This window comes from Nocardioides aequoreus, assembly GCF_000720335.1.
GTDB classification, from domain to species: domain Bacteria; phylum Actinomycetota; class Actinomycetes; order Propionibacteriales; family Nocardioidaceae; genus Marmoricola; species Marmoricola aequoreus.
The window spans coordinates 166,430-221,572 of sequence record NZ_JOJN01000007.1 but is presented as its reverse complement, the minus strand read 5'-3'; the positions used below and the strand labels follow the sequence as shown (position 1 = coordinate 221,572).

Sequence of the window (55,143 nt, the reverse complement as noted above, 5' to 3'; positions counted from 1 at the left end):
GGCCGCGACTCACGCCTACGCGCCCTACTCCGACTACCAGGTCGGCGCCGCCGCGCTCGTCGACGACGGCCGCGTCGTCACCGGCTGCAACGTCGAGAACGCGTCGTACGGCCTGGGGCTGTGCGCTGAGTGCGGCCTGGTCTCCGCGCTGCAGCTCGGCGGCGGCGGACGGCTGACGCACTTCGTGTGCGTCAACAAGCTGCAGGAGGTGATCATGCCGTGCGGACGCTGCCGACAGCTGCTGTGGGAGTTCGGCGGTCCCGACCTGCTGCTCTGGACCGTCTCCGGCGTACGCCGCATGGACGAGGTGCTGCCCGATGCCTTCGGCCCAGACGACCTCGCCTGACCCGGCGCCGACCTCGCGGCTCGACCTGGGGTCGGCTGCGCTGGTCCGCGACCCCTACCCGGCGCTGGCTGACGAGCGGGACCGGCTCGGGGTGGCGTGGCACGAGCCCAGCGGCACCTGGCTGGCGCTGAGCCACGCCGCCGCGGGGGCGGTGCTGCGGGAGCGGCGGCTCGGGCGCCTCTGGCGCGACCGCGAGCCGACCGCCGCGCTCGAGCCCTTCAACCTGCTGCACCGCCACCAGATGATGGAGCAGGAGCCGCCGGAGCACACCCGGCTGCGCCGCGCGGTCGCCGGTGCCTTCAACCGCGGCCACGTCGAGCGGCTGCGGCCGCGGGTGCGCGAGGTCGCGGCCGGACTGCTCGACGAGGTGGGCGCGTCCGACGGGTCGTCGTTCGACCTGCTCGCCGACTACGCCGAGCCGCTGCCCGTGCTCGTCATCGCCGAGCTGGTCGGTCTCGAGGCGGCCTCGGTGCCCGACCTGCGGCGCTGGAGCCAGGCCATCGTGCGGATGTACGAGCCCTCGCCGTCGCCCGAGGTCGAGGCCGAGGCGGTGCGGGCCTCGACCGACTTCGCCGCGCTGGTGCGCGAGCACGTCGAGCGCCGCCGACGCGACCCCGGTGACGACCTCACCTCCGACCTGCTCGCCGCCGGGCTGACCGAGCTCGAGCTGGTCGCGACGGTGGTGCTGCTGCTCAACGCCGGCCACGAGGCCTCCGTCAACGTCTTCGGCAACGGCGCGGTGGGGCTGCTGCGCTCGGGGCGCTCGCTGGGGGAGGTCGCCGACCACGGCCCGCTCGTGGAGGAGATGCTGCGCTTCGACTCCGCGCTGCAGCTCTTCGAGCGCACCGCCAAGGAGGACGTCGAGGTGGCCGGCGTACGGTTGGCCGCCGGCGACAGGATCGCCGCGCTGCTGGGGTCGGCCAACCGCGACCCGGCCGTCTTCGACCGGCCCGACGACTTCGTGCCCGACCGCGACCCCAACCCGCACCTGGCCTTCGGGGCCGGCGTGCACTTCTGCCTCGGGGCGCCGCTGGCGCGCATGGAGCTGGTGGAGTCGCTCGGCGTGCTCGCCGGCCGGATGCCCGGTCCCGCCCTGGCGGGGGAGCCGGTCTCGCGCGGCACCTTCGTGCTGCGCGGGTACGCCGCCGTGCCCGTGCACGGTTGACACATTTCGTCGGTCATGCAACTGTTCGTCAGGTGACGAATGATCCTGTCGGCAGCGTCTTCGCGGCCCTGAGCTCCCCGGTGCGGCGGCAGGTGCTGGCCGAGCTGGGGGAGGGCCCGGCCACCGTCGGCGAGCTCGCCGCACCGCTCGCGGTGGGGCTGCCCACGCTGAGCCGGCACCTCGACGTGCTCGAGGGCGCCGGCCTGGTGACCCGCACCCGGTCCGGGCGGACGACGCGGTGCGAGGTCGTGCCCGGTGCGCTCGACGAGGCGCAGGAGTGGCTGCTGCGGCAGCGACTCTTCTGGACCGGCGGCCTCGACCGCCTCACCACCCACCTGGAGGAGCAGCCGTGAGCGACGACCCGACCCGCCTGGAGCTGACCCGCGTCGTGGCCGCGGAGCGGACGCGCGTGTGGCGCGCCTGGACCCAGGAGTGGGCGCAGTGGATGTGGCCGGAGCGCTTCGGCACCGTGGTCGAGCTGGACGCCCGGGCGGGGGCGGCCTACCGGATCTCCTCGGAGAGCGTCGGCATGGCGGTCTCCGGGGAGGTCGTGGAGGCCGAGGCGCCGCACCGCCTCGTGCTGACCTGGCGCTGGGACGGCGAGACCGAGGAGACGCTGGTGACCGTGGTGCTGCGGGAGGTGCCGGGCGGGACCGAGATCGTGCTGCGCCACGAGCGGCACGCCGAGGCCTCGCAGCGCGACAGCCACGCCGAGGGCTGGGCGCACTGCCTCGACCGGCTCGGTGCGCACCTCAGCGCGCAGAGTGCGTCCGCGGGCTGAGCACCCAGCCCAGGCACGCCAGCCCGACCAGCACCACCACGAGCGCGCTGAGGGCCGTGGGGGTGACGAGCAGCGCCAGCAGGATGCCGCCCAGGGCGACGAAGCAGGCCTGCGAGAGCTGGTCCGACAGCTGGGTCGAGGAGGAGTTGAAGCCGACGTCCTCGGGCGGCGACTCCTGGAGGAGCAGGTAGGAGAGCGAGGAGAAGCCCAGCCCCATGCCGAGCCCCGCCAGCGTCATCGCCGGCAGCGCCGCCCAGGGCACGCCCCACGCCGGGACCACGAGCAGCAGCCCGGCGAGACCGGCCGCCAGCAGCGCGAAGGCGACCCGCAGCAGCACGCTGCGCGACAGCTCCGGGCGGCGGCCCTGCCACGCCGAGGCGGCCGACCAGGCGAGCGAGCCGGCGACCAGCGGCATCCCCGCCGCCGTGAGCGACCAGCCGTGGGTGTCGGTGAGGGAGAGCGGCAGGTAGGCCACCGCGGTGAAGAAGGCCCCCGACATCAGCCAGCGCCCGGCCACCACCGCGGCGATGCCCGGCCGGGCCCGCGGGGTGCCGGGCGGGAGCAGGCGGCGCACGAAGACCACCAGCGCGGCAGCCCCGGCCACCGCGACGACGAGGCGTACGCCGCGCGGGTCCTCGCCCGCCCAGGTCAGGGCCGAGATGCCGCCGGCCGAGGCCAGCGCGGCGGGCACCAGGCCCGGACGTCGTGGCGCGGGGCTCGCGGGCGGCTGCTGGCGCGCGGCCATCGGGGCGACCAGGGCGGCGGCGAGCACCACCAGCGGCAGCAGGCCGAGGAAGACCCAGTGCCACGACCAGCGGTCGGTGACCAGCCCGGCCACCGGGGGCCCGACGAGCGAGGGCAGCACCCAGGCGGCCGAGAGCAGCGCGAAGACGGCCGGACGGGCGGGGGAGGGATAGACGCGCGCGATCAGCACGTAGACCGAGACCCCCAGCGCCCCGGCGCCCAGACCCTGGAGCACCCGGCCGCCCAGCAGCAGCGTCATCTTCGGTGCGGTGCCCGCGACGACGAGCCCGAGGCCGAAGACCAGGGGTCCGAGCACGAGCGGCACCCGCGGTCCGGCCCGGTCGCAGCAGCGGCCGGCGACCACGGTGCCCACGACCATCGCGGCGATGAAGGCCACGAAGGGCCAGGCGTAGGTCTCGACCGAGCCCAGGTCGGCGACGAGCGCGGGCATGGCCGTCCCGACGCCCATCGCCTCGAAGGCGACCAGGCTGATCAGCAGCACGATGCCGACCGTCACCGCACGTCGCTGCGGCCCCCAGAGCTCCTCGCCCACCGTGGGGGGCGCCCCCGTACCAGCCGTCACCTGGTCACTCTCGCACCTGCCGGGTCACGTAGCGTCGGGCCGTCACCGACGACGACCGGGAGGAAGCAGATGGCCGCGCACGACGCCGTGGAGGTCATCGTCGCCAAGCGCGACGGCCAGGAGCTGACGGCGAGCCAGATCGACTGGGTGGTCGACGCCTACACCCGTGGCGAGGTGGCCGACGAGCAGATGTCGGCGCTGGCGATGGCGATCCTGCTCAACGGCATGGGCCGCGAGGAGACCTCCCGCTGGACCGCCGCCATGATCGCGAGCGGCGAGCGGATGGACTTCTCCACGCTGTCGCGCCCGACCGCCGACAAGCACTCGACCGGCGGGGTGGGCGACAAGATCACGCTGCCGCTCGCACCCCTGGTCGCCGCCTGCGGGGTCGCGGTGCCGCAGCTCTCCGGCCGCGGTCTCGGCCACACCGGGGGCACGCTGGACAAGCTCGAGGCCATCCCCGGCTGGCGCGCGTCGCTCTCCAACGAGGAGATGCTGCGTCAGCTCGACGACGTCGGCGCTGTGGTCTGCGCGGCCGGGTCCGGCCTGGCCCCGGCTGACAAGAAGCTCTACGCCCTGCGCGACGTGACCGGCACCGTCGAGGCGATCCCGCTGATCGCCAGCTCGATCATGAGCAAGAAGATCGCCGAGGGCACCGGAGCGCTGGTGCTCGACGTGAAGGTCGGCACGGGCGCCTTCATGAAGTCCTACGACGACGCCCACGAGCTCGCCGAGACCATGGTGGCGCTGGGCACCGACGCCGGGGTGCGCACGGTGGCGCTGCTCACCCAGATGTCGACGCCGCTCGGGCTCACGGCCGGCAACGGGCTGGAGGTGCGCGAGTCGGTCGAGGTGCTGGCCGGGGGCGGTCCCGACGACGTCGTGGAGCTCACGCTGGCCCTGGCCCGCGAGATGCTCGCCGGCGCGGGTCGCGGCGACGTCGACCCCGCCGACGCCCTGGCCGACGGACGCGCGATGGACGTGTGGCGGCGCATGGTCGCCGCGCAGGACGGCGACCCCGACGCACCGCTGCCGACCGCCCGTGAGACCCACGTGGTCGCGGCGCCGCGCGACGGCGTCCTGACGCGCCTCGACGCCATGGCCGTCGGCCTGGCGGCCTGGCGGCTCGGCGCCGGACGCGCCACGCAGGGCGCGAGCGTGCAGGCCGCCGCCGGCGTGGAGTGGCACGCACGCCCCGGCGACGCCGTCCGGGAGGGGGAGGCGCTGCTCACCCTGCACACCGACGAGCCCGACCGCTTCGCCCGCGCCCTGGAGTCGCTCGACGGCGGCTTCGACGTCGAGGCCGAGGCGTCGTACGACGTGCCCGAGACGATCCTGGGCCGCGTCGCCCCCTGAGCGGGCCGCTCAGCCCTCGAGGAGCAGGACGACGGTCTCGGCGACGCAGGCGGGCTTGTCGCCGCCCTCGATCTCGATGACGTGCTGCAGCGTCAGCTGCCGCCCGGCGGCGACGGTGACCGAGTCGCCCATCGTGACCCGCGTGCGGATGCGCGAGCCCACGGGGACCGGGGCGGGGAAGCGCACCTTGTTGACGCCGTAGTTGAGCTTGGCGCCGGGGGTCTCGAGGCTGAAGACCTGGGAGCCGAGCCACGGCAGCAGCGAGAGCGTGAGGTAGCCGTGGGCGATGGTGCCGCCGAAGGGGCTCTGCGCGGCGCGCTCGCGGTCGACGTGGATCCACTGGTGGTCACCGGTGACGTCGGCGAAGGCGTCGACCCGGTCCTGGTCGATGGTGACCCACTCACCGACGCCGATCTCCTCGCCCGCCGCGGCCTCGATCTCCTCGAAGCTCCCGAACACCCGCATCTGCTCTCCTGACCGTGCCTGCTTGGATGACGACATGGCCGAACCTATCCCGCCCTCCCCGGAGACGGTGGCGGCTGCCCCGAAGGTGCTGCTGCACGACCACCTCGACGGGGGAGTACGCCCGGAGACGGTGCTCGAGCTGGCCGACGAGGTGGGTCACGACCTCCCCGCGCACGACGCCGCGTCGCTGGCCCGCTGGTTCGTCGAGTCCGCCGACAGCGGGTCGCTGCCGCGCTACCTGGAGACCTTCGACCACACCGTCGCGGTGATGCAGCGCGCCGACCACCTGACGCGGGTGGCGCGCGAGTGCGTCGAGGACCTCGCCGCCGACGGCGTGGTGTACGCCGAGGTGCGCTACGCCCCGGAGCAGCACCTCGCCGCCGGTCTCACCCTCGAGGAGGTGGTGCGGGCGGTGCAGGACGGCCTCGACGAGGGCACCGCGGCCGCCGCGAGCGCCGGGCGGACCGTCGTGGTGCGGCAGCTGCTGACGGCGATGCGCCACGCGGCCCGCTCGCGCGAGATCGCCGAGCTGGTCGTGTCGCACCGCGACGACGGCGTGGTGGGCTTCGACATCGCGGGCGCCGAGGCGGGCAACCCGCCGACCCGCCACCTCGACGCCTTCGAGTACCTCAAGCGCGAGAGCGCCCACTTCACCATCCACGCCGGCGAGGCCTTCGGGCTGCCGTCGATCTGGGAGGCGCTGCAGTGGTGCGGGGCCGACCGCCTCGGCCACGGCGTCCGCATCGTCGACGACGTCGAGGTCGCCGACGACGGTGGTGTGCGGCTGGGACGGCTGGCGGCGTACGTGCGCGACAAGCGGGTGCCGCTCGAGCTGTGCCCCCACTCCAACGTGCAGACCGGAGCCGCCGCCTCCATCGCCGAGCACCCGATCGGCCTGCTCGCGCGGCTGCGCTTCCGCGTCACCGTCAACACCGACAACCGGCTGATGAGCGGCACCTCGATGACCCGCGAGATGCAGGCGCTCGTCGACGCCTTCGGGTGGTCGCTGGAGGACCTGCGCTGGGTGACGGTCAACGCGATGAAGTCGGCCTTCGCGCCCTTCGACGAGCGGCTCGCGCTCATCGAGGACGTCGTCAAGCCCGGGTACGCCGCCCTCGGCGCCCACTGACCGCGATCCTCCTCGTCCCTGAGCCGCCGTGTGCGTGGCGGGTGCACGACATGTCCCGTCGCGAGATGGTCAGCCGGCGCCGTCGTCGGCCAGAGTAGGCGCGGTACGACGCGCCGGGACGGCCCCGCGGGGGGTGGGCCGTCTCGCCGTCGCACGGAGCTCCTGCGTGTCGACGGCACGATCTGGGAACATGCCCGGCATGGATGTGAGCGATCTCGGGAGCAGCCTGCTGGGGGAGACCCCCGCCATGGCCCGGCTCCGCACGCGCACCCTCGAGCTGGTGGGGCGGACGATCGGTCCGCTGGCCGAGAGCGGCGAGAGCGTGCCCCTGGTCGGACTGGCGGCGCGCAACACCGAGCTGCGGCGCCTCGCCCCCCACGTGCGCCGCCAGGTGCTGGTGCTGCAGACCGACTACGCCTACGACCCGGAGGACCCCGGCCTCGACCTCAGCCGACGGCTCGGCATGCGCGGGGTCGCGGTGCAGCTGCTGACGCGACCGACCACGCCACGCACCCACCCGCTGCTGTCGTCGATCTACCCCAACACGCTGCTCGGCCCGGTCTTCGTGCGCGCCATGGTCATCGACGACCACACCGCGATGATCTCGGGGCCCGACGACGCCTTCGGCAACCGGGTCGTCTGGTGCACCCACGACCGCGCGGTGGTCGCCGAGATGCTCGAGATCTGGGACGAGACGCTGCCCCTCGCGCGGCCGCTGCTCGAGCCGGGGGAGGAGCCCCCGCTCACCGAGCGGCAGCTGGCCGTGGCGCGGCTGCTGTGCATCGGCGAGAAGGACAAGGCCATCGCCCGGTTGCTCGACCTCTCCCCGCGCACGGTGGAGCGCGAGGTCAGCACGCTGCTGCGCGTGCTCGGCGTCGGCAGCCGCACCGAGGCGGTGCTGGAGATGCGCGGCCGCGGCGTCAACAGCGGGGGCACCGACGACCTGCCCCGCTAGCGCGCCCGGCAGGCTGGTGCCGTGGCACTGCTGAACGGGTTCGTCTCGATCGGGCTCGTGATCGGGCTGGGGGCGCTGCTGGCGCACCTGCGGCTGGTGGGGGAGACCACGCAGCGAGAGCTGCTCAACGTCGCCTTCTTCGTGGCCAGCCCGGCGCTGCTGATGACCACCATCGCCGACGCCGACCTCGGGGCCACGCTCGTCGACGGGCTGGTCGTCGCGGCCGTGACCTACGCCGTCACGGCCGGCGCCTACATGGCCTGGGCCCGGTGGCGCCGGCGCAGCGAGCTCGGCGACCTGGTGGTGGGTGGCATGGCGGCGGCGTACGTCAACGCGGGCAACCTCGGCCTCCCGGTCGCGGGCTACGTGCTGGGTGACCCGGTGGCGATCGCGCCGCTCCTGCTGGTGCAGATGCTGCTGGCGCAGCCGCTCTCGATGCTGGTGCTCGACGCGCGGGTGCCCGGGCGGTCGCTGGGGTTGCGGGCCGCGCTCTCGCGGCCCTTCCGCAACCCGCTCACCGTCGGCGCGCTCCTCGGCGTGCTGCTGGCGGCCACGGGCTGGCGGCTGCCGACGATGCTGCAGGAGCCCGTCGAGCTGGTCGGCGCGCTGGCGATCCCCGGCATGCTGATCGCCTACGGCATCTCGCTGCGCCTCGGGCCCGGCCTGGCCGGGGTCGGCAGCCGCGTCGAGCTGAGCGTGACGACGCTGTGCAAGCTGGTGCTGATGCCGTGCACGGCGTACGCCGTGGGGCACTGGGTGCTCGGCATGGACGGCGCCGCGCTGCTGGCCGTGGTGGTCTGCGCGAGCCTGCCCACGGCGCAGAACATCTTCCTGCACGCGAGTCGCTACGGCCGCATGGAGGTGATCGTGCGCGACACGATCCTCATCACCACGGTGCTCTCGGTGCCGACCCTGGTGGTCGTGGTGCTGCTGCTGGGCTGAGCCGTGCGAGCGCTAGCGCCCGACGGGGTGCCAGACGGTCTTGGTCTCCAGGAAGGTCGTCATCCGGCCGAGCCCCGGGGTGGCCAGCAGGTCCTCGTCGGCCGGACGCCGGACGCGCTTGAGGTTCTGCGCCGCCTCGATCTCCAGGTTGCGGGCGAGCTCGGGGTCGGCGACGCCGGTCAGGTCGAGGCCGTTGACGTCCATGTGGGAGGCGAGCCACGGCGCCAGCTCGGCGCGGGGACCGGTCAGCAGGTTGACGACACCGCCGGGCACGTCGGCGGTGGCCATGACCTCGCCCAGGGTGACCGCGGTCAGCGGGTGGGGCTCGCTGGCCACCACGACGCAGGTGTTGCCGGTGGTGATCACCGGCGCGACCACGCTCACCAGGCCGAGCAGCGGGCCGTCGGGGGCGACCACGCCGATCACGCCGCTGGGGTCGGGCGCGGAGTGGTTGAGGAAGGGGCCGGCCACGGGGTTGGCACCGCCCACCACCTGTGAGAGCTTGTCGGCCCAGCCGGCGTACCAGACGAGCCGGTCGACGGCCGCGTCGACGGCCGCGCGCGCCCGGGCGGCGGTGACGCCCTCGGCGGCGCGGATCTCGGACTCGAACTGCTCGCGTCGGCCCTCCAGCACCTCGGCGATCCGGTAGACCACCTGGCCGCGGTTGTACGCCGTGCGGCCCGCCCAGCCGTCGAAGGCCTTGCGGGCGGCGACCACGGCGTCGCGCACGTCCTTGCGCGAGGCGTGGGAGGCGTTGGCCCAGAAGCGGCCCTTGGCGTCGTTGACGACGTAGGAGCGGCCCGACTCCGAGCGGGGGAAGGCGCCGCCCACGTAGAGCTTGTAGGTCTTGCGGACCTCGGCGCGCGAGGTGGGGCTCACTGGTCGGCTCCCTTCAGGTAGGCCTCGAGCCCGTGGCGGCCGCCCTCGCGGCCGTAGCCGGACTCCTTGTAGCCGCCGAACGGGCTGGCGGGGTCGAACTTGTTGAAGGTGTTGGTCCACACCACGCCGGCGCGGAGCCGCTCGGCGGTCCACAGCGCGCGGCTGCCCTTGTCGGACCAGATGCCGGCCGAGAGGCCGTACGGCGTGTTGTTGGCCTTCTCGACCGCCTCCGCGGGGGTGCGGAAGGTCAGCACCGAGAGCACGGGGCCGAAGATCTCCTCCCGGGCGATGCGGTGGGCCTGGCTGACGCCGGTGAAGAGGGTGGGGGCGAACCAGTAGCCGCGCTCGGGCAGGTCGCAGGGCGGCGACCAGCGCTCGGCGCCCTCGGCCTCGCCGGCCTCGACCAGCTCGCGGATCCGCGCGAGCTGGGCCGAGGAGTTGATGGCGCCGACGTCGGTGTTCTTGTCGAGCGGGTCGCCCAGGCGCAGCGTGCCCATGCGGCGGCGGAGCCGCTCGAGCACCTCCTCGGCCACCGACTCCTGCACCAGCAGCCGCGAGCCGGCGCAGCACACGTGGCCCTGGTTGAAGAAGATGCCGTTGACGATGCCCTCGACCGCCTCGTCGAGCGGGGCGTCGTCGTAGACGATGTTGGCGGCCTTGCCGCCCAGCTCGAGGGTCAGGCGCTTGTCGCTGCCCGCCACGGCGCGCGCGATCGAGCGACCGACGTCGGTGGAGCCGGTGAAGGCGACCTTGTCGACGTCCGCGTGGCTGACCACCGCCTGGCCGGTGGCGCCGGCCCCGGTGACGATGTTGACCACGCCCGGCGGCAGGTCGGCCTGCTGGCAGATCTCGGCGAAGAGCAGGGCCGAGAGCGGCGTGGTCTCGGCCGGCTTGAGCACGACGGTGTTGCCGGCGGCGAGCGCGGGCGCGACCTTCCACGCCAGCATCAGGAAGGGGAAGTTCCAGGGGATGACCTGGCCGGCGACCCCGAGCGGCTGCGGCGTGCCGCCGCCCGCGACGGCGTACTCGAGCTTGTCGGCCCAGCCGGCGTAGTAGAAGAAGTGGGCGGCGGCGGTCGGGACGTCGACGTCGCGCGCCTCCTTGATCGGCTTGCCGTTGTCGAGCGTCTCGAGCACGGCGAGCTCGCGGGAGCGCTCCTGGATCAGACGCGCGATCCGGAAGAGGTACTTGCCGCGCTCGCTGCCGCTCATCCGCGACCAGGTGCGCTGGTAGGCCCGCCGGGCGGCCCTGACCGCGGCGTCGACGTCGTCGGCGTCGGCGGTGGCGACCTCGGCGAGCACCTCCTCGGTCGCCGGGTTGACCGACTTCAGCGGGTCGGCGTGTCCGTCGACGAACTCGCCGCCGACGAAGAGCCCGTAGGTGGGCCGCAGGTCGACCACCGAGCGCGACTCGGGGGCGGGGGCGTACTCGAAGGGGGTGCTCATCGCTCTCAGTCCAGGGTCACGTAGTCGGGGCCGGAGTAGCGGCCGGTGCTCATCTTGGTGCGCTGCAGCAGCAGGTCGTTGAGCAGCGAGGAGGCGCCGAAGCGGAACCAGTCGGGGTCGAGCCAGTCGGGCCCGGCCACCTCGTTGACCACCACGAGGTAGCGGATGGCGTCCTTGCTGGTGCGGATGCCGCCGGCGGGCTTGACGCCGACCATCCGCCCCGTCGACGCCCGGAAGTCGCGCACCGCCTCGAGCATCACCAGCGTCACCGGCAGCGTGGCGGCGGGCTGGACCTTGCCGGTGGAGGTCTTGATGAAGTCGGCGCCGGCCAGCATGGCCAGCCAGCTGACCCGGCGCACGTTGTCGTAAGTCTGCAGCTCGCCGGTCTCGAAGATGACCTTGAGGTGGGCGCGGGAGCCGTCGGGCCGGGCGCAGGCCTCGCGCACGGCCACGATCTCCTCGAAGACGTCGAGGTAGCGCCCGGTCAGGAAGGCGCCCCGGTCGATGACCATGTCGATCTCGTCGGCCCCGGCCGCGACGGCGTCGCGGGTGTCCTCCAGCTTGATCGAGCGCGAGGAGCGGCCGCTGGGGAAGGCCGTGGCCACCGACGCGACGTGGAGCCGGCCGCCGGGCGTGGTGACCGCCTCCACGGCGTACGGGACCATGTCGGGGTAGACGCAGACGGCGGCGACCGACGGGCAGGTGGGGTCGGTGGGGTCGGGCCGCAGCGCCTTGGCGCCCAGCGAGCGGACCTTGCCGGGGGTGTCGGCGCCCTCGAGGGTGGTCAGGTCGACCATGCGGATGGCCAGGTCGAGCGCGTAGGCCTTCGCCGTGGTCTTGATGGACCGGGTCGCGAGCGAGGCGACGCGCTGCTCGACGCCCACCTGGTCGACGCCGGGGAGGCCGTGGAGGAACCGGCGGAGCGCGGCGTCCGACGTGGTCACGTCGGCCAGCGAGCTCGCCGTCGAGCTCAGTGAGGTCACCGGAGGAGTGTAGTGACCTCCGGACGTGGATCGGTCCCGGGCGCGCGTCGCGCAGCGCCCGGGACCGAGTCGGCGGCTGGGGGGATCAGCCCTCCAGCGAGGCGTCGAGGGTGATCTCGACGCCGGTGAGCGCCTTGCTGACGGGGCAGCCGGCCTTGGCGTCCTCGGCGGCCTTGGCGAAGCCGTCGGCGTCGAGGCCCTCGACCTCGCCCACGACCGTGAGCTTGATGCCGGTGAGCTGGAAGCCGCCGCGCGCCTCGTCCGGGCCGAGGGAGACCTCGGCGGTGACGTCGAGGCTCTGCGGGGTGCCGCCGGCCTCGGCGACGAGCGCGGAGAGCTGCATGGCGTAGCAGGAGGAGTGAGCGGCGGCGATGAGCTCCTCGGGGCTGGTGGTGCCCCCGGCGTCGTCGGCAGCGCGCTTGGGGAAGGAGACGTCGTAGGTGCCGACGTGGGAGCTCGAGAGCTCGACCTGGCCGGAGCCCTCCTGCAGCGAGCCGTTCCAGGCGGTGCGAGCGGTACGGGTGGGCATGTGCTTCTCCTCTTCGTCGGGGACGTGCACCGAAAACATCTTGTGCACAAGATAATTGTAGGCTGGGTACTGTGGCAGGACAAGGACCCCAGGAGGCAGCCGTGCGCACGCTCGACCAGATGCTCTGCTTCGACCTGTACGCCGCCTCCCGCGCCGTCACGGCGCTCTACCGCCCGCTGCTGGAGCCGCTCGGCCTGACCTACCCGCAGTACCTCGTGCTGGTCACGATGCCGGAGCAGGAGGCGCTCTCGGTCAAGCAGCTCGCCGCGCTGCTGCAGCTCGACCACGGCACGCTGAGCCCGCTGCTGCGCCGCATGGAGCAGGCCGGGCAGCTGACGCGCACGCGCTCGTCCGCCGACGAGCGCGTCGTCGAGGTGCGGCTCAGCGCCGACGGACGCCGGCTGCGCCACGAGTTCGAGCGGGTGCAGTGCGAGGTCGAGGAGTCGCTCGGCCTCGGCGACGCCGACCTCGGCGAGCTGCGCCGTACCCTGCAGCGCATGACGGGGCAGGTGCGCGCCCGGCTCGGCGACCTCGAGGTTAGCGGTCGTTAACTGAGCGCGGCTACGATCCGCCCATGAGCTTCGAGATCTCCGAGGACCACGAGCAGTTCCGCCGCGTGGTGCGCGACTTCGCCGAGAAGACCATCGCCCCGCACGCCGCGCAGTGGGACCGCGACCACCACTTCCCGGTCGATGTGGTCCACCAGATGGGCGACCTCGGCCTCTTCGGCCTCACGGCGCCCGAGGAGCTGGGCGGCGCCGACGGTGACTTCACCAGCCTGTGCGTCGCGATCGAGGAGATCGGGCGGGTCGACCAGTCGATGGGGATCACCCTGGAGGCCGCCGTCGGGCTCGGCATCAACCCGATCCAGACCTTCGGCACCCCCGAGCAGCAGCAGACCTGGCTGCCCGACCTGGTCGCGGGGCGCACCCTGGCCGGCTTCGGCCTGACCGAGCCGGGTGCCGGCTCCGACGCCGGCGCCACCCGCACCCGCGCGGAGCTGCGCGACGGCGAGTGGGTGGTCAACGGCGCCAAGCAGTTCATCACCAACTCGGGCTCCGAGATCACCAGCGTCGTCACCGTCACCGCGCGCACGGGCGAGCGGCCCGACGGCCGCCCGGAGCTCTCGGCGATCATGCTGCCCAGCGGCACTCCGGGCTTCACTGCCGAGAAGGCCTACGACAAGCTCGGCTGGCACGCCTCCGACACCCACCCGCTCTCCTTCAGCGACGCCCGGGTGCCCGAGGACCACCTGCTCGGTGAGCGCGGGCGCGGCTACGCGCAGTTCCTGGCCACCCTCGACGACGGTCGGGTGGCCATCGCGGCGCTTGCCGTCGGCTGCCTGCAGGCGTGCCTCGACATGAGCGTGCAGTACGCCGGGGAGCGCACCACCTTCGGCGTCCCGATCGGGCGCAAGCAGGGCCTGGCCTTCCAGGTCGCCGACCTCGAGGTGATGCTCGCGGCCAGCCGCCAGCTGACCTATCGCGCGGCCTGGATGAGGGACGCCATGGCCGGCAGGGCGGGCGGTGGCTCGACGCCGTCGATGCAGGACTTCAAGCAGGCCGCCGCCGTGGCCAAGCTCTACGCCACCGAGGCCGCCGTCACCGGCACCCGCATCGCCACCCAGGTCTTCGGCGGCTACGGCTTCATGGAGGAGTACCCGGTGACCCGCTTCTACCGGGACGCCAAGGTGCTGGAGATCGGCGAGGGCACCAGCGAGGTCCAGCGGATGCTCATCGCCCGCGGCCTCGGCCTCCCCGTGGAGTGAGGGGGAGCGCTCAGCGGCGGGGCGTGCGCCAGAAGTCGGTCCAGGCGAAGCCGAGCTCGTCGAGCATCAGGCGCAGCAGTGGCAGGCTGATGCCGACCACGTTGTGCGGGTCGCCGGTGATGCCGGAGACGAAGGCGCCGCCGAGGCCGTCGAGGGTGAAGGCCCCGGCCACGTCGGCCGGCTCGCCCGAGGCGACGTACGCCGCCACCTCGTCGTCGGTGACGTGGGCGAAGCGCACCTGCGTGGCGGCGGAGCGAGCGATCCAGACCTCGCGCTGGGTGTCGATGACGCAGTGGCCGGTGTGAAGCACGCCGGCGCGGCCGCGCATCCGTCGCCAGCGGTCGACGGCGTCGTCGCCGTCGCGTGGCTTGCCGAGGATCTCGCCGTCGAGGTCGAGCACGGAGTCGCAGCCCACGACCAGCGCGTTCTTCTGGTCGGCCGCCACCGCGACGGCCTTCAGCTGGGCCAGCTTGGTGGTGTAGTCGGCCGCGTCGGTGACCTCCACGGTGCTCTCGTCGACGCCGCTGACGACGACCTCGGGGTCGAGGCCGGCGCGACGCAGCGTCTCCAGCCGGGCGGGGGAGGCGGAGGCGAGGACCAGGCGCGGCACGGCCATCAGCGTGCGCTCGCCCGCCAGGCGCCGGGGCCGTGCCGGTGGGCGAGCAGGTGGGGCTGGCGCACCCGCCGCTGCGGGGCCGCCCACTCCGAGCGCCGGCGCGGCGCGTCGGCCCCGCCGCCTCCCGCCGACGCCGCGACGACGGCGACCAGTGCCGCGAGCTGCTCGGGGGTCGGGTCGCCCTTGACGACCCGCAGCAGGGGCGTGGTCTCGACCGGCTCGACCGGCGAAGCGGTCTCGACGGTCTCGGCCGGCGGGGTGGTCTCGTCGGGCTCGCTCACAGCGGGATGTTCCCGTGCTTCTTGGGCGGCAGGGTCTCGCGCTTGGTGGCCAGCAGCCGCAGCGCCCGCACCACCTCCACGCGGGTCTCGTGCGGCGCGATGACGGCGTCGACGTAGCCGCGCTCGGCGGCGACGTACGGGTTGGCCAGGGTGTCCTCGTACTCCGCGATCAGCTCGGCGCGACGCGAGTCGACCTGCTCGGGGGAGCCGCCGTCGTCGGCGATCGCCTTGAGCTCCTTGCGGTAGACGATGTTGGCCGCGCCCTGCGCGCCCATCACCGCGATCTGCGCGGTCGGCCACGCGAGGTTGATGTCGGCGCCGAGGTGCTTGGAGCCCATCACGTCGTAGGCGCCGCCGTAGGCCTTGCGGGTGATGATGGTGACGAGCGGCACCGTGGCCTCGGCGTAGGCGTAGATCAGCTTGGCGCCGCGCCGGATGATGCCGTTCCACTCCTGGTCGGTGCCGGGCAGGAAGCCGGGCACGTCGACGAAGGTGAGCACCGGGATGTTGAAGGCGTCGCAGGTGCGCACGAAGCGTGCGGCCTTCTCGCTGGCGTCGATGTCGAGCGTGCCGGCGAACTGCAGCGGCTGGTTGGCCACCACCCCGACGCTGCGCCCCTCGACGCGGCCGTAGCCGACGACGATGTTGGGCGCGAAGAGCTCCATGACCTCGAGGAACTCGCCGTCGTCGAGGACCCCGCCGATGACCTCCTTCATGTCGTAGGGCTGGTTGGCGCCGTCGGGGATCAGGGCGTCGAGCGCGCGGTCGTCGTCGGTGACCTCGGTGTCGGCGGGCTCGTCGTACGACGGCGGGTCGTCCAGGTTGTTCTGCGGCAGGTACGACAGCAGCGCCTTGACGTACTCCAGCGCGTCTTCCTCGTCGGAGCCCATGTAGTGGGCGTTGCCCGACTTGGTGTTGTGGGCGCGAGCGCCGCCGAGGTCCTCCATCGTGACGTCCTCGCCGGTGACGGTCTTGATGACGTCGGGGCCGGTGATGAACATGTTGGAGGTGCCGTCGACCATGACGGTGAAGTCGGTGACCGCGGGGGAGTAGACGTGGCCGCCGGCGCAGGAGCCCATGATCAGGCTGATCTGCGGGATGACGCCGGAGGCGTGCACGTTGCGCCGGAAGATCTCGCCGTACAGGCCGAGCGAGACCACGCCCTCCTGGATCCGGGCGCCGGCGCCCTCGTTGATGCCGATGATGGGGCACCCGGTCTTCATCGCGAGGTCCATCACCTTGGTGATCTTCTCGCCGTAGACCTCGCCCAGGGAGCCGCCGAAGACGGTGAAGTCCTGGGAGAAGACGCAGACCTGGCGGCCGTCGACGGTGCCGTAGCCGGTGATGACGCCGTCGCCGTACGGCCGGTTCTTCTCGAGGCCGAAGGCGACCGAGCGGTGCCGGGCCAGCTCGTCGAGCTCGACGAAGGAGCCCTCGTCGAAGAGCGCCTCGATGCGCTCGCGCGCGGTCATCTTGCCCTTGGCGTGCTGCTTCTCCACGGCCTTGGCCGAGCCCGCGTGCACGGCCTCGTCGATGCGGCGCTCCAGGTCGGCGAGCTTGCCGGCCGTGGTGTGGATGTCGATGCCCGAGTCCTGGGCCGGGACGTCGGTGCCCTCGCCCGGGGGAGTGTCTCGTGCTGCTGCGCTCACCTGTGGTCCTCCCTGGGGGCCGATCGGAGCCGGGCGGACGGAGCTGTGGCCAGCCGCGCGCGGCGTCGGTCAATCTAGTGTCATGACCTCCTCCGCTGACAGCCGCCCACCGATCGCGCCGCTGACCCACGAGGGGTGGGAGGTGGAGGTGGTGCCCGAGTCGGCGTCCACCAACGCCGAGCTCGCCGAGCGCTTCCGGGCGGGCGCGGGCGAGCGGCTCGCCCTCGCCGCGCAGCACCAGACGGCGGGCCGGGGCCGGCTCGGGCGCGACTGGGTGGTGACGCCCGGGTCGTCGCTGACGGTGTCGTTCCTGCTCGAGCCCGACGTCGAGGCGCGGCGCTGGACCTGGCTGCCGCTCCTGACCGGCGTGGCCACCGCCCGCGCCGTGACCGCGGCGACGGGCCTGGGGGCGAGGCTGAAGTGGCCCAACGACGTGCTGGTCGACGACGCGAAGGTCGGCGGGATCCTGCTGGAGCGGGTCGAGCGCGAGGGGCACGCCGCCGCGGTCGTCGGCGTGGGGCTCAACGTGCTCCAGACCCGCGAGGAGCTGCCGGTGGAGACCGCGACCTCGCTCGCGCTGGCCGGCGTCGCCGCCGACCGCACGACGCTGCTGGCGGCGCTGCTGCGCGAGCTCGACACGGCGTACGACGCGTGGCTGCGGGGCGAGGACCTGCGGGCGGCGTACCTGGGGCTGTGCTCGACGCTCGGTCGGGCGGTGCGGGTGACGGTGCCGGGCGGGGTGGTCGAGGGCGAGGCCGTCGACGTCGACGCCGACGGCCGGATCGTGGTGCGCACCGCCGCCGGCGAGGAGCACCTGGGGGCCGGAGACGTCGTCCACGTGCGCCCCGCTGGTGGCACTATCTAGACGTGTCCATCTCCCCAAAGCTCCTCAACGAGGGCGAGTCCGTCGTGCTGTCGACGCGCACGCACGTCAAGCACCTCTTCGTGCCCGCCCTGGTGCTGGTCCTGGTGGTGGGCGTGACGGGCTTCGTCTCCACGATCCCCACCGGTGCCGACGCGGGGACGTGGCGGGCGGTCATCTGGGGGGTGGCGCTGCTGCTGGTGCTCTGGCGCTGCGTCTGGCCCTTCGTCGCCTGGCTGACCTCGACCTACACCTTCACCGACCGCCGCCTGATCACCCGCGAGGGCGTCATCACCCGCCGGGGTCACGACATCTCGCTCAACCGGATCAGCGACATCTCCTACGAGAAGGACCTGATCGACCGGGTGCTCGGGTGCGGCACGCTGGTGATCTCCGACGCCGGCGACCTCGGCATCGAGCTCGACGACATCCCCCGGGTGGAGGAGACGCAGCGGATCGTCTCCGACCTGCTCCACCGCACCCACGACCGATGACCTCGCCGGAGGACCTCGAGCGCACCATCCTGGGCTGGGTGCCCGACCGCACCGGCGACGACGTCGCCGCGCGTGCGGGGGTCCCGCGCGAGCAGTCGCAGCGGCTGTGGCGCGCGCTCGGCTTCCCCGACACCGGCCGCGCCACGGCGTACAGCCAGGCCGACGCCGACGCGCTGGAGCGCGTCACCCGGATCCTCGCCGAGACCGACCTCGACTTCGACACCGTGGTGCGGATGACGCGGGCGGTCGGGCAGACGATGGACCGCCTCGCCGACTGGGAGGTGGCGACGCTGACCTCCCACGCCGAGCGCACCGTGGAGCCGGGGGAGCGCGCCGACGAGGTCGTCCGCCTGGCCCAGCAGATCGGCGCGGACTTCGAGGCGCTGCTGGGCTACGTGTGGCGCCGCCACCTCGTGGCGGCGGTGGCGCGCGCCGGGGGCCTCGACGGGGCCAGCACGGAGGACGAGCACGTGGAGGCCACCGTCGGCTTCGCCGACCTGGTCAGCTTCAGCGAGCTCACCAACCGGCTCGGCGACGACGAGATCGGCGACCTCGTGGAGGTCTTCGAGTCCCGCGCCCACGAGGTGGTCTCGCGCCGTGGCGGCCGGGTGGTGAAGACCCTCGGTGACTCGGTGCTCTTCTGGGCGCCGTCGCCCGCGGAGGGGGTCGACACCGCGTGGGACATCGTGCAGGTGATCGGCCGCGACCCGCGGCTCCCCGACGTGCGCATCGGCGTGGTGACCGGCTCGGTGGTGACCAGGATGGGTGACGTCTACGGCCCCGCGGTCAACCTGGCGGCCCGGTTGACCACCGTGGCCCGCCGCAACCGGGTGATCACCGACGTGCACACCGCCGAGGCGCTCCCGGCCGACCGCTACGAGACCCGGATGCTGCCCGCCCGACCGGTGCGCGGCTTCGGCGAGCTGCAGCCGGTGGCCGTGCGTCACACCCGGCTCCCCTGAGCCGCCCGCGCGAGGCGGTACCCCGGGAGCCGGGGGCCGATACGATCGGGGGTCTCGGGACCGCCTCCACGCCGGCTGCGTCAGGAGACCCCATGACCGCCCCGATGACCGGGCGCTCGGACAGCCTGCCACCCGCCCCCACCGTGGGACGGGCCGCCGAGACCGCTCGCGTGCTGGCGGCGCTGCGCGACCGCCCGGTCGTGCTGACGGGCGAGGCGGGCATCGGCAAGACACGCGTGCTCGACGACGTCGCCCGTCGGGTGGCCGCGGAGGGGCTCACAGTGGTCAGGGCCGACCTCGACGTGCACGACGCGGTGCGTCCCTGCGGGAGCCTGCTCGACGCGCTGGGGCTCGACCCCGCCGGACCGCCGCCGCTGGAGCGGCGCGCGTCGCCCTGGGAGGAGGGCGTGCCGCTCCAGCCGCGGCTGGTCGACGCGGTCCTCGCGGGGGTCGAAGAGCTGCTCGACGCGGGCGACGTGCTGCTCTGCGTCGACGACGTGCACCGCGCGGAGCCGGTCACGGCGGCGGCGCTCTCGGCACTGGTACGACGCACGCGGCACCACCCGCTGCACGTGCTGCTCGCGCGTCGCCCCCACCCGACCCCGGCGGGGGTGCGGGCGCTGCTCGACGACGTCGACCGCCGCGGCGGCCTCCACGCCGACCTGGGCCCCTTGGGCGAGCGCGACGCGTGGCGCCTGGCCCGGCAGGCGCGTCCGGACGGGGACCACGACCTGCTGGCCGCCGTGGTCGAGGGCGCGAGCGGCAACGCCTTCTGGCTGACGGCGGGTGCACCCGGGCCCTCGGCGACGGACGCCGCGGTCCCGGCCGGTCGGTCGCTCGCCCGGCTGCTCGACGGTCTCGACCCCACGTGCGTCCGGCTGCTGCGGGTGCTCGCGCTGCTCGACGGTCGCAGCGAGGTCACGCTCCTGGGCGCGGCGGCCGACTGGCCCCCGGAGCAGCCGGACGCGCTCGTGCGGGCACTGGCGCCCGCGGTCGACGCCGGACTGCTCCAGGTGACCGGCGAGACCACGCGGCTGCGTCACGACCTGCTCTCGGAGGCGTTGGTCGGCTCCCTCGACGCCGTGGCGGTGGCTCGGGACGCGGTCGCCACCAGGCTGCTCGCGGCCGGCGCCCCGACCGCCGTGGTCGCCTCGCAGTACGCCCGTGCCGGAACCTCGCCCGACCCCCGCGCCGTCGCGGTGCTGCGGGAGGCGGCCTGCGAGCTGCGCGACACCTCCGCCGGGGCGGCGGCGGACCTGCTGGAGCAGGCCCTCGCGCGGTGCGACCCGCTCGACCCCACGGCCGACGTCGTTGCCGTCGAGCTGCTGGAGGCGTGCTTCTGGTCCGGCCGCCTCGACCGGCTGCAGGCCCTGGAGCCGCAGGTGCGTGCCCTGGGCGACCCGGCGCTCCGCGCCCGGGTGCAGGAGACGCTCGCGCGCGCCATGACGGTGCTCGGGAGACCTGCGGAGGCGGCGGCGTACGCCGCGGAGGTGGCGGCGGCCCCGGAGGAGGGCGCCTGGGGGCCGGCGCTCCACGCCGTGATGACCATGCTCGCCCTCGAGCTCGACCACGCCGACATCCGGGCGACGGATGCGCTGGCCGCGGCGGCCGTCAGTGCCAATCCCGTCGCCGAGACCCTCGCCCACTGCGTGCGCAGCTGGGTGGCCAACCAGCGGGGCGAGCACGAGCGCGCGGTCGAGCACGCCCGCAGCGCCACCGCGAGCGCCGACGCGTCGCCGCGCCGCACGGCGCACCGGATGGTGCCCTCGCTCTTCCTCGCGCTCGCGCAGGAGAGCGCCGGCCGGTCGGCCGACGCGGCCTCGGCCGTGGCGCGGGGGCGCGTGCTGGTCGAGCGCCTCGGAACGGCCTGGGCGACGCCCTTCTACCACTACGCCACCGCGCTGGGTCACTGGAACGCCGGCCGCTGGGGAGACCTGCTGGCCGAGTGCGACGCTGGTCTGCGGTACGCCCGCGACCACCGCGTGCGGCTGGCCGAGGCGTGGGCGCGGTCGGTGACGGCGGGCGCGCTGCTCCACCGGGGCGACGTGGCGGGCTGCGACGCGGAGCTGACGGCCGCGGAGGCGGCCCTGGCGGCCGGGGGGCCGCAGTTCGGGCTCGACTGGTGCCTGTGGGTTAGGGCGCTGCGGCTGGAGCAGGCCGGCGACCGCGCCGCCGCCGTCGACCTGCTCGACCTCGCCTGGGCCGCGGCCGAGGGTCTGCACGCCCGGGCCGCGCTCACGCTCTTCGGGCCCGACCTGGTGCGGATGGCCTGGCTGCTCGGGCGCGCGGATCGCGCCGCCGCCGTGCGCGACGAGCTGGCCCGCGATGCGGGCCCGGGTCGGGCCAACGTCGACGCCCACCTGGCGCGCTGCGACGCCCTCCTGACCGGCGACCTCGCGCTGCTGGCCCGGGCGCGGCGGGTGCACCTCGAGGGGTCGCGACCTGTCGAGGTGCTGCTCGACGACGAGGCGGCGCTGCTGCTGCGGACAGGTCGCGACGACCCGGCATCGAGGAGCGACCTGGTCGACCTCGTGGCGCGCTGCGAGCGGGCCGGCAGCACGCTCCTGGCCGAGCGGGTCGCCGAGGCCGGACGCCGCCACGGCCTCCCGGTCGAGCGGCGTCGCCGCGAGCACGACGGGTGGGACGAGCTGACGCCCACCGAGCGACGGGTGGTCGAGCTCGTCGCCGGGGGTGCCTCCAACGCCGACGTCGCCGCCCGGCTGGGCATCTCGCGGCGCACGGTGGAGTCGCACCTCTACCGGGTCTACTCCCGGGTCGGGGTGCGCAACCGCACCGAGCTCTCTGTGGCGCTGCACGCCCGCGGGTCCGGTCCGGCCGGTCCCGTCACGACCTGAACGACGCCCACGTGGCGGTCGGCTGCGGGCTGCGTTGCGGACCGGGCTGCGGGTCCTGCCGTCGGGGGTCCCGCTGCTGCGGGACCTGTACCGGTCGTGCGGCCCGTCGTGTGACCCGTCGTGTGGCCGGCCGCGGTGGGCGGCTGGCCAGCTGGACGAGCAGGGCTCCGATGCTCCCAGGACTGCTCATGGCTCCTCCTCTCAGCGGACGGTGCGGGTGGTGGACCTGGCGGTGCCGTCGAGGTGGCCGGGGCGCTCGGCCCGGACCCTGACGCGCAGCCGGCTGCCGTCGTCGGACCGCCGGACGAGGTAGGTCCTCGCCGTCGCCCCGGGGATGGGTCTGCCGTCGCGCAGCCACCGGTAGCGGAGCCTGGCCGGCCGGGCCGTCCAGGCGCCCCGGGTCGCCCGCACCGTCCGGCCGGGCGCGGCCGTGCCGCGGATCCGTGGGGGCGACGTGGCAAAGAGCTGACGAGCGATCTGCCGTGCTGCGGAGAGCGCCTCGACGGAGGGGGAGCCCGGCCTGCTGGCACGGACCCGCACGCGCAGGGAGCGCCCGGCGTCGGCAGGGCGCACCCGGTAGGTCGGCCGGGTCGCGCCGGGGATCGGCCGCCCCCCGCGCAGCCACCGGAAGGCGAGGTCGGTCGGCTCGCCGGCCCAGCCGCCGGCGCTCGCGCGCAGCGTCCGCCCGGCCCGGGCCACCCCGCTCACCTCCGGAGGTGCGGTGCTGGCCAGGTCGGGCGCCGCCGCCACCTCGCGGAAGGAGACGTCCCAGCTGCCGTTGGCCAGCCCCGAGGCGCCGCTGACCGATCTCGCCAGAGCGGCGCCGAGCACGCTGAGGTAGACCGTCACCTCACCGGCCGGGAGCGTGACGGTCTCGTCGACGACGGCCTCGGCCTGGCCGTCCTCGCAGGTCCTCTGGGTGTCGACCCCCACGTCGTCGGCGACGACGTCGATGACGGCGGTGCGGCAGACCTCCTCGTCGGGGCGCGTCTGCTGCCGGCTCACCCGGCTGGTGGCCACGAGCCGCCACACGACCGGCTCCGCCACCTCGAGCGTGACCTCGAGCTCGGTGGAGGCCGTCGCGCCCCCCGTGGTCTGCACGGTGCCCGCGCCGGTCCCCAGCCCCCGCGCCGTGACGGTGCCGAGGCTGAGCAGCCCGGTGAGGCGCTGCCCGTCGAAGAGCAGCGTCGTCGACTGGCTCGCGGCCGAGCTCATGTGGACGCCGTCGAAGCTCACCTGGCCGGAGTCGGAGGAGAGGTAGTTGACCCCGAAGTCCTGGGCGTCGTCGAAGGAGTACCGGTCGGGCACCGGCTCGCCGACGCGGCTGAAGGAGCCGACCACCTGGAGCGAGCCCCGGGCGCCGGTGAGCGTCACTCCTGCGGCGTCCGCCTCAGCCGCCGACGCGGGGGCGGACGGAGTCAGCCCCCAGGTGAGCAGCGTGAGGAGGAGAGGCGCGGTGACCGCGCGGCGTACGACGGTCTGGCGGTGCATCGTGGTGGCCTCCCCGGGTCACCACCACGCTGACCCGGGCGCGGCCCCGGGGCATCAGTAGGAACACTCAGAGGAAGTCTGCGGGGTCGAACTCGTCGAGGGTGAGCACACGCAGGCGGGGGAGCGAGACGTTGAAGGCGCGGACGTCGTGCTCGAGGTCGAAGAACTCCAGGCCCTGCGCCACCAGGTCGCGGTAGCCGCCGTTCTGGAACTCCTCGAAGGCCATCAGGCCCACCCGGCGGGTGCCGAGCAGGGCCTCCACGTGCGGCAGGAAGTCGCCGTCGTTGCTCACCAGGACGACGTCGCCCTCGCGCTCCTCCAGCGCCTCCAGGGTGCGCTGGATGGCGAGGTCGACGACCTTCTCGTGCGGCCCCCCGCGCAGCGGCACCGGCCGGTAGCCCAGCGAGACCAGCGCCTGGACGAAGCTCATCGGCAGGTCGTCCTTCACGGCGAGGAAGAACAGGCCCTGCACCGGGCCGCCCCAGCGGCGCTCGACGAACTCCAGCAGCCGCTCCCAGCGCGGACGCTCCTCCGGGTGCGGGCGCCGGCCGAAGACCGAGGTGCCCAGCGTGGCGTCGATGTTCTCGCCGTCGACCAGCACGTAGCTGGGGTGCTCCCGGGTCGCCATGACCCGAGGCTAGGGGACCGGGGCCCGCGGCGCTCGCGCTCGGTAAGGTCGGGCGCGTGCCCGACAGCCCTGGACCGCTCGCCCCGACCGTCGCCGTGATCGGTGGCGGCCAGCTGGCCCGCATGCTGGCCGAGCCGGCCGCGGCGCTCGGCATCCCGCTGCGCCTGCTTGCCGAGGCCGAGGGCGTCAGCGCCGCGCAGGTGGTGCCCGACCACCTCGTCGGCGACTACACCGACCTCGACACGCTGCGGCGCACGGTCGCGGGCTGCGAGGTGGTCACCTTCGACCACGAGCACGTGCCGACCGAGCACCTGCAGGCGCTGGAGCGAGAGCTCGCGGTGCGCCCCGGCCCCGCGGCGCTGGTGCACGCCCAGGACAAGGCCGTGATGCGACAGCGGCTCGCCGAGCTCGACGTGCCGTGCCCGCGCAACGCCGTGGTGACCTCCGTGGCCGACGTCGAGGCCTTCGGCTGGCCCTGCGTGCTCAAGACGACCCGCGGCGGCTACGACGGCAAGGGCGTGTGGTTCGTCGAGGGCCCCGACGACTGCGCCGCGGCCTTCGACTCCGGCCGCGAGGTGCTGGCCGAGGAGCGCGTCGACTTCCGCCGCGAGCTCTCCGCCCTGGTGGTGCGCTCGCCGTCGGGCCAGGTGGCCGCCTACCCCGTCGTGGCCTCCACACAGCGCGACGGCATCTGCCACGAGGTGGTCGCCCCGGCCCCCGATCTCGACCCCGAGCTGGCGCTGGAGGCGCAGCGCATCGCGATGCGCCTCGCCGACGAGCTCGGCGTGACCGGCGTGCTGGCCGTCGAGCTCTTCGAGACCACCGACGGACGGATCCTCGTCAACGAGCTCGCGATGCGCCCCCACAACACCGGTCACTGGACCCAGGACGGCGCGGTCACCAGCCAGTTCGAGAACCACCTGCGCGCCGTGCTCGACCTGCCGCTCGGGGCGCCGTCGGCCCGCGAGGAGTGGACCGTGATGGTCAACATCCTGGGCGGCGCGCGCGAGACCGGCCGGCTGTACGACGGCTACCCGCACGCGATGGCCCGGGACCCGCGCCTGCGGGTGCACCTCTACGGCAAGGCCCTGCGGCCCGGCCGCAAGGTGGGCCACGTCAACGCCTACGGCGACGACCTCGACGACTGCCTGGAGCGGGCCCGGCACGCGGCGGCGTGGTTCGCCGGCGACCTGGGGGAGGAGAGCGAATGATCACCCCACCAAGCCACTCGCTGCGCTCGCGCCTCGTCGGAGGCCCCGAATGATCACCCCACCAAGCCACTCGCTGCGCTCGCGCCTCGTCGGGGGCCCCGAATGAGCGCCGCGGTGGGCATCGTCATGGGGTCCGACTCCGACTGGCCGGTCATGAAGGGCGCGGCGGAGGCCTGCACCGAGCTCGGCGTCGCCTGGGAGGCCGACGTGGTCTCCGCGCACCGGATGCCCGACGAGATGCTGGCCTGGGGCCGTGGCGCGGCCGACCGCGGGCTCCAGGTGGTGATCGCCGGCGCCGGGGGTGCCGCGCACCTCCCGGGCATGCTCGCCTCGGTCACCCCGCTGCCCGTCGTGGGCGTGCCGGTGCCGCTGCGCCACCTCGACGGCATGGACTCCCTGCTCTCCATCGTGCAGATGCCGGCGGGGGTGCCCGTGGCCACCGTGTCGATCGGCGGCGCCCGCAACGCCGGCCTGCTGGCGTGCCGCATCCTCGGGGCGAGCGACCCCGCGCTGCGGCAGCGCATGGAGGACTTCCAGGCCGCGCTGCGCGACGCCGCCCACGCCAAGGGCCAGGCGGTGCGCGACGCCGCCGGCGACGCCGCGCGGCGTACCGGCTTCTAGGGAAGCGCTGATCAATCCCGCCTGCTGCGCGCCGCGACGCGGCACGCTGGCGGCGCCAGGAACGCTCGAAAGGCGTCCAGCCTGCCTTCGCGTCCCTGGCTTGCCAGCGCACTCGCCTCGCGACGCTCGCGACGGCGCCCTTCATCAGCGCTTCCCTAGCGGTCCTCCGGCGGCAGGCCCTCGCCGCGCCACAGGGCGTGGAAGTGGTGCACGGGGCCGTGGCCGCCCCCGACGTGCAGCTCGTGCGCGTGGAGCAGGCTCTCGTGCAACCAGGCCTTGACGCGGTGCAGCGCGGCGTCCCAGTCGTCGCCCGCGGCGAGCCGGGTCGCCATCGCCGACGACAGCGAGCAGCCGGTGCCGTGGGTGTGGGGCGTGTCGACGCGCTCGCCCCACACGGTGTCGACCTGCGCGTCCGGGGGGCGGGCGGCGTCGACGAGCGCGTCGGGGGAGCTGTCGCCCGGGAGGTGACCGCCCTTGAGCAGGACGACGGAGCGGGTCTCCTCCGAGAGGGCCATGGCCTGCGCCAGGGCCGTCTCCCACGTCGTGGCCAGTGGTGCGCGGGCCAGCAGCGCGAGCTCGTGGAGGTTGGGGGTCAGCAGGTCGGCCCGGGGCAGCAGCTCGCGCAGCGCCTCCTCGGCGTCCGGGTCGAGCAGCCGGTCCCCGCTGGTCGAGACCATGACGGGGTCGACCACGGCGAGGGTGTCCTGCTTCTCCAGCCAGTCGGCGACCTCGGCCGCCACCGCGGCGGAGCCGAGCATCCCGACCTTGACGGCGTCGAGCCGCACGTCGTCGGAGACCGCGTCGAGCTGCTCGCGGAGGAAGCCCACCGGCGGCACGTGCACGCTGCGCACCCCACGGGTGTTCTGCGCCGTCAGCGCGGTGAGCACGGCCATGCCGTAGCCGCCCTGGGCGGCGATGCTCTTCAGGTCGGCCTGCACGCCCGCACCGCCGCTCGGGTCGGAGCCGGCGACGCTGAGCACCCGGGGGATCACCGGCCCCACTCCCGTGCCAGGTCGGCGGCCGCCCGCTCGGGGTCGGTGGCGGCACAGACGGCGGAGACCACGGCCACGCCGGCAGCGCCCGCCTCGCGCAGCGGGCGCACCAGGGTCACGTCGACGCCGCCGATCGCCACGCAGGGGGACGCCGCCGCGGCGGCCAGGCGGGCGAAGCCGTCGACGCCGAGCACGGGCGGGTGGTCGGCCTTCGACGCCGTCGCCGCGACGGCGCCGACGCCGAGGTAGTCGACCGTGCCGGCGGGCAGCGCGGCGGCGGCCGCCAGCTGCTGGGGCGTGTGCGCCGTCAGGCCGACGACGGCGTCCGGCCCGAGCAGCTCGCGCGTCGCCTCCGGTGGGCGGTCGGACTGCCCGACGTGCACGCCGTGCACCGTCGCGCCCTCGGAGCGTGCGCAGAGCACGACCTCCGGGTGGTCGTCGACCAGCACCGTCGCGCGGTCGGCGACCGCGTCGGCGACGGCGCGCACCAGGTCGACGAGCTCGCCGTGGGTCGCCCGCTTGTCGCGCACCTGGACGCAGGTGACGCCGCCGGCGACCGCGCGCCGTACGGTCTCGACGACGCCGCGCTCGCCGCACTGCACGGTGTCGGTGACCAGGTAGACCGACAGGTCCGGCCTCACGCCGCCGCCAGCTCGTCGAGGAAGGCCACGGTGAAGCTGCCCGGACCGGCCGCCGTCGCGGCGGCCCGCTCGGAGGCCCGCGCCCACAGCTCGTGGGCGGCCACGGCGGCGTCGTACGGCTCGGCGACGGCGCAGAGCGCGGCGACGACGGCGCCCAGGGCACAGCCTCCGCCGGTCACGCGGGTGAGCAGCGCCGAGCCGCCGGCCACCCGGCCGGTGCGTCGTCCGTCGGTCACGACGTCGGTCTCGCCCGAGACCGCCACCACGCAGCCGAGCCGCGCCGCCAGCTCCGCGGCGACGCCGACCACCTCGTCGGCACCCAGGGTGGCGTCGACACCTCGGCCGCCGCTGCCTCCGCGCGCCAGCGCCAGCACCTCCGAGGCGTTGCCACGCACGACGCTCGGGCGGTGCTCCAGCAGCGTGTGGGCGAGCGCCGTGCGCACGGCCAGCGTCCCGATCGCCACCGGGTCGAGCACCCAGGGGGTGCCGGCGGCGCGGGCCGCGGCCGCCGCCTCGACCATCGCCTCGCGCTGCTCCCGGTGGGGGGTGCCGAGGTTGACGAGCACGGCGTCCGCGACGCCGGCGAAGGCCTCGGCCTCCTCGGGCAGGTCGACCATCGCGGGTGCGGCCCCCGTCGCGAGCAGGGCGTTGGCCGTGACGTTGGTGACGACGCTGTTGGTCAGGCACTGCACGAGCGGCTGCTGCGCGCGCAGGTCGTCCAGGAGGGTGGACAGGGTGCTGGAGGCGCTCATGGGCGACATCCCTTCGCTAGTACGAGCTAGATCAGGTTCGACGGGTGTGATCTCAGCCCGTCGTCTCGCTCGGCGACGGGCACCCCGTGTCGCTGCCCAGGCTAGGGCGTCACCGGTCGCGGACCTGCCCGCGCCCCCGCTTGACCTCGCTGCGGCGACGCTTGCCCTCCAGGCGGCGCCGCTGGGAGCCGCGGGTGGGCTTGGTCGGCACGCGGGGGAGCGGCGGGGGCGCCAGCGCCTCCCGGAGCAGGTCGGCCAGGCGCTGTCGCGCGGCGAGCCGGTTGCGGTGCTGCGAGCGGTGCTCCGAGGCGGTGACCGCGACGCTGTCGCCGAGGCGGAGTACGGCGCGCTCCCGCTGGGCGTCGGTGAGGGCGGAGGTCGCGGTCAGGTCGAGCACGACCTCCACCCGGCTGTCGGTGGTGTTGACCGACTGCCCGCCGGGTCCGGAGGAGCGCGAGAAGCGCTCGACCAGGTCGGTGGCGGGGATGGTGAGGCCGCCCGGGAGCCCGGGTCCCGGGCGCACGCGCAGCTCGTTCAGCGTCGTCGCCACTCGATCGCGGGGCAGGTGTCCATCACCATCGGCACCCCGGCGGCGCGGGTGCGCGCGAAGGCGTCCTCGTCGACCACCCCGAGCTGGAACCACACGCCCCGGGCGCCCACCTCGACCGCCTGGTCCGCGAAGTCGCCCGCGGCCTCGGAGCGGCGGAAGACGTCGACCACGTCGATGGGGAAGGGCACCTCCGCGAGCGAGGCGTAGCCCTGCTCGCCCAGCACCGTCGGAGCGTCGGGGTGCACCGGCACGATCCGCTTGCCCCGCTCCTGCAGCAGCGCGGCGATGGAGTACGCCGTGCGCCCGGTGTCGCCGGAGAGCCCCACGACCGCCCAGGTCTCGCAGTCGTCGAGCATGAAGCGCACGGCCTCGGGGTCCTGCCAGTCCTCACCCATGCCTCCAGTGTGACGCCCCTAGGGTCGTGGCGTGCGCGAGGTCGAGCTGGTCACGGGGACGGTCGAGCCGTCGACCGTCGGCCCGCACGTCGAGCAGGTCGGCTGGGGTGTGGGCCGGCAGGTGGCGCGGGTGCTGCTCGAGCAGGTCGGCCCGGCACCGCTGCTCGAGGAGCTGCCGGCGCGGGCGGAGGATGCCGGGTGGGCGGCGTACGCCGTCTTCGCGGGGCGCACCGCCGTCGCCGTGGCGCTGGCGCACCTGGTGGGCCCGCGGGCGACGTACGCCGGTGAGGTGGTGGCCGACGGCGCACCGGCGGGCACCCACGAGGCCCTGCTGGTGCGGGCGCTCCACGACGCGGCGGCGGCAGGGGCCGCCACGCTGCGGGTGCCGCGTCCGGGGGTCGACCTCGCCGGGTGGCCGCACGCTAATGCTCGTTAACATCGCGCCATGAGCGACGGCTACCCGATGTACGCGTTGTCCGAGGAGCACCAGGCGATCCGCGAGGCCATCCGCGCGATCGCCACCGACAAGATCGCGCCGTACGCCGCGGCGGTCGACGAGGAGGCGCGCTACCCCGCCGAGGCGGCGCAGGCGCTGCAGGCCGCCGACTTCCACGCCCCCCACGTGCCCGAGCAGTACGGCGGCGCCGGCGCCGACGCCCTGGCCACCGTGCTGGTGATCGAGGAGGTCGCCCGCGCCTGCGTGAGCAGCTCGCTGATCCCCGCCGTCAACAAGCTGGGCTCGCTGCCGGTGCAGCTCGCCGGGTCCGAGGCGCTCAAGGAGCGCTACCTCGGTGCGCTCGCCCGCGGCGAGGGCGGCTTCTCCTACTGCCTCTCCGAGCCCGACGCCGGCTCCGACGCCGGCGGCATGAAGACCCGGGCCGTGCGCGACGGCGACCACTGGGTGCTCGACGGCGTGAAGCGCTGGATCACCAACGCGGGGGAGTCGGAGTACTACACGGTGATGGCCGTGACCGACCCCGACAAGCGCACCCGCGGCGGCATCTCGGCCTTCGTCGTGGAGAAGTCGGACGAGGGCGTCTCCTTCGGGGCGCCGGAGAAGAAGCTCGGCATCAAGGGCTCCCCGACCCGCGAGGTCTACCTCGACAAGGTGCGGCTGCCGGCCGAGCGGATGATCGGCGAGGAGGGCACCGGCTTCGCCACCGCGATGGCGACCCTCGACCACACCCGCATCACCATCGCCGCCCAGGCCGTCGGGGTCGCCCAGGGAGCGCTCGACTTCGCGCTCGACTACGCCAAGGAGCGCGAGCAGTTCGGCAAGCCGATCGCCGACTTCCAGGGCCTGCAGTTCCTGCTCGCCGACATGGGCATCAAGGTCGAGGCCGCCCGTCAGCTCACCTACGCCGCCGCGGGCCGCTCCGAGCGCGGCGACAAGGACCTCACCTTCTTCGGCGCCGCCGCCAAGTGCTTCGCCTCCGACACCGCGATGCAGGTGACCACCGACGCCGTCCAGGTCCTCGGCGGCTACGGCTACACCCGCGACTACCCCGTCGAGCGGATGATGCGCGACGCCAAGATCACCCAGATCTACGAGGGCACCAACCAGGTCCAGCGCATCGTCGCCGCCCGCCAGCTCCTCGCCGGCATCCAGTCGCACCTCTGACGAGTCGCCACCTCGCCCGCGTCGTCCGGGTGGTGGAGACCAGGGCTGTCGGTCGAGCTTGTCGAGACCCCGTACGCCACTCACCCAGCCGCGTCCTCGGGTGGTCGAGGAGGTCGCGCAGCGACCGTCTCGAGACCCCGCAACCTAGCCCGTGAAAAGGTTGTCCACAGATCCTCGAACACACGTTCTACTGTTGCACCTCAGCAGTAGAATCTCCTCATGGAGCCGCACCTCCACCTCCCGAAGCGACAGGTCCTCGACGTCCTCGTCGCGGCCCGCGCAGAGGAGCACGAGGCGCAGGTCCGCCAGCTCCGCCTTGCGCTTCAGTGGGCGCTGCTGCACCCCGCTGCCGAGGGTGCGGCGTACGCCGGCTGGGGTGACGACGGCCTCGTCCTCGGCGACGGCGTCGGCGGACCGCTCCCGCTGGCCGGCGACGGTGCCCCGCTCATCGCTGCGGCCGCACCTCTCGAGCTGGCCGCAGCCCTCAACCGCCCAGCCGAGCACGCCCAGCAGCTGCTCGGCGACACGGTGGAGCTGGCGTTCCGGTTGCCACGGTTGTGGGAGCAGATGTGCGCGGGGCGGATCGCGGTGTGGCGTGCCAGAGCGATCTCGCGCGAGACCCGCGACCTGAGCCTCGACGCGGCGCTGCACGCCGACCGGCTGCTCTGCGCGGTCCCGGACCGGCTCGACCAGCTCTCCGCCGCGGGCGCCGCTCGCCTGGTCCACGAGGCACGGCTCCACGCCGACCCCGACCGCGCCCGGGCGGACGAGGAGTCAGCGCTCGTTCGGCGCGGGGTCTGGCTGCACCGCGACGGCCGCGCCCCCGGCGTCACGGACGTCCACCTGACGCTCGACACCCCGGATGCGCTGGCGTTCGACCAGACGGTCGGGCGGCTGGCCGGCGAGCTCAAGGAGCTGGGCGACACCGACGTCCTCGACGTCCGCCGCGCCAAGGCCGTCGGTGTGCTGGCCGATCCGCAGCACGCCCTGGACCTCCTGAGCGGGGAGACCACCGACCCTGGGCCTCGCACGGGTGGTTCGGTGGACCTGAATGTGCACCTGGCGCCTTCCGACCTCGCCGACGACCGGGGCGTCGTGGTGATCGAGCGGCTCGGCGCCCTGTCCACTGAGCTCTTCGCCGGCTGGCTCAGTCGCTGTGGGATCGACGGCGCCACGGTGAGGCTCAGGCCGGTCATCGACCTCGCCGCCGACGCCTCGGTCGAACGCCACGACCCGCCATCGGCGATGCGCGAGGAGGTGATCTTGCGCGACGCGACCTGCGTCTTCCCCGGCTGCCGCCGTGACTCGAGGTCCTGCGACCTCGACCACATCGCGGCGTACGACGCCGATGGCCCGCCCGGGCAGACCCGACCGTCCAACTTGGCACCGTTGTGCAGGCGCCACCACCGTGCGAAGACCCACGCCGGCTGGAGCTACGTCCGCCGCCGCGACGGCACCTACGACTGGCTCAGTCCGCAGGGCAAGACCTACGCGGTCGTCCCCACGTCGCGCGCACCCCTCGCCACCCACCTGGCCTGAACCACCCCGCGCCCCGCCACCCTCCCGGGTGGTCGAGGAGGTTGCGCAGCAACCGTCTCGAGACCCCAGCGCGCCTGCGCACCTCACCGGGTCTCGAGACAGGCGCTGCGCGCCTTCTTCGACCACCCGGCGTCGGGCTGCGCGCCTTCCGCGACCACCGGGGGTCGGCCTGCGTGCCGTCCTCGACTGCTCGCACGTGTGCGCGGCCTGACGTCTGGTCGGGAGGTGGGGGTGGGGTCATACTGACGACGCAGGAGGGTCCTCGGATGTCAGCCTCGACGGAGCCGCAGGTGTCGGCGCTCGGCCGCCTGGTGGCGCGTGTCCGCGAGCACCCTGTCGTCGCGGCGGTGGCCGCCGTGGTCGGGCTGGTGACGCTGCTCGAGACGGCGTTCGGTCAAGTGAGTGCGGGGGTGGAGTGGCTGCGGGACCGGGCGGAGCCCGACCGCGACACCTACGCCGCCCTGGAGGAGCTGCGCCTCGACCTCTCGCCCGCGCGGGTGGAGGAGCTGCTGGGCACGCCGGCGCAGCAGGTGCCGCTCTGCGAGGGCGACTCCTGCGCTCCGGAGGCGGCGGCGATGGAGGTCCTGGCCTTCGAGCGACCGAGCGTGACCGTGCGGGTGGTGATCGACGGCACCGAGGTGGTGCTGTACGCCGTCACCCTCACCGAGCCGGACGCCGAGCCGCCCATCCGCTGGTTCGACGGCGAGCGAGGCACGCTGGGACGGACCGGCTACGCCGCGGCCATGGCGGACCTCGATCCCGGGGTCACCCCGACGAGCATCGCCTTCCTGCGCGGCACCGCGCGCACGACGTACGTCGAGGTGGCGGCCCTCGGAGCCCCGGGCGACTACCAGGGGCTGCTGCTGGGCCACGTGACCTCCGGAGCTCCGACGACCTTCGACGCCGAGGCCGCGACGCTGATGGGCGACGCGTCCGGGCCGGGCACCGACGTGCCGCTGGAGGCGGCGACGGCCTTTCGCGAGGCGAGCGAGCCCAACACCTACGGCGTCTACCGCGACGACGGGCCGGCGGGTCAGCTCTTCGACAGCGCCGACGAGGTCAGCTCGGTCTTCCTCGTGACCGAATAGGCGCTCAGTCGCAGTCGTCGCAGATGCCGGTGGCGGGGAGGGCGAGGAAGCAGGTGGGGCAGACGGCGACGGGGCGCGGCTCGGGGGCGGGGGTGCGCGCGGGTGCCGCGGCGCGGCGGGGTGCGGCTGACGTCGCTGCGCGGGCGGTCCGCGGGGACGCCGCACGGGTGCGGACCGGGCGCGCGACCGGCTCGGGCTCGAGGGGGCGCGAGGGCATCGCGACGTCGAAGCCGAGGTCGGCCAGCGCCTGGCCGGCGGCGTAGCGGGTGCGGCCGAGCGCGTCCCAGGCGATGGCCTGCCGGGTGGCCCGCATGTAGGCCACGCCCATCACGGCCCGCACGTCGTAGGTGCGGCCCTGGAGGCGCACGTAACCGCCGTCGCCGTCACCGCCGTAGCCCATCCGCTCCAGCAGCGCGTCACCGCCGACCGCGTCGTAGTCCTCCATCGCCGCCAGCACGTGGTCACGGGTCACGGCGTCGAACTGGGCCATGGCCCCAGGCTACGACCCGCCGTCGCGCGACTGTGCGTCGGCGCCGAGGTCCTCGCCGTCCTGGGTCTCGTCGCCGGTGACGGCATTGGGTCCCTGGCGGCCCTCCTGCACCTCGCCGTTGCCGTCGTCGGGGGCGCCGGCGACCGACTGGTCGGGGGAGATGGGCTCGCCGTCACCGAGGTTGGCGACCTCGGAGACCGATCCCTGGTCGTCGTGGGGGGCTTCAGTCATGGGCGGGGGAGTACCCGACCACCCGGGTCACGATCAGGGCCTCGGGCGCGCGGAGTCCCTACGCTCCAGGCATGGACCTGGTCAGCCTGCTGGGCGCCCTGCTGCTGCTGACGGAGTACGTCGTCAAGCTCGGCGCGCTGGGCACCGTGCCGGAGGGGCGCAACCCGGGGTCGTCGACGGCGTGGCTGCTGGCGATCTTCTTCATCCCGGTGGTCGGGCTGCCGCTCTACTGGATGATCGGCAGCCCCTACGTGCGCGGCCGCCGCCACCGGATCCAGGAGCAGGCCAACCAGCTGCTCGTGGAGCACACGCACACCCTTCCCACCGTGCCGGACGGCGCGGCTCCCGGGCCGGCGCTGGAGTCGGTGCTGCGGATGAACAGGCGGCTGACCGGTCTGCCGTGCGTCACCGGCACCGACGAGGGCATGTACGGCGAGACCGACGAGGCGTACGCCGCCATGGCCGAGGCGGTGCGCGGCGCGCGCCGCTTCGTGCACGTGGAGTTCTACATCATGAGCTGGGACGACACGACCGACGTGCTCTTCTCCGCCCTCGTCGAGGCGCGGGCTCGCGGCGTCGAGGTCCGGCTGCTGATGGACCACATCGGCTCGCGCGCCTACGACGGCTTCAAGGACCTCCAGCACCGGCTCACCGCGGCCGAGATCGACTGGCACCTGATGATGCCGATCCAGCCGCTGCGGGGCCGCTGGCGGCGCCCGGACCTGCGCAACCACCGCAAGCTGCTCGTGGTCGACGGGGAGCGGGCCTTCCTGGGCTCGCACAACCTGATCGACCCGGCCTACGGCAGCGCCCGCAACGCCGCGGTGGGGCGGCGGTGGAAGGACCTCTCGATGCAGCTGAGCGGCGACGCCGTCGTGGCGGTCGAGGCGGTCTTCGCCACCGACTGGTACGCCGAGACGGGCGAGCGGCTCGACCCCGACCGCTTCTTCGCCGAGCAGCGGCCGCTGGTGCCGGGAGGCCGCAACAACGCGATGCAGGTGGTCCCCTCGGGCCCGGGCTTCCCCACCGAGCCCAACCTGCGCATGTTCACCGAGCTGGCGCACCTGGCCACGACGTCGCTGTCGATCACCAGCCCGTACTTCGTGCCCGACCAGGCGCTGCTCACCGCCATCACGAGCGCGGCGTACCGCGGCGTGCGGGTCGACCTCTTCGTGGGGGAGGAGGCCGACCAGTTCGTGGTCGGCCACGCCCAGCGCTCGTACTACACCGCCCTGCTCGAGGCCGGCGTGCGGCTCCACCTCTACCCGGCACCGCTGGTGCTGCACTCCAAGTACCTCACCGTCGACGGCGTGGTGGGCGCGATCGGCTCCTCCAACATGGACTACCGCTCCTACGCGCTGAACTACGAGGTGATGCTGCTCGGCTTCGGCGGCGACCTGGTCGACCGGCTGCGCGAGAGCGACGAGGAGTACCTCGCGGTCAGCCGCGAGCTCACCCTGGAGGAGTGGCGCGGCCAGCCGCTGCGCAAGCGCTACCTCGACAACGTCTGCCGGCTGGCCTCGTCGCTGATGTGAGCCCGGATGAGGGCTCTCTCACGCGGACCTCACGCGGGGCTCACGCGCCGCCGACAGAGTCTCCTCATCGACGCCGGCAGGCAGCCGGCCACCTGATCCGGGAGGACCCCATGACCACCACGCTCCGCCGCTCGATCGCCACCGCCACCATCGCCGGCCTCGTCGCCGGCCCGCTCGCCGTGATGACCGCCGGTCCCGCCAGCGCCAAGGAGCGCGAGGGCCGCTGCAGCGGCGCGGAGTTCCAGCTCGAGGTCGAGAAGGAGGACGGTCGCTTCGAGGTCGACGCCGACATCGACGACGCCCGGCCCGGCGAGCGCTGGAAGGTCGCGCTGCGCCACGAGGGTCGCCTCTACGTCAACAAGACCTACCGGGCCGACGGCGACGGCGACATCTCGATCGACCGCAACCGCCCCAACACCCGCGGCAAGGACACCTTCTCGATGACCGTGAAGAAGGTCGGCACCAGCAAGCGCTGCACCCACGTGATCTCCTTCCGCCGCTGACCCCCACCTCACCGGCGCACCCCTCCGGCCCGGTCCCGCCCTCGCGGGGCCGGGCCGTGGTGTGCCCGCACCACGACTACGATCGAGGCCGTGGCCCCCACCCCTCCGAGTGCTCGCGCGCCGCTCCCGTACGCCGCTCGCGGCCCGGCGGCGGGCGCCGTGTGCGCGGCCGGTGCGGTGCTGGCGCACGCGGCCGCCGGCGGGTCGGTCGACCCCCTCGCCGCGGTGCTGGCGCTGGTCGCCTCGGCGCTGCTGGGCCGGCTGCTGCTGCGCGGACCCGTCGACGGGGCGCAGACCTTCGCGCTCGCCCTCGTCGCCCAGGTGTTCTGGCACGGCGCCTTCCTGCTGACCGCCGCCCCGGGCCCGGCACACTCCGCGGCCGGGATGCTGCTCACGCACGTGGTGGCCGCCGCGCTGACGACGGTGGCCGCCCTCGGCGTCGAGCGCGAGCTGGTGCTCGCCGCCTGCCGCCGGATCGGGCTGGTGCTGCCGGCTCCCGGCGTCGTCGTACCACCACGTGCCGTGCGCGTGCCCGCGGACGCGGTCGCCCCGGTGGTGCCCGTGTCGCAGCCGCTGCGTGACTGCCACGCGCTGCGCGCCCCGCCCCGCTGACTCCGCTCCCCCCAGCCTTCCTCTGCGCGACCGCCACGCCGCTGCGTCGCGCCCTCCCCGAGCCAGGAGTCGCTCCGCATGTCCAACAAGAAGAAGTCGCGCCAGGAGCGCGAGCAGACCGCACGCACCCGAGGGTCGCAGCTGATGCAGGAGCAGCGCGCCAAGGAGAAGCGGCGCAACGCGATGATCCAGGGCGGCCTGCTCGTCACCGTGGTGGCCGTCGTGGTGCTGCTGGTCGTCGTGGTGCTGCAGTACCGGGACCGGCAGAACGAGCCGGCCACCGCACCCGCCCGCGTCAGCGACGAGGGCGGCTTCGTGGTCGGCGCCGAGGACGCCTCGGTGACGGTCAGCGTGGTCGAGGACCTGCAGTGCCCAGCCTGCCAGGCCTTCGAGACCACGAGCGGCGCGACCCTCGCCGAGCTCGCCCAGGCCGACGACACCGCGGTCGAGTACCGGGTCGTGGCCTTCCTCGACCGTGCCTCCACCGACGACTACTCCAGCCGGTCCGCCAACGCCTCGGCGTGCGTGTGGGACCAGGGTGACGCCGAGGTGTGGCGCGACTTCCACGACTCCCTCTACGTGCAGCAGCCCGCCGAGGGTGGTGCGGGCCTGACCGACGAGCAGCTGGTGCAGCTGGCGGTCGACGCCGGCGCAGACGAGGAGGCCGTCGAGCCCTGCGTGCAGGACGGCGACTTCCGCGGCTGGGTCGAGCAGAACACCCAGGCCGTCTCCGAGACCGGCGTCGACAGCACGCCCACGGTCTTCGTCAACGGCGGGGAGACCGACGCCCGCACGCCCGAGGAGCTCCAGGCCGCGGTCGAGGCGGCGCGCGCGTGAGTCACGCCGACCTGCAGGACGCCCCTGCCGAGCACCCGCCCGACGACCCCGGTGTCGACGAGGGGTCGGCGCGACGGCTGCGCTGGCACGGGCTGCAGCTCACCGTGCTCGGCGCCGTCGGGCTGGGCGCGGCCTTCGCGCTGACCACCGACCGCATCAAGCTGCTCCAGGACCCCGACTTCCGGCCCTCCTGCGACCTCAACCCCGTGCTGTCGTGCGGGTCGGTCATGGTCACCGACCAGGCCTCGGTGCTCGGCTTCCCCAACCCGCTGATCGGCCTGATGGCCTTCGCCGCGGTGGTGGCGCTCGGCGTCGTGCAGCTGACCGGCACGCGGCCGTCGCGCCTGGTGCAGTGGGGCCTGGCGGCGGGCGCGCTGGCCGGCTGGGGCTTCGTGCACTGGCTGGCCTTCCAGAGCCTCTACCGCATCGGTGCCCTGTGCCCCTGGTGCCTGGTCGTGTGGTCGGTGACCGCCCCGATCGCGATCTGGTCGGTGCTGCGCCCCTGGCGCGACTCCGGCTCCCGGGTCGGTGCGGCGCTGTGGTCGGTGCGGTGGTCCCTCGTCGTGGTCTGGTACCTCGTCGTGGTGGTCCTCGCCCTGGTGCAGTTCTGGAGCTACTGGAGGACGCTGCTGTGAGCGCACCGACGATCCGGGCCACCTGCGGCCGCGCCCTGCTGGCCCTGGTGCTGTGCCTGCCCGCGCTGCTGCTCGCGGCCGGACCCGCCTCCGCCCACGCCGGGCTGCTCGACAGCGACCCCGCCGACGGGGCGACGCTGGAGGGCGCCCCGCGGCAGGTCACCTTGAGCTTCAACGAGGACATCCAGCGGCCGGCGTACGTCGTGGTGCGCGCGGCGGGCGAGGAGGTCGCCTCGGGCGAGGCGGAGGTCTCCGGCCCGCGGGTGACCGCGAGCGTGCCGGCCGACGCCGCTCCGGGTGAGTGGAGCGTGGCCTTCCGCGTGGTGTCGACCGACGGGCACCCCGTCACCGGCGAGCTCGGCTTCACCGTGGCCGAGCCGCCGGCGGCCGAGTCCACCCAGGAGTCCACCCAGGAGCCCACCCAGGAGCCCACCGGCGGCGCCTCCGCCGCCGACGAGTCGTCGCCGGCCGCTGCGCAGCCGGGCACGGCCGAGGCCGAGGCGGGCCTGTGGGAGCGCCACGGCGACCACGTGCTGGTGGGCGCCGCCCTGCTCGCCCTCGCGGCCGCGGTGCTGGTCCTGGCCAGGCGGTCACGGTGAGCAGCGGGACGGCGAGCCCGGTGGGCGAGGTCAGCGCCGAGGAGCGTGCCCGGCTGCGCCGCGAGCGCACGGCCCGGCAGCGCCGGGTCGGCTGGACGCTGCTGGTCGCCGCCCTGGTGCCCGCGCTGCTCGTCCTCGGGCTGGGCGGGGCGACCGCCCCGGTGCCCGAGGGGCTGCCCGACCCGGGCGCGCTCACCACCTGGGGCCTGCCGGTGGCCGAGGTGCTCGGTCAGCTGCTCGCCGTGCTCGTCGTGGGCTCGCTGCTCGTCCCGGTGCTGGTGACCGCCGGGCCGGAGGAGGAGCTCGAGGGCGTGGCGTTCCGCGCCGTGCACCGGGTCCGGCCGTGGGCGCTGCTGTGGCTGCTCGCGTGCGTGGTCCAGGTGGTGCTCACCGCGTCGTCGCTCTTCGCGGTGCCGGCGTGGGAGCAGAGCCCCGGCAGCGTGCTCGACCTCATGCTCCAGGTGGACCAAGGCCGCGCGCTGCTCGTGCAGACGCTGCTGGTGGCCGCGGTCGCGCTCGGCAGCCGCTGGGCGCTGCGCGCCCGCGAGGCCGGCGCCATCCTGGTGCTGGCCGTGGCCTCGCTGGTGCCGCCGGTGCTCACCGGTCACACGGCGTCGTCGGGCAGCCACGACCTCGCGACGGTGAGCCTGCTGCTGCACGTGCTGCCCGCCGTGATGTGGGCCGGCGGCGTGGTCGCGCTCGTCTGGCACCTTGGCGCCGGGGGGGAGAAGCAGGCCCGGGCCGCGCGGCGCTTCTCGCCCCTCGCGGCGTGGTGCTTCGCGCTGGTCGCGCTCTCCGGCGTGGTCAACGCCGCGGTGCGGCTGCGCTCCTGGGACGACCTGGTCGGCACCTCCTACGGCCGGGTGGTGCTGCTGAAGGTGCTGGTGCTGCTCGCCGTCGGCGTGCTGGCCGCCCGGCTGCGCGGCCGGGTGCGCGCGCGGCACGAGGGCCGGCCGCTGCTGCTGCGCACGGTCGGGCTCGAGGCCGCGGTGCTCGCCACGGCCGTCGGCCTCGGCGTCGGGCTCTCTGGCACGCCGACGCCGGTGGGGGAGACCTACCCGACCCTGGCCGAGTCGCTCGTGGGCGGGCCGATGCCGGCGGCGCCCACCGCGCTGCGGCTGCTCTGGCCGCTCAACCCCTCCGGCTTCGGCATCGCCGTGGTCGGTCTCGGGCTGGCGGCGTACCTCGCCGGCGTGCTGGCGCTGCGCCGGCGCGGCGACCGGTGGCACCCGCTGCGCACGCTCTCGTGGGTCGCCGGCCTGCTCGTCGTCGGGATCGCCACCGTGGGCGGGCTCGGGGCCTACTCCCACGTCGCCTTCAGCTACCACATGGTCAGCCACATGCTGCTCTCGATGGTGGCCCCGGTCTTCCTGGTCGCGGGCGCCCCGGTGACGCTCGCGCTGCGCGCCCTCCCGGGCTCCGACCTGCCGGGGGGCACCGGTCCCCGGCAGCTGCTGGCGCGGGCGCTGCGCTCACGGGTGGCGCGCTTCCTGACCCACCCGCTGGTCGCGTCGATCATCTTCACCGCGAGCCTCTACGGCGTCTACTTCTCCGGGCTCTTCGGGGTGCTGATGCTCAACCACCTCGGCCACCTGATCATGGAGCTGCACTTCCTGCTCGTGGGCTTCCTCTTCTTCGAGGTCATCGTCGGCGACGCCCCGCTGCCCAAGCGGCTGCCGCACGCGGCCCGGCTCGGGCTGCTGCTCGTGGTGGTGCCCTTCCACGCCTTCTTCTCGATCGCGGTGATGAGCTCGACGACCGTCATCGGCGGGGAGTTCTACTCGCTGCTCGACCGGCCGTGGGCCACCGACCTGCTCCGCGACCAGTACGTCGGGGGCAGCCTGGCCTGGGCGCTCGGCGAGGTGCCGATGGTGCTCGTGCTGCTGATCCTCGTCGCCCAGTGGGTCCGCAGCGACCGCCGCAGCGCGGCGCGCGAGGACGCCCGGGCCGACCGCGACGGCGACGCCGCGCTGGCGGCGTACAACGCCCGGCTGCAGGCGATGTCGCGCCGGGACGCCGACTCCTAGGACCCCGGACTCCTAGTCGTCCGCGGGCGGAGGCGCGGTGCTGCCGGCGACCTCCATGGGCGGCAGGCCCAGCTTGCGGTGGTCCCAGCTGCGGGTGCGCTCGACCTCGAGCCGCACGGCCACGCGCTTGCGCGCCATCTCCTCCACGAGGGGACGCACCTCCTCGGAGTACGGCCCCTGGTAGCGTTCGAAGACGTCGACGCAGACCCGCCAGACCACCGCCGGGTCGTCGACCACGACGCCACGCCCCTCCATCGCGACCCCGCGCAGCTGGTCGTAGGTGTCCCCGGCCTCGACCAGCACCGACATCCGGTCGTCGCGCCGCAGGTTGACCACCTTCTGCGAGGTCGCCTTGGTCTCGATCCACAGCGTGGGGCCGGCGTCCGCGCGGTCGCCGTCGAGCACGGCGTACCACATCGCGACGAGGTGCACCGCCCCTCGCGCGCCGTACGTCGCGACGGTCGCGGTGCGCTGCTCGCGCACGAAGTCCGCGACCTCGTCCTCGGTCATGGTGATGTGCCCGCGTCGGTGTGCCACCAGGCGCACGCTAGCGTCGCGGCCATGGGACTGGTACGAAGCGCCGGAGGCGCCGCACTCTCGAAGTTCGCCGTGCTGCCGCAGGGACCGACCGCCGAGCTGGTCCACCAGGCGCTCCACCACGCCATCGCCGGCGTGGGTCCGCTCCACGGTGCCCGCCAGGCCGCCGAGCAGGCGCTGCGCAGCGCCGATGGTGACGTCGACGGTGCGATCGACCGGCTGCTCCGGGTGCACCTGGGGCTGGCCGGGAGCCAGGGCTTCCTGACCAACCTCGGTGGCCTCGTGACGGCCGCCTGGTCGATCCCGGCCAACATCTCGGGCCTGGCGCTGGTGCAGGTGCGGCTCGTGGCCGCGATCGCGCACCTGCGCGGCTACGACCTCTCCGACACCCGGGTTCGCAACGCCGTGCTGGCGACGCTGCTCGGCCGCAAGACCGTGCGCGAGCTGGTGCGCTCGGGCAAGCTGCCCGGCACGCCGCGCCAGATCGCGGAGCTGCCGACCGGTGAGCACACCCGCGCCGCTGCGCAGGGCGGCCGGGTCTCGCGCGCGGCGCGCACCGAGCTCGACCGGACGGTCGGCGCACAGGTCGCCACCACGCTGCTGGCCGAGGTGGGCGGCAAGCGGGTGGCCTCCTTCGTGGGCCGTCGCATCCCCGTGCTCGGCGGCGTCATCGGTGCGGGCAGCGACGCGTGGAACACACGCGCGCTCGCGGCCTACGCCCGCGACGAGCTGGCCGGCCCCAGCGACGGCTCGGCCACCGGCTCAGCCGCCTGACCCGCTCGCTCAGCGGTCCTCGGGCCGTGGGGGCTGCGGGCGCTGGTGGCCGATCTCGCCACCCACGCGGCCGCCGTACGGACGACCGTGGTCGGCGTGCTCGTCGCGGTAGTAGGCGAGCACGTGGTCGCCGAGCTCGATGCGGGCCCCGCTGCGCAGCAGCTGCGCCCGCACGGGCGCGCCGTGCACCCGGGTCTCGGCACCCTCGCTGCGCAGCACGAGCTCGTCGCGGTCGTCGCGGCTCAGCGTCGCGTGGAGCGGCGCGAGACCCGGCAGCACCACGTCGCAGCCGTCGCTGGACCCGATCGTGACCACGTCGCCCTCGACGTACCAGACCACCTGACGCTCGCCCGGGAGGTAGTACTCCTGCTCCAGGGCCAGGCGCGGCGCGCCTCCGTGGTCGGGGTCGTGCGTCGTGGTGGGCTGGCGGCTGTCGGGCGAGGTGCTCATGCTCCCGAGAGTGCCCGAATCGCCGATTATCTCAACGTTGGTCTCAACAAGCTGTTGAGGTTTAGCATGCCTGTCATGGCCTCGGAGGATGCGTACCCCGGTGAGGGTGCTCAGCTGACGATCGGCGACCTCGCGGACCGCACCGGGGTCGCCGCCGCCACGCTGCGGATGTGGGAGCAGCGGCACGGCTTCCCCGAGCCGCACCGGCTGCCGAGCGGCCACCGCCGCTACCGCGAGTCCGACGTCGAGCAGATCGTCCGCGTGGTGGGCCTGCGCGACGCCGGCGTCCGCCTCGACCTGGCCATCCGGCAGGCGCGCGCCGCGGGGGAGCCCGGGGTGCCGTCGGTCTACGCCTACCTGCGGCAGCGTCACCCGCAGATCGCCACGCACCGGCTCACCAAGCGCACCCTGCTGGGGCTGTCGTGGGCCATCGAGGACGAGTTCTGCGCCAAGGCCGACCAGGCCGACGTCTTCGGCGCCTTCCAGCGCGAGCAGTTCTACGCCCGCGCCGAGCCGCGCTGGACCGAGATCGCGCAGCTGGCCCGCTCCACCACGGTCCTGGCCGACTTCGCCGCCTCCGACCCCACCGCCTCGCCCGCCAAGGTGGCCCTCCCGGAGGGTGCGCCGATGCGGCGCGAGTGGGCGGTCGTCTGCGACGCCCCCGACCTGCCCGTCGTGCTCACCGCCTGGGAGCTGCCCGGGCAGCGCGACACCCGCGACCGGGACCGCCTCTTCGAGTCGATGTGGAGCGTCGACCCCGCAGCGGTGCACGACGCGGCCCGGGTCTGCGCGCACGTCTCCGGGCTCGGCGACCTGCCGGTGCTGCCCCGACGCGCCGGCGAGGCCGACGCGGCGGCGGTCACGCGCCTGTTCAACCGGGTGGTCGCCTACGTCGACCGGCTCGGCTCCGGTTTGCCGAAAACCCCCTAAACAGGACATCGGCTCTCGTATCTTGAGGTCGGAGGAGTCCGCCTCCCCGACCACGGCGGACGCACAGCGCATGCCACAGCCCCGGCACCGGACCACCCGCCTCGCGGCGCTCCTCGCCGTGCTGGCGCTGCTGGTCTCCGGCTGCGGCTGGTTCTCCGGGGACGACGCGCCCGTCGCCGAGGCCACACCGGCCCCGGTCGAGCAGCCCGACCCCGACGTCGAGGTGATCGGTGCCGACGACGTCGAGGTCGGCGAGCCGGTGACGCCCGACGCCGCCGGGCAGGGCGTCTACTTCGTCTCCTCGCTCTACGACCTCACCGGCCCCGAGCTCTCGCAGCCGGTGCTGGTGCGGATGGTCCTCGACAGCTCCGTGCCGGACGGGACGCCGCTCGCCGTCGCCGCGCGCGACGACGACGGCGCCCCCTGGCGCTTCGTGGAGGGGCGGCTCGACACCGACCGCCGCCACGTCGAGTTCATCGTCTCCGAGCTGGGCACCTTCGGCGTCCTCGCGATCGACGAGGGCAGCATCGGCGACACCCTGCGCCGCACGGCCACGGAGGTGCTCGCCCGCGACGCCGTCGAGCCGGAGGGCGTCGTCGACCCGACCTGCCCCGAGACCGCCGCCGCGCGCCAGGACGGCTACTCGGTGCGCAGCTGGAAGCGCGACACCCTCGCGTGGTGCTTCGGGCGGCTCGGCGACGAGCGCGTGGTCCAGGTGACCAACGCGCGTGCCGTGCCCGTGCGGGTGAGCGCCCATGGCGCCGTCGACCGGGGCCAGACCGGGGCGACGCTGCGTGACGGGCTGCCGTGGACGGCGTGGCTGGACGCGGTCGAGGCGGCGGGCGCCTCCACGACGAGCGCCACTGCCTCCGCCCAGGACACCGACACCCTGCTGGCCCCCGGACGCACGCTGAGCGTCGACGCCGACCTCGAGCCCGGCACCACGCTGCTGCTCACCGCGACCGACGACCCCCGCAGCCGGTCGGTCCAGCTGCTCAACGCCGCGGTCCGCGCCCTCGACGCCCAGGTGACCGCCTTCGGCGTCGTCGACGACGGCGCCGTGCCCCGCCCCGCCCGGCTGCTCGAGACCTGGCTGCAGCAGCCCGGCTGCTCCCGCGTGCTCGGGGGCAGCACCCGCGCGCTGGTGCGCGGCTGCCTCGGTGAGCGCGCCCTGAGCCGCGCCTACGGCTCGGCGTCGCTGCTGCTGGCCCCGGTCGTCGCCACCGACGCCATGCCCGCGCTGCTGCGCGACCGCATGCTCGCGCTGCAGTCCGGCGCCGAGCAGGTGGAGCAGCGGATCCAGGTGGCCCGGGCCAAGCCCGACTTCGGTCCGATGGTGGGCACCTTCGCCGGCACCGGCCGCACCCTGACGGTCACTGCCGACGGCGTCGTCACCGAGACCTTCAACCGGGAGGGGACCAAGGTCGCGACGCTGACCTACCAGCTCTCCGACCCCGACGAGAAGGGCACGCGCGCCACCGCCACGCTCACCGCGATCCAGGTCCTCGCCCGCAAGCAGCTGCCCGTCGCGGAGCCGCGGCTGGGGCAGAGCGGCACCTTCACGCTGACGCGCGGGGTGGCCACCTCGCCCTTCCTGCGCACCGACTACTGCAACGCCGAGCGGGCGGCCCAGGGTCGCTGCACCGACCCCGAGCCGGAGCCGGAGCCGGAGCCGGAGAAGAAGGCCGAGGAGAAGGCCGAGCCGAAGCAGCGCACGCCGGTCACCGGCGACGCAGCACCTCGCGGAGACCAGTCGCCCGGCGGCCGCTGAGGCGGCGTACGTCGTCGGTCACCTCGGCCAGCTCACCCGAGGCGATCGCGGTGTAGGTGCTCACCCACGCCTCCACCTGCCAGTCGGGGGCGCCGTACGACGACCGCGAGGCGTAGGCCTCCCGCAGCGTCTCGTCGACGTAGGTCACCGTGCGTCCCTCGGCCTCGCCGACCTGCTCGGCCACCTCGGCCAGCGAGAGCGCCTCCGGGCCGGTGAGGGTGTACGTCGCCCCGGTGTGCGCCGCGGGGTCGCGCAGCACCGCGGCCGCGCAGGCGGCCACGTCGGCACGGGCCACGGCCGCCACGCGCCCGTCGCCCGCGGGGCCGCGCAGCACGCCGGCGTCGTCGACGAAGAGCGGGAAGACGTCGAGGTAGAAGTTGTCGCGCAGGTGCGTCCAGGTCAGCCCCGACGCCTCGAGGTGCTGCTCGGTCGCCGCGTGGTCGCGACCCAGGGTGAAGGTGCAGGTGGGGGAGGCGGCGGCGAAGGAGGTGTAGACGACGTGCTCGACGCCCGCCTCGGCCGCGGCGTCGACCAGGGTGCGGTGCTGCTGCAGTCGGTCGGCGCTCTCGGAGGCCGAGACCATCAGCAGCGTCCGCACGCCCTCGAGCGCGGCGACGGCCGAGGCCCGGTCGGCGTACCCGGCGAAGCCGACGACCTCGGCCCCGGGCAGCACGGGCGCCCGGCTGACGTCGCGGGCGAGCAGGCGGGTGGGGGTGCCGCCGCTGAGGGAGAGCAGTCGTGCGACGGCACCGCCGAGGGCGCCCGTCGCGCCGGTGAGGGCGAGGTCGGGGAGCGTCATGCCCCCATCCTGAGGGGGTGGTGGAGGATGACGCCATGACCGCTGCCAGCGACCGATCCACCGACCCGGCCTCCGACCCGCTGTCCCGCGCGGTGGGCTCCACGATGTACCCGGCCTACCCCGCGCCGTCCGAGCGCGCCCGGGAGCTCTACGTCGACCTGGTCGACTTCATGCGCAGCGAGGTCTTCCCGGCCGAAGCGGCCTACGACGAGCACCGCCACCGGGTGGGACCCGAGGACACCTCGGTGCCGCCGGTGGTCGAGGAGCTCAAGGTCAAGGCGCGCGAGCGGGGGCTGTGGAACCTCTTCCTGCCCTCCGAGGCGGGTCTCACGCAGCTGGAGTACGCCCCGCTCGCCGAGCTGTCGGGCTGGAGCCTGGAGCTGGCGCCCGAGGCGCTCAACTGCGCCGCGCCCGACACCGGCAACATGGAGCTGCTGCACCTGCGCGGCACCGAGGAGCAGAAGCGCCGCTGGCTGCAGCCGCTGCTCGACGGCGAGATCCGCTCGGCCTTCGCGATGACCGAGCCGGCCGTGGCCAGCTCCGACGCCACCAACATCGCCACGCGGATCGAGCGCGACGGCGACGACTACGTCATCAACGGGCGCAAGTGGTGGATCAGCGGGGCCGCCGACCCGCGCTGCGAGGTGCTCGTCGTGATGGGCAAGACCGACCCCGACGGCCCGACCCACCGCCAGCAGTCGATGGTCATCGTGCCGACCGCCACCCCGGGGGTCACGATCGGCCGCAACTTCCCGGTCTTCGGGCGTCACGACCAGCACGGCCACTGCGTGGTCACCTTCGAGGACGTGCGCGTGCCGGTCGACCACCTGCTCGGCGAGGAGGGCGGGGGCTTCGCCAACGCCCAGGCCCGGCTCGGGCCCGGCCGGATCCACCACGTGATGCGGGCGCTGGGCGCCGGCGAGCGCGCCCTGGCGCTGATGGTGCAGCGGGTGCAGGAGCGGGTCGCCTTCGGCCGGCCGCTCGCCGAGCAGTCGTCGGTGCGCGAGCGGATCGCCGAGTCACGCATCCAGATGGAGCAGGCGCGCGCGCTGTGCCACAAGGCGGCGTACGTCGTCGACAGCGAGGGCAACAAGGCCGCCCGTCACCTCATCGCCGCCGCGAAGGTGGCCGTGCCGCGCGCCGTCAACGACGTCATCGACCGCGCGATCCAGGTGCACGGCGGCGCCGGCATCTCCGACGCCACCCCGCTGGCGATGCTCTACGGCTGGCACCGCGCGATGCGCATCTTCGACGGCCCCGACGAGGTGCACCTCGGCTCGCTGGCCCGCGCCGAGCTCGGCGCCGACCCGCTCTTCACGCTGCCCCCGTCGTACGCCGCCCGCGCGCTGCAGTGACCGGCCGGCTCGCAGACGCGCGGGCACAAGTCCGGCAGCGTGCCGGGTCCGTCCCGGTCTGACCGGGACGAAGCGGACTGGGCCGACCACTTCTGTCCGCGCGTCTGCGTACGTCCGGGGGCCCGCACGTGGCGGCGGGTCAGAGCACGTCGGGCAGCTCGCTGGCGCGGCCGGTGAAGCGCGGGGCGCGCTTTTCTCGGAAGGCGGCCACGCCCTCCTTGCCGTCGCCGAGCGAGGTGTGCCACATCGCCAGGCTGTCGGCGCGGTGGGACTCCACCGGGTGGTCGAAGCCGGTGCCGGCGTAGAGCATGCGCTTGGCCAGGCCCAGGGCGACGGGGGAGCGGTCGCGCACGAAGGACCGGGCGAGCTCCTGGGCGGCGCCCAGGAGCTCGTCGGGCTCGTGCAGCGAGCGCACCAGGCGACCCTCCAGCGCCTGCTCGGCGGTGAGCACGTCGGCGGCGTACACCCACTCCAGCGCCTGCTGGATCCCCACGATGCGGGGCAGGAACCACGACGACGCCGCCTCGGGCACGATGCCGAGCCGGCCGAAGACGAAGCCGATGCGCGCCGTGGTGGAGGCGAGGCGCAGGTCCATCGCCAACGTCATGGTCGCGCCGATGCCCACCGCGGGGCCGTTGATGGCGGCGATCACCGGCTTGGGCAGCGCGTGGATCGCCAGCGTCACCTTGCCGCCGGTGTCACGCACGCCGGAGTGCCACGGCTCCTCCGCGAGGTGCTCGCGCAGGACCTCGGGGGTGGGGGAGAGGCTCTCGTCGAGCCCGAAGACGTTGCCCTCGGCCGAGAGGTCCATGCCGGCGCAGAAGGCCCGGCCGGCACCGGTCACCACGACGGCACGCACGGCGTCGTCGGTGGCGGTGGTGGTGAAGAACGTCTCCAGCTCCCGGGCCATGGTCACCGTGAAGGCGTTGAGGGCGTCGGGGCGGTCGAGCACCAGCGTGCCGACGCCGTCGTCGTCCAGCGACCACGACAGCGTCTCCCAGGCGGTCGTCCGGGCGCTCACCCGACGCCCGCGAGGCCGGTCGCCGTGCACAGCTCGTCGGGCAGCTCGCCGACGCGGTCCTCGCGCACGAAGCCGAGGAACTGCTCGGCACGCTCGTCGTCCCAGTTGACGGCCTGGTCGGCGATCGGGATGCCGCAGGTCTTGCCCGGCCGGGTCATCGCGACGCCGAACTGGGCGAGCGCGATCGGACCCGTGCCCTCGCTGATCCGCAGCGAGGTCGCCGCGGCGTCGTTGACGCGCCAGTAGCGCACCGGGTTGAGGAAGGTCCAGGGCGAGGCGACCTCGCCGCCGATGGCGCCGATGACCTCGCGCTGCCGCCGGGCCCGGTCGAGGTCGCCGTACTGGCTGACGTAGCGCGAGCGCGAGTAGCCGAGCGCCTTCACGCCGTCGGCCTCCTGGCACCCGGCCTCGATGTCGAGGTTGGCGCGCGGGTCGTCCATCGCCTCCTCGGGGCAGATCTCGATGCCGCCCACGGCGTCGACGGCGTTGACGAAGCCGCCGAATCCGATCTCGACGTAGTCGTCGATGCGCACGCCGGTCTCCTGCTCCAGGGTGCGCACGAGCAGCCGGGGGCCGCCGTAGGCGAAGGCGGCGTTGATCTTGCCGCTGCCGCGTCCGGGGATGTCGACGATGGAGTCGCGGGGGATCGAGAGCAGCAGGTTGGGCCCGCTGCCGGTGTGCAGCAGCATGATGGTGTCGGTGCGCTGACCGACGTCGCCGACGCCGCCGGTGCCCAGCCGCCGGTTGTCGGCCTCGGAGAGCCCCCGCCGGCTGTCGGAGCCGACGAGCAGGTAGGTCGTCCCCGGCTGCTGGGGAGGTCGCTCGCCGGCGCGGGGCTCGATGTCGACCTTGTCGATGCGGCCGACCGCCCACAGCGGCACGGCCACCAGGAAGGCCAGCCAGCCGACCAGCAGCACGTAGACCACGCGGCGGACCCGGCGCCCGCCGCCCGGACGCCGGGTCCGGCGCTCGCGGGGCGGCTGCACGATGCGCGGCGGGGGAGCGGCGGCCTCGGTGCGCATGCGCTGGGTCGCCGGCGGCTGCTGACCGGGGCGTCCCATCGTGGGGATCATCCGGGTCGGCTCCGGGTCGCCGGCGGGCTGACGCGGTGCGTCGCTGCCGCCGCCCTGGCGGCCGCCGCGGGCGCCGTAGAGCCAGCCGTACTGCGACTCGTCGTCGTCGCGGCCGCTCCCGCGCCCGTCTCTCCCACCTGCAGGCATGCCCAGGAAACTACCGCGCGCGGACCGACCGGCCCGGGACCGCCCGGCGCGCCGTCGCGGCGCGCGGTCGCCTTGCTGGTGAGATTGGCGCGCTCCGCGGACCCTCGACGTGACCGCACACCGACGACCGGAGAGGCCCTTCCCCATGGCGTCCCTGCTGACCGACCCGCCTGTCGACGCCTCCCAGCGACCCCGCAGCCCCCGCGACGCCGGTCAGCGCTTCCGGCGGGCGCTGCTGCTGATGGTGATGACGCTGGTGGTGCCGGGCTCGGCCCAGCTCGTCATGGGACGCCGCCGCACCGGCCGCGTGGCGCTGCGGATCTGGCTGGGCCTGCTGGTCACCGGGCTGCTGCTCCTCGGCCTGGGACTGGTCTTCGACACCCTGATCTGGCGGCTGCTCACCAGCGACCTCGTGCTCAGCACCGCCCGGCTGCTGCTGATGGCCCTCGCGATCGGCTGGGCCTACCTCTTCGTCGACGCCTGGCGGCTGGGCGACCCCATGTCGCTGCGTCGCAAGCAGCGCCTGGCCATGGTCGGCGTCAACGGCGTCCTCTGCTTCTCCGTGGCGGGCTCGCTGCTCTTCGCCTCCCACCTGGTCACGGTCAACAAGGACCTCATGGGCGGGCTCTTCGCCGACGGTCACGCCGTGGGCGCCCACGAGGGCCGCTTCAACGTGCTCCTGCTCGGGGGCGACTCCGGCGCCGACCGCTGGGGCCTGCGCCCCGACTCCATCCAGGTGGCGAGCATCGACGCCGAGACGGGCAAGACGGTGCTGCTCGGGCTGCCGCGCAACATGCTCAACTTCCCCTTCCCCGACGGCTCGGTGATGGACGCGCAGTTCCCCGACGGCTACGACTGCGGCGCGCAGTGCGAGCTCAACTCGCTGGCCACCTGGGCCTACGACCACCCCGACCTCTTCCCGGGCTCCGAGGACCCGGGCGTCGACGCGACGATCCAGGGCGTGGAGGGGATCACCGGCCTCGACATCAACTACTACGCGATGGTCAACATGCGCGGCTTCGAGCAGCTCGTCGACGCCGTCGGCGGGATCGAGCTCAACGTCCGCGAGGACATCCCGATCGGGGGCGGTGCGGCCGGCCAGACCGGCACGGTGGAGGCGGGGCGCCGCACCCTCGACGGCTACGAGGCGCTGTGGTTCGCGCGCTCGCGGATGAGCTCCGACGACTACTCGCGCATGGCGCGGCAGAAGTGCGTGATCGACGCGATGGTGCGCCAGCTCGACCCGCAGACCGTGCTGCTCAACTTCCAGGACATCGCGGAGGCCAGCAAGGCGCTGGTGAGCACCGACCTCCCGCGCGGCGAGGTCGGCAAGTTCATCGACCTCGCGCTCAAGGCGCGCAGCCACCCGATCCGCACCGTCTCCTTCGTGCCGCCGCTGGTGAGCACCAGCGAGCCCGACATCGACCTGATCCACGACAAGGTCCAGACAGTGATCGAGCGCTCCGAGGGCAAGGGTGCCCCGGCCAAGAAGGCGGTCGAGCGCACGCCGGCCCCGGCGCAGACGTCGACGACCGGGGGCTCCGTCGGGAGCATGAAGGCCGGCTACGGCGCCAACCAGGCCGACGACCTCTCCGCGGTGTGCTGACGTAGCGTGCTCGCCGTGGAAGGGGCCGCGCGTGTCGTCGCGGTCGTCGTCACCTGGAACAGGCGTGACCTGCTGGTCGAGTCGCTCGACGCGCTCGCGGGCCAGGACGCCCCGCTGACGGCGACCGTGGTGGTCGACAACGCCTCCACCGACGGCACCGCCGACCTGCTGCGCGAGCGCGCCGCCGGCGACCGGCTGCTCGACGTCGTCCCGCTGGAGGCCAACAGCGGCGGTGCCGGGGGCTTCGCCGCGGGCGTGGCGCAGGCACTGACCCACGACCCCGACCTGGTGTGGCTGCTCGACGACGACACCGTGCCGACGCCGGGAGCGCTCGCCGCGCTCCTCGAGGCGCGCGCGGCGTACCGGACGAGGGAGGGCCGGGCGCCCGCCGTGCTGGCCAGCCGGGTGGTGTGGAGCGACGGGCGCGACCACCCGATGAACACGCCCCGGCCCAAGCCGGGCGCGAGCGCGGCGGAGCGGGCCGCGGCGCAGGCCGTCGGCGCGGTGCCGATCCGCTCCGCGAGCTTCGTGTCGCTGCTGGCCGACGCCGACGTGGTGCGCGAGCGCGGTCTCCCGCTGGCCGACTACTTCCTGTGGAACGACGACTTCGAGTACTCCACCCGGCTGCTGCGCGACCGGGTCGGGCTCTACGTGCCCGCGAGCGTGGTGGTGCACAAGACCCGCGCCTTCGGGTCCACCGACGCCGACCCGGGGGAGCGCTTCTACTTCGAGGTGCGCAACAAGCTCTGGCTCTTCACCCGCTCCGCCGGCCTGACCCCCGCCGAGAAGGCGCTGTACGCCGGGAGCACCGCACGTCGCTGGGTGCGCACCGCACGCCGCTCGAGCGACCGCCGCACCCTGCTCCGTGCCGCCGCGCGCGGCCTCCGCGACGGGGTGACCACCGGGCCGCGCCCCAACGCCGAGGTGCTCGAGCGCGCCGGCTGGCACGCGCCCCTGGCCACCGTCGACCCGGGGCGGCTGCTGCCGGCCGGCACCCCCTTCGCGCTGCTGGTCGCCACGTGGGCAGGAGACCGGCCCGACTACCTGCGCCTGGCGCTGACCTCCTCGGTGCACGACCAGACCCGCCGGCCCGCCCAGGTGGTGCTGGTGCAGGACGGGCCGGTCCCGGAGGCGCTGGCCGCGGAGATCGAGCGGCTGGTCGCGACCAGTCCCGTGCCCGTCACCCACCTCGTGCTGCCCGGCAACGTCGGCCTCGGCCCCGCCCTCGACGCCGGCCTGGCGGCCAGCGATCACGAGGTCGTCGCCCGGATGGACGCCGACGACGTGAGCGAGCCGACCCGCTTCGCCGAGCAGCTCCCGCTGCTGGAGGCGGGCGCCGACATCGTCGGCTCCGGGCTGCTGGAGTTCGACGACGACCCCGCGGAGGTCGTCGGGCGTCGTACGCCGCCCACGGACCCGGAGGAGATCCTGCGGGTGGTCCGCTTCCGCGACCCCTTCAACCACCCGACGGTGGTCTACCGGCGCAGCGCGGTGCTCGCGGCCGGTGGCTACAGCGACATGGCGCTGATGGAGGACTACCTGCTCTTCACCCGGATGCTCGTGGGCGGCGCCGTCCCGGCCAACCTCGCCGAGCCCCTGGTGCGCTACCGCGTCGGCGACGGCGCCTACGCGCGACGCGGGGGCCGCGAGCTGCTGCGCTCCGAGCTGGCGCTGCAGCGTCGCTTCCGCGACCTCGGGCTGACGACGCGGCGGCAGTACCTGCGCAACGTCGCCGTCCGGGGCGGATACCGTCTGGTGCCGGAGCCGGTGCGTCGGCTCGCCTACCGACGGCTGCTCGCCAACCGCACCGGCCACGCCCGCGGCTGACGCACCCCCGTCCGTCCCCATCGATCCACCGACTCACCGATCCCCCTCTCCCAGGAGCCTCCCGTTGACCGAGACCACTGACCCGTCCTCCCTGCCCGACCTGGTCGTCGTCGGCTCCGGCTTCTTCGGCCTCACCATCGCCGAGCGCGTCGCCGGCGAGCTGGGCAAGCGGGTGCTGGTGCTCGAGCGCCGTCACCACCTGGGCGGCAACGCCTACAGCGAGCGCGACCCCGAGACCAACGTCGAGGTGCACAAGTACGGCGCCCACCTCTTCCACACCTCCAACCAGAAGGTGTGGGACTACGTCAACCGCTTCACCACCTTCACCGGCTACCAGCACCGGGTCTTCGGCAAGTACCAGGGCCAGGTCTACTCGCTGCCGATGAACCTGGGCCTGATCAACCAGTTCTTCGGGCGCTCGCACACCCCGGCCGAGGCCCGCGCGCTGATCGCCGAGCAGTCCAGCGAGATCGCCACCGAGGACGCCTCCAACCTGGAGGAGAAGGCCATCAGCCTGATCGGCCGGCCGCTCTACGAGGCCTTCATCAAGGGCTACACCGCCAAGCAGTGGCAGACCGACCCCACCAAGCTGAGCGCCGACATCATCACGCGGCTGCCCGTGCGCTACACCTTCGAGAACGGCTGGTTCAGCGACACCTACGAGGGGCTGCCCACCGACGGCTACACCGCGTGGCTGCAGCGGATGGCCGACCACCCCCTGATCGAGGTGCGGCTCGAGACCGACTTCTTCAACGTCGCCGACGACTACAAGGGCAAGGTGCCGATCGTCTACACCGGCCCGGTCGACGAGTACTTCGGCAACGCCGAGGGCCGGCTCTCCTGGCGCACCGTCGACCTGGAGGAGTCGGTCGAGGACGTCGACGACTTCCAGGGCACCGGCGTCGTCAACTACAACGACGGCGACGTGCCCTTCACCCGGATCATCGAGTTCAAGCACTTCCACCCCGAGCGGGAGCGGACGCACCTGCCCGGCAAGACGGTCATCGTGCACGAGTACTCCCGCTTCGCCGAGGAGGGCGACGAGCCGTACTACCCGGTCAACACCGCCGAGGACCGCGCCACGCTGCTGCGCTACCGCGAGCTGGCCAAGGCCGAGCCGATGGTGCTCTTCGGGGGCCGCCTGGGCACCTACAAGTACCTCGACATGCACATGGCGATCGGGTCGGCGCTGTCGATGTACGAGAACAAGCTGGCGCCGTACTTCACCGAGGGCGCCGCCCTGACCAGCGGTGGGGTCGACGACTGACGGATGGTCGCCACGCCGCGCGGTGGTGTGGACCGGACCCGTCACATCGCCTCACAATGGTGTCATCTGTCTCAGGAGGATCCTCCCGTCACAGATCTGACATACGATCGACGCCGTTGCCTGCCTCCGGGTGCAGGCCCGTCAGCTCCGGGAGACTACACATGAAGCGCGCCCTCGCCACCCTGGTGGCCTTCCTCCTCGCGGCGACGCTGCTGCCCATGACCGCCTCGCCCGCGTCCGCGGCCCGGCCCGAGTCCGGAGCGAGCTTCAACGTGCCGCCGAAGTGGGGCGGCGCCAAGGCCAACTTCAACGTCATCCGCAAGATCGAGAGCGCGATCAACAGCACGCGCCCGACCAAGAGCGACCCCAAGCCGGCCATCTGGATCACCACCTACTTCCTCGACCGGGCCAGCTCCACCGACGCGCTGATCCGCGCGTGCAAGCGCGGGGTCTCGGTGCGCGTCATCATCGACAGCGGCATCCAGGACAAGCCCGCCAAGAAGCTCATCGCGGCCCTCAACTCCGACAACGTGCGCGACCGCAACAACGACGGCAAGCCCGACCGGCCCGCCCGCTCGGGTCCGTGCAACCGCAAGATGGTCTTCGTCACCGAGTCGGGGCAGCGGGTCGTGCAGCGGCCGGTCGACCCCAACAAGATGACGCGTCGCGAGGTCGAGCGCAGCGTGGCCGCGCCCAACAACGCCGCGGTGACCTGGGGCAAGGACGGCAGCTACGTCAAGCGCTGCAAGGGCAGCTGCCGCGGCGGCGGCGGCGCCATGCACTCGAAGTTCTTCGTCTT

Annotated in this window: 58 protein-coding genes and 1 riboswitch (2 of these 59 only partly in view); of the genes, 35 read left to right on the top strand and 23 right to left on the bottom strand. The window is 74.1% G+C overall.

Translation table 11 applies throughout. The features are described from left to right. The 4 genes in view from IG63_RS0114330 to IG63_RS21635 are tightly spaced (at most 32 nt apart) and all read left to right on the top strand, a layout consistent with a single transcriptional unit that may run on beyond the window. Positions 1-346, top strand: partial view of a cytidine deaminase gene (locus tag IG63_RS0114330; protein WP_030485041.1) — the 3' portion only. It extends 53 nt beyond the left edge of the window; the window shows 346 of its 399 coding nt (coding positions 54-399); its start codon lies beyond the left edge, outside the window; the stop codon is at positions 344-346. Further along, positions 318-1,511: a cytochrome P450 gene (locus tag IG63_RS0114325; protein WP_051706849.1), complete on the top strand. Its 1,194-nt coding sequence runs from the start codon at positions 318-320 to the stop codon at positions 1,509-1,511. Before IG63_RS0114330 ends, IG63_RS0114325 begins: the two co-directional genes overlap by 29 nt. Before the next feature lie 32 nt (positions 1,512-1,543). Then, positions 1,544-1,864 (top strand): ArsR/SmtB family transcription factor, encoded by a 321-nt coding sequence (locus IG63_RS0114320; protein WP_030485039.1) that lies wholly within the window; start codon positions 1,544-1,546, stop codon positions 1,862-1,864. Next, on the top strand, positions 1,861-2,292 hold the full coding sequence (locus IG63_RS21635) for an SRPBCC family protein (RefSeq protein WP_051706847.1): 432 nt from the start codon (positions 1,861-1,863) through the stop codon (positions 2,290-2,292). The genes IG63_RS0114320 and IG63_RS21635 overlap by 4 nt, the downstream gene beginning before the upstream one ends. Here IG63_RS21635 and IG63_RS0114310 read toward each other — a convergent pair. Next, positions 2,264-3,619: an MFS transporter gene (locus IG63_RS0114310; protein ID WP_211249330.1), complete on the bottom strand. Its 1,356-nt coding sequence runs from the start codon at positions 3,617-3,619 to the stop codon at positions 2,264-2,266. The genes IG63_RS21635 and IG63_RS0114310 overlap by 29 nt on opposite strands. Before the next feature lie 69 nt (positions 3,620-3,688). Between IG63_RS0114310 and IG63_RS0114305 the strand changes: the two genes are divergently transcribed. Next, on the top strand, positions 3,689-4,975 hold the full coding sequence (locus IG63_RS0114305; protein ID WP_030485036.1) for a thymidine phosphorylase: 1,287 nt from the start codon (positions 3,689-3,691) through the stop codon (positions 4,973-4,975). A 9-nt stretch (positions 4,976-4,984) separates the two neighbouring features. On the opposite strand, the gene IG63_RS0114300 is transcribed toward IG63_RS0114305, so the two are convergent. Continuing rightward, positions 4,985-5,440, bottom strand: a complete 456-nt coding sequence (locus IG63_RS0114300; RefSeq protein ID WP_030485035.1) for a MaoC family dehydratase — start codon at positions 5,438-5,440, stop codon at positions 4,985-4,987. A 34-nt stretch (positions 5,441-5,474) separates the two neighbouring features. Between IG63_RS0114300 and IG63_RS0114295 the strand changes: the two genes are divergently transcribed. The 3 genes from IG63_RS0114295 to IG63_RS0114285 all read left to right on the top strand — a co-directional run bounded on the left by IG63_RS0114295 (position 5,475) and on the right by IG63_RS0114285 (position 8,466). Beyond that, entirely contained in the window at positions 5,475-6,569 is a 1,095-nt protein-coding gene (locus IG63_RS0114295) for an adenosine deaminase (protein WP_030485034.1), read from the top strand. A gap of 190 nt (positions 6,570-6,759) precedes the next feature. Continuing rightward, positions 6,760-7,524: a response regulator transcription factor gene (locus IG63_RS21630; protein ID WP_084597181.1), complete on the top strand. Its 765-nt coding sequence runs from the start codon at positions 6,760-6,762 to the stop codon at positions 7,522-7,524. A 21-nt stretch (positions 7,525-7,545) separates the two neighbouring features. Then, entirely contained in the window at positions 7,546-8,466 is a 921-nt protein-coding gene (locus IG63_RS0114285) for an AEC family transporter (RefSeq protein WP_051706844.1), read from the top strand. A gap of 12 nt (positions 8,467-8,478) precedes the next feature. Here IG63_RS0114285 and IG63_RS0114280 read toward each other — a convergent pair whose 3' ends face one another. From IG63_RS0114280 to IG63_RS0114265, 4 genes are all read right to left on the bottom strand, one after another. Next, positions 8,479-9,345: an aldehyde dehydrogenase family protein gene (locus IG63_RS0114280; protein WP_030485031.1), complete on the bottom strand. Its 867-nt coding sequence runs from the start codon at positions 9,343-9,345 to the stop codon at positions 8,479-8,481. After that, positions 9,342-10,790 (bottom strand): aldehyde dehydrogenase family protein, encoded by a 1,449-nt coding sequence (locus IG63_RS0114275; protein WP_030485030.1) that lies wholly within the window; start codon positions 10,788-10,790, stop codon positions 9,342-9,344. Before IG63_RS0114275 ends, IG63_RS0114280 begins: the two co-directional genes overlap by 4 nt. 5 nt (positions 10,791-10,795) lie before the next feature. Continuing rightward, a complete protein-coding gene (gene deoC / locus IG63_RS0114270) occupies positions 10,796-11,773 on the bottom strand; it encodes a deoxyribose-phosphate aldolase (protein WP_030485029.1) in 978 nt (325 codons plus the stop codon). A gap of 85 nt (positions 11,774-11,858) precedes the next feature. After that, on the bottom strand, positions 11,859-12,302 hold the full coding sequence (locus IG63_RS0114265; protein WP_030485028.1) for an OsmC family protein: 444 nt from the start codon (positions 12,300-12,302) through the stop codon (positions 11,859-11,861). A 101-nt stretch (positions 12,303-12,403) separates the two neighbouring features. Here IG63_RS0114265 and IG63_RS0114260 point away from each other — a divergent pair, with 101 nt between their 5' ends. Together IG63_RS0114260 and IG63_RS0114255 are read left to right on the top strand one after the other, a co-directional pair. Next, the gene (locus tag IG63_RS0114260; protein ID WP_030485027.1) at positions 12,404-12,853 is read left to right on the top strand and encodes a MarR family winged helix-turn-helix transcriptional regulator; all 450 of its coding nucleotides are present in this window, start codon (positions 12,404-12,406) and stop codon (positions 12,851-12,853) included. Positions 12,854-12,876: 23 nt separating this feature from the next. Beyond that, positions 12,877-14,070, top strand: coding sequence for an acyl-CoA dehydrogenase family protein (locus IG63_RS0114255; protein ID WP_030485026.1), 1,194 nt, complete (start codon positions 12,877-12,879; stop codon positions 14,068-14,070). A 10-nt stretch (positions 14,071-14,080) separates the two neighbouring features. Here IG63_RS0114255 and IG63_RS0114250 read toward each other — a convergent pair whose 3' ends face one another. From IG63_RS0114250 to IG63_RS0114240, 3 genes are read right to left on the bottom strand one after another with little or no spacing between them, the layout of a single operon-like run. After that, positions 14,081-14,686 (bottom strand): Maf family protein, encoded by a 606-nt coding sequence (locus IG63_RS0114250; RefSeq protein WP_030485025.1) that lies wholly within the window; start codon positions 14,684-14,686, stop codon positions 14,081-14,083. Further along, complete coding sequence (locus tag IG63_RS0114245; RefSeq protein WP_084597179.1) at positions 14,686-14,967, bottom strand: acyl-CoA carboxylase subunit epsilon; 282 nt, start codon at positions 14,965-14,967, stop codon at positions 14,686-14,688. Before IG63_RS0114245 ends, IG63_RS0114250 begins: the two co-directional genes overlap by 1 nt. Continuing rightward, positions 14,964-16,550, bottom strand: a complete 1,587-nt coding sequence (locus IG63_RS0114240) for an acyl-CoA carboxylase subunit beta (protein ID WP_030485023.1) — start codon at positions 16,548-16,550, stop codon at positions 14,964-14,966. Before IG63_RS0114240 ends, IG63_RS0114245 begins: the two co-directional genes overlap by 4 nt. Before the next feature lie 148 nt (positions 16,551-16,698). Here IG63_RS0114240 and IG63_RS0114235 point away from each other — a divergent pair, with 148 nt between their 5' ends. The 4 genes from IG63_RS0114235 (at position 16,699) to IG63_RS0114220 (ending at position 21,789) form a co-directional block, all read left to right on the top strand. Next, complete coding sequence (locus IG63_RS0114235) at positions 16,699-17,481, top strand: biotin--[acetyl-CoA-carboxylase] ligase (protein ID WP_030485022.1); 783 nt, start codon at positions 16,699-16,701, stop codon at positions 17,479-17,481. Between the two features lie 2 nt (positions 17,482-17,483). Beyond that, a complete protein-coding gene (locus tag IG63_RS0114230) occupies positions 17,484-17,972 on the top strand; it encodes a PH domain-containing protein (RefSeq protein WP_030485021.1) in 489 nt (162 codons plus the stop codon). Next, complete coding sequence (locus IG63_RS0114225) at positions 17,969-18,934, top strand: adenylate/guanylate cyclase domain-containing protein (RefSeq protein WP_051706840.1); 966 nt, start codon at positions 17,969-17,971, stop codon at positions 18,932-18,934. The genes IG63_RS0114230 and IG63_RS0114225 overlap by 4 nt, the downstream gene beginning before the upstream one ends. Positions 18,935-19,026: 92 nt before the next feature. After that, entirely contained in the window at positions 19,027-21,789 is a 2,763-nt protein-coding gene (locus IG63_RS0114220) for an AAA family ATPase (protein WP_030485019.1), read from the top strand. Between the two features lie 201 nt (positions 21,790-21,990). Here IG63_RS0114220 and IG63_RS21625 read toward each other — a convergent pair whose 3' ends face one another. After that, positions 21,991-23,280, bottom strand: coding sequence for a hypothetical protein (locus IG63_RS21625; protein ID WP_030485018.1), 1,290 nt, complete (start codon positions 23,278-23,280; stop codon positions 21,991-21,993). Positions 23,281-23,347: 67 nt separating this feature from the next. Beyond that, complete coding sequence (locus tag IG63_RS0114210) at positions 23,348-23,908, bottom strand: NYN domain-containing protein (protein ID WP_030485017.1); 561 nt, start codon at positions 23,906-23,908, stop codon at positions 23,348-23,350. A gap of 56 nt (positions 23,909-23,964) precedes the next feature. Here IG63_RS0114210 and IG63_RS0114205 point away from each other — a divergent pair, with 56 nt between their 5' ends. Both IG63_RS0114205 and purE read left to right on the top strand, forming a co-directional pair. Further along, entirely contained in the window at positions 23,965-25,119 is a 1,155-nt protein-coding gene (locus IG63_RS0114205) for a 5-(carboxyamino)imidazole ribonucleotide synthase (RefSeq protein WP_030485016.1), read from the top strand. Between the two features lie 102 nt (positions 25,120-25,221). Beyond that, complete coding sequence (gene purE, locus IG63_RS0114200; RefSeq protein ID WP_030485015.1) at positions 25,222-25,740, top strand: 5-(carboxyamino)imidazole ribonucleotide mutase; 519 nt, start codon at positions 25,222-25,224, stop codon at positions 25,738-25,740. Positions 25,741-25,895: 155 nt separating this feature from the next. Here the strand turns inward: purE and thiD are convergent, their stop codons facing one another. The 5 genes from thiD to IG63_RS0114175 all read right to left on the bottom strand — a co-directional run bounded on the left by thiD (position 25,896) and on the right by IG63_RS0114175 (position 29,070). Beyond that, positions 25,896-26,732 (bottom strand): bifunctional hydroxymethylpyrimidine kinase/phosphomethylpyrimidine kinase, encoded by an 837-nt coding sequence (thiD, locus tag IG63_RS0114195; protein ID WP_036195679.1) that lies wholly within the window; start codon positions 26,730-26,732, stop codon positions 25,896-25,898. Further along, positions 26,729-27,373: a thiamine phosphate synthase gene (gene thiE / locus IG63_RS0114190; protein ID WP_030485014.1), complete on the bottom strand. Its 645-nt coding sequence runs from the start codon at positions 27,371-27,373 to the stop codon at positions 26,729-26,731. The genes thiD and thiE overlap by 4 nt, the downstream gene beginning before the upstream one ends. After that, the gene (gene thiM / locus IG63_RS0114185) at positions 27,370-28,125 is read right to left on the bottom strand and encodes a hydroxyethylthiazole kinase (protein ID WP_084597177.1); all 756 of its coding nucleotides are present in this window, start codon (positions 28,123-28,125) and stop codon (positions 27,370-27,372) included. Before thiM ends, thiE begins: the two co-directional genes overlap by 4 nt. After that, positions 28,117-28,222, bottom strand: a riboswitch (TPP riboswitch). Its footprint overlaps the gene before it by 9 nt. A 12-nt stretch (positions 28,223-28,234) precedes the next feature. Further along, positions 28,235-28,648 (bottom strand): alternative ribosome rescue aminoacyl-tRNA hydrolase ArfB, encoded by a 414-nt coding sequence (arfB, locus tag IG63_RS0114180; RefSeq protein ID WP_245604441.1) that lies wholly within the window; start codon positions 28,646-28,648, stop codon positions 28,235-28,237. Between the two features lie 11 nt (positions 28,649-28,659). After that, positions 28,660-29,070: a CoA-binding protein gene (locus IG63_RS0114175; protein WP_030485011.1), complete on the bottom strand. Its 411-nt coding sequence runs from the start codon at positions 29,068-29,070 to the stop codon at positions 28,660-28,662. A 31-nt stretch (positions 29,071-29,101) separates the two neighbouring features. Here IG63_RS0114175 and IG63_RS0114170 point away from each other — a divergent pair, with 31 nt between their 5' ends. The 4 genes from IG63_RS0114170 (at position 29,102) to IG63_RS23320 (ending at position 33,318) form a co-directional block, all read left to right on the top strand. Further along, positions 29,102-29,506 carry a hypothetical protein gene (locus IG63_RS0114170; protein ID WP_030485010.1) on the top strand — a complete coding sequence of 135 codons (405 nt, stop codon included), beginning with the start codon at positions 29,102-29,104 and terminating at the stop codon, positions 29,504-29,506. Between the two features lie 9 nt (positions 29,507-29,515). Further along, positions 29,516-30,691: an acyl-CoA dehydrogenase family protein gene (locus IG63_RS0114165; RefSeq protein WP_030485009.1), complete on the top strand. Its 1,176-nt coding sequence runs from the start codon at positions 29,516-29,518 to the stop codon at positions 30,689-30,691. A gap of 219 nt (positions 30,692-30,910) precedes the next feature. Then, positions 30,911-32,230, top strand: coding sequence for an HNH endonuclease signature motif containing protein (locus IG63_RS23600; RefSeq protein WP_030485008.1), 1,320 nt, complete (start codon positions 30,911-30,913; stop codon positions 32,228-32,230). A 266-nt stretch (positions 32,231-32,496) separates the two neighbouring features. Next, entirely contained in the window at positions 32,497-33,318 is an 822-nt protein-coding gene (locus IG63_RS23320) for an ETEC_3214 domain-containing protein (RefSeq protein WP_030485007.1), read from the top strand. A 4-nt stretch (positions 33,319-33,322) separates the two neighbouring features. Here IG63_RS23320 and IG63_RS0114150 read toward each other — a convergent pair whose 3' ends face one another. Together IG63_RS0114150 and IG63_RS0114145 are read right to left on the bottom strand one after the other, a co-directional pair. Beyond that, on the bottom strand, positions 33,323-33,808 hold the full coding sequence (locus IG63_RS0114150; protein WP_030485006.1) for a ScoMcrA-related endonuclease: 486 nt from the start codon (positions 33,806-33,808) through the stop codon (positions 33,323-33,325). Between the two features lie 9 nt (positions 33,809-33,817). Then, positions 33,818-34,039 (bottom strand): hypothetical protein, encoded by a 222-nt coding sequence (locus IG63_RS0114145; protein ID WP_030485005.1) that lies wholly within the window; start codon positions 34,037-34,039, stop codon positions 33,818-33,820. Between the two features lie 71 nt (positions 34,040-34,110). Here IG63_RS0114145 and IG63_RS0114140 point away from each other — a divergent pair, with 71 nt between their 5' ends. The 7 genes from IG63_RS0114140 to IG63_RS0114110 all read left to right on the top strand — a co-directional run bounded on the left by IG63_RS0114140 (position 34,111) and on the right by IG63_RS0114110 (position 40,787). Beyond that, a complete protein-coding gene (locus IG63_RS0114140) occupies positions 34,111-35,574 on the top strand; it encodes a phospholipase D-like domain-containing protein (RefSeq protein ID WP_030485004.1) in 1,464 nt (487 codons plus the stop codon). A gap of 110 nt (positions 35,575-35,684) precedes the next feature. Beyond that, positions 35,685-36,077: a hypothetical protein gene (locus tag IG63_RS0114135; RefSeq protein WP_030485003.1), complete on the top strand. Its 393-nt coding sequence runs from the start codon at positions 35,685-35,687 to the stop codon at positions 36,075-36,077. 90 nt (positions 36,078-36,167) lie between these two features. Then, positions 36,168-36,689: a hypothetical protein gene (locus tag IG63_RS22730; protein WP_157210181.1), complete on the top strand. Its 522-nt coding sequence runs from the start codon at positions 36,168-36,170 to the stop codon at positions 36,687-36,689. A 78-nt stretch (positions 36,690-36,767) separates the two neighbouring features. Continuing rightward, positions 36,768-37,526 (top strand): DsbA family protein, encoded by a 759-nt coding sequence (locus IG63_RS0114125; protein ID WP_051706836.1) that lies wholly within the window; start codon positions 36,768-36,770, stop codon positions 37,524-37,526. Continuing rightward, entirely contained in the window at positions 37,523-38,161 is a 639-nt protein-coding gene (locus IG63_RS0114120; protein ID WP_245604440.1) for a vitamin K epoxide reductase family protein, read from the top strand. Before IG63_RS0114125 ends, IG63_RS0114120 begins: the two co-directional genes overlap by 4 nt. Beyond that, on the top strand, positions 38,158-38,760 hold the full coding sequence (locus tag IG63_RS0114115) for a copper resistance CopC family protein (RefSeq protein ID WP_051706834.1): 603 nt from the start codon (positions 38,158-38,160) through the stop codon (positions 38,758-38,760). The genes IG63_RS0114120 and IG63_RS0114115 overlap by 4 nt, the downstream gene beginning before the upstream one ends. Next, positions 38,757-40,787 carry a bifunctional copper resistance protein CopD/cytochrome c oxidase assembly protein gene (locus IG63_RS0114110; RefSeq protein ID WP_157210180.1) on the top strand — a complete coding sequence of 677 codons (2,031 nt, stop codon included), beginning with the start codon at positions 38,757-38,759 and terminating at the stop codon, positions 40,785-40,787. The genes IG63_RS0114115 and IG63_RS0114110 overlap by 4 nt, the downstream gene beginning before the upstream one ends. A 12-nt stretch (positions 40,788-40,799) precedes the next feature. Here the strand turns inward: IG63_RS0114110 and IG63_RS0114105 are convergent, their stop codons facing one another. After that, complete coding sequence (locus tag IG63_RS0114105; RefSeq protein WP_245604439.1) at positions 40,800-41,324, bottom strand: pyridoxamine 5'-phosphate oxidase family protein; 525 nt, start codon at positions 41,322-41,324, stop codon at positions 40,800-40,802. A gap of 24 nt (positions 41,325-41,348) precedes the next feature. On the opposite strand from IG63_RS0114105, the gene IG63_RS0114100 reads away from it, so the two are divergent. After that, entirely contained in the window at positions 41,349-42,098 is a 750-nt protein-coding gene (locus IG63_RS0114100) for an EcsC family protein (protein WP_030484996.1), read from the top strand. A 9-nt stretch (positions 42,099-42,107) separates the two neighbouring features. On the opposite strand, the gene IG63_RS0114095 is transcribed toward IG63_RS0114100, so the two are convergent. Beyond that, positions 42,108-42,548, bottom strand: coding sequence for an FHA domain-containing protein (locus tag IG63_RS0114095; protein WP_036195567.1), 441 nt, complete (start codon positions 42,546-42,548; stop codon positions 42,108-42,110). A gap of 75 nt (positions 42,549-42,623) precedes the next feature. Here IG63_RS0114095 and IG63_RS20825 point away from each other — a divergent pair, with 75 nt between their 5' ends. Both IG63_RS20825 and IG63_RS0114085 read left to right on the top strand, forming a co-directional pair. Further along, positions 42,624-43,478, top strand: a complete 855-nt coding sequence (locus IG63_RS20825; RefSeq protein WP_036195565.1) for a DICT sensory domain-containing protein — start codon at positions 42,624-42,626, stop codon at positions 43,476-43,478. A gap of 70 nt (positions 43,479-43,548) precedes the next feature. After that, positions 43,549-45,249, top strand: coding sequence for a hypothetical protein (locus IG63_RS0114085; RefSeq protein ID WP_030484993.1), 1,701 nt, complete (start codon positions 43,549-43,551; stop codon positions 45,247-45,249). On the opposite strand, the gene IG63_RS0114080 is transcribed toward IG63_RS0114085, so the two are convergent. Continuing rightward, positions 45,200-46,048 carry an SDR family oxidoreductase gene (locus IG63_RS0114080; protein ID WP_030484992.1) on the bottom strand — a complete coding sequence of 283 codons (849 nt, stop codon included), beginning with the start codon at positions 46,046-46,048 and terminating at the stop codon, positions 45,200-45,202. The two genes, IG63_RS0114085 and IG63_RS0114080, sit on opposite strands and share 50 nt — an antisense overlap. A 35-nt stretch (positions 46,049-46,083) precedes the next feature. On the opposite strand from IG63_RS0114080, the gene IG63_RS0114075 reads away from it, so the two are divergent. Continuing rightward, entirely contained in the window at positions 46,084-47,403 is a 1,320-nt protein-coding gene (locus IG63_RS0114075; protein ID WP_245604438.1) for an acyl-CoA dehydrogenase family protein, read from the top strand. A gap of 139 nt (positions 47,404-47,542) precedes the next feature. Here IG63_RS0114075 and IG63_RS0114070 read toward each other — a convergent pair whose 3' ends face one another. Then, complete coding sequence (locus tag IG63_RS0114070; RefSeq protein WP_030484990.1) at positions 47,543-48,424, bottom strand: crotonase/enoyl-CoA hydratase family protein; 882 nt, start codon at positions 48,422-48,424, stop codon at positions 47,543-47,545. Beyond that, a complete protein-coding gene (locus tag IG63_RS0114065) occupies positions 48,421-49,644 on the bottom strand; it encodes an LCP family protein (RefSeq protein ID WP_051706828.1) in 1,224 nt (407 codons plus the stop codon). The genes IG63_RS0114070 and IG63_RS0114065 overlap by 4 nt, the downstream gene beginning before the upstream one ends. Positions 49,645-49,789: 145 nt before the next feature. Here IG63_RS0114065 and IG63_RS0114060 point away from each other — a divergent pair, with 145 nt between their 5' ends. The 4 genes from IG63_RS0114060 to IG63_RS0114045 all read left to right on the top strand — a co-directional run. Then, entirely contained in the window at positions 49,790-51,250 is a 1,461-nt protein-coding gene (locus tag IG63_RS0114060; RefSeq protein ID WP_030484988.1) for an LCP family protein, read from the top strand. Positions 51,251-51,265: 15 nt separating this feature from the next. Continuing rightward, the gene (locus IG63_RS23595; RefSeq protein WP_036195662.1) at positions 51,266-53,077 is read left to right on the top strand and encodes a glycosyltransferase; all 1,812 of its coding nucleotides are present in this window, start codon (positions 51,266-51,268) and stop codon (positions 53,075-53,077) included. Positions 53,078-53,141: 64 nt separating this feature from the next. Then, complete coding sequence (gene glf / locus IG63_RS0114050) at positions 53,142-54,344, top strand: UDP-galactopyranose mutase (RefSeq protein WP_030484986.1); 1,203 nt, start codon at positions 53,142-53,144, stop codon at positions 54,342-54,344. Between the two features lie 161 nt (positions 54,345-54,505). Further along, positions 54,506-55,143, top strand: the beginning of a protein-coding gene (locus IG63_RS0114045; protein ID WP_030484985.1) for a phospholipase D-like domain-containing protein. 733 nt of this gene lie beyond the right edge of the window; 638 of the gene's 1,371 nt are visible here — the first part of the coding sequence; its start codon is at positions 54,506-54,508; its stop codon lies beyond the right edge, outside the window.

Coding starts and splice junctions, on each gene's coding strand:
- IG63_RS0114325 (WP_051706849.1), top strand. CDS start 318: ATGCCTTCGGCCCAGACGACCTCGCCTGACCCGGCGCCGACCTCGCGG.
- IG63_RS0114305 (WP_030485036.1), top strand. CDS start 3,689: ATGGCCGCGCACGACGCCGTGGAGGTCATCGTCGCCAAGCGCGACGGC.
- IG63_RS0114300 (WP_030485035.1), bottom strand. CDS start 5,440: ATGCGGGTGTTCGGGAGCTTCGAGGAGATCGAGGCCGCGGCGGGCGAG.
- IG63_RS0114295 (WP_030485034.1), top strand. CDS start 5,475: ATGGCCGAACCTATCCCGCCCTCCCCGGAGACGGTGGCGGCTGCCCCG.
- IG63_RS21630 (WP_084597181.1), top strand. CDS start 6,760: ATGCCCGGCATGGATGTGAGCGATCTCGGGAGCAGCCTGCTGGGGGAG.
- IG63_RS0114275 (WP_030485030.1), bottom strand. CDS start 10,790: ATGAGCACCCCCTTCGAGTACGCCCCCGCCCCCGAGTCGCGCTCGGTG.
- IG63_RS0114265 (WP_030485028.1), bottom strand. CDS start 12,302: ATGCCCACCCGTACCGCTCGCACCGCCTGGAACGGCTCGCTGCAGGAG.
- IG63_RS0114255 (WP_030485026.1), top strand. CDS start 12,877: ATGAGCTTCGAGATCTCCGAGGACCACGAGCAGTTCCGCCGCGTGGTG.
- IG63_RS0114250 (WP_030485025.1), bottom strand. CDS start 14,686: ATGGCCGTGCCGCGCCTGGTCCTCGCCTCCGCCTCCCCCGCCCGGCTG.
- IG63_RS0114235 (WP_030485022.1), top strand. CDS start 16,699: ATGACCTCCTCCGCTGACAGCCGCCCACCGATCGCGCCGCTGACCCAC.
- IG63_RS0114225 (WP_051706840.1), top strand. CDS start 17,969: ATGACCTCGCCGGAGGACCTCGAGCGCACCATCCTGGGCTGGGTGCCC.
- IG63_RS0114220 (WP_030485019.1), top strand. CDS start 19,027: ATGACCGCCCCGATGACCGGGCGCTCGGACAGCCTGCCACCCGCCCCC.
- IG63_RS21625 (WP_030485018.1), bottom strand. CDS start 23,280: ATGCACCGCCAGACCGTCGTACGCCGCGCGGTCACCGCGCCTCTCCTC.
- IG63_RS0114210 (WP_030485017.1), bottom strand. CDS start 23,908: ATGGCGACCCGGGAGCACCCCAGCTACGTGCTGGTCGACGGCGAGAAC.
- purE (WP_030485015.1), top strand. CDS start 25,222: ATGAGCGCCGCGGTGGGCATCGTCATGGGGTCCGACTCCGACTGGCCG.
- thiM (WP_084597177.1), bottom strand. CDS start 28,125: ATGAGCGCCTCCAGCACCCTGTCCACCCTCCTGGACGACCTGCGCGCG.
- IG63_RS0114175 (WP_030485011.1), bottom strand. CDS start 29,070: ATGGGTGAGGACTGGCAGGACCCCGAGGCCGTGCGCTTCATGCTCGAC.
- IG63_RS0114165 (WP_030485009.1), top strand. CDS start 29,516: ATGAGCGACGGCTACCCGATGTACGCGTTGTCCGAGGAGCACCAGGCG.
- IG63_RS23600 (WP_030485008.1), top strand. CDS start 30,911: ATGGAGCCGCACCTCCACCTCCCGAAGCGACAGGTCCTCGACGTCCTC.
- IG63_RS23320 (WP_030485007.1), top strand. CDS start 32,497: ATGTCAGCCTCGACGGAGCCGCAGGTGTCGGCGCTCGGCCGCCTGGTG.
- IG63_RS0114150 (WP_030485006.1), bottom strand. CDS start 33,808: ATGGCCCAGTTCGACGCCGTGACCCGTGACCACGTGCTGGCGGCGATG.
- IG63_RS0114145 (WP_030485005.1), bottom strand. CDS start 34,039: ATGACTGAAGCCCCCCACGACGACCAGGGATCGGTCTCCGAGGTCGCC.
- IG63_RS0114140 (WP_030485004.1), top strand. CDS start 34,111: ATGGACCTGGTCAGCCTGCTGGGCGCCCTGCTGCTGCTGACGGAGTAC.
- IG63_RS0114135 (WP_030485003.1), top strand. CDS start 35,685: ATGACCACCACGCTCCGCCGCTCGATCGCCACCGCCACCATCGCCGGC.
- IG63_RS0114125 (WP_051706836.1), top strand. CDS start 36,768: ATGTCCAACAAGAAGAAGTCGCGCCAGGAGCGCGAGCAGACCGCACGC.
- IG63_RS0114100 (WP_030484996.1), top strand. CDS start 41,349: ATGGGACTGGTACGAAGCGCCGGAGGCGCCGCACTCTCGAAGTTCGCC.
- IG63_RS0114095 (WP_036195567.1), bottom strand. CDS start 42,548: ATGAGCACCTCGCCCGACAGCCGCCAGCCCACCACGACGCACGACCCC.
- IG63_RS20825 (WP_036195565.1), top strand. CDS start 42,624: ATGGCCTCGGAGGATGCGTACCCCGGTGAGGGTGCTCAGCTGACGATC.
- IG63_RS0114085 (WP_030484993.1), top strand. CDS start 43,549: ATGCCACAGCCCCGGCACCGGACCACCCGCCTCGCGGCGCTCCTCGCC.
- IG63_RS0114080 (WP_030484992.1), bottom strand. CDS start 46,048: ATGACGCTCCCCGACCTCGCCCTCACCGGCGCGACGGGCGCCCTCGGC.
- IG63_RS0114075 (WP_245604438.1), top strand. CDS start 46,084: ATGACCGCTGCCAGCGACCGATCCACCGACCCGGCCTCCGACCCGCTG.
- IG63_RS0114065 (WP_051706828.1), bottom strand. CDS start 49,644: ATGCCTGCAGGTGGGAGAGACGGGCGCGGGAGCGGCCGCGACGACGAC.
- IG63_RS0114060 (WP_030484988.1), top strand. CDS start 49,790: ATGGCGTCCCTGCTGACCGACCCGCCTGTCGACGCCTCCCAGCGACCC.